General features: G+C 50.5%; 72 protein-coding genes and 1 tRNA gene (1 of these 73 only partly in view). 57 read left to right on the forward strand and 16 right to left on the reverse strand.

All coding sequences use genetic code 11. The features are described from left to right. Positions 1-514 precede the first annotated feature (514 nt). The 7 genes from AC07OI_RS09495 (at position 515) to AC07OI_RS09525 (ending at position 6359) form a co-directional block, all read left to right on the forward strand. A complete protein-coding gene (locus AC07OI_RS09495) occupies positions 515-1717 on the forward strand; it encodes a class I SAM-dependent methyltransferase (protein ID WP_495257029.1) in 1203 nt (400 codons plus the stop codon). Positions 1718-2098: 381 nt separating this feature from the next. After that, complete coding sequence (locus AC07OI_RS09500) at positions 2099-2401, forward strand: hypothetical protein (protein ID WP_495257030.1); 303 nt, start codon at positions 2099-2101, stop codon at positions 2399-2401. Positions 2402-2839: 438 nt separating this feature from the next. Then, positions 2840-3463, forward strand: coding sequence for a phage virion morphogenesis protein (locus tag AC07OI_RS09505; RefSeq protein WP_495257031.1), 624 nt, complete (start codon positions 2840-2842; stop codon positions 3461-3463). 94 nt (positions 3464-3557) lie between these two features. Beyond that, positions 3558-4508, forward strand: a complete 951-nt coding sequence (locus AC07OI_RS09510; protein ID WP_495257032.1) for a phage antirepressor N-terminal domain-containing protein — start codon at positions 3558-3560, stop codon at positions 4506-4508. 13 nt (positions 4509-4521) lie between these two features. Continuing rightward, positions 4522-4704: a hypothetical protein gene (locus tag AC07OI_RS09515; RefSeq protein WP_495257033.1), complete on the forward strand. Its 183-nt coding sequence runs from the start codon at positions 4522-4524 to the stop codon at positions 4702-4704. A 102-nt stretch (positions 4705-4806) separates the two neighbouring features. After that, entirely contained in the window at positions 4807-5331 is a 525-nt protein-coding gene (locus AC07OI_RS09520) for a hypothetical protein (protein ID WP_495257034.1), read from the forward strand. Between the two features lie 599 nt (positions 5332-5930). Beyond that, complete coding sequence (locus tag AC07OI_RS09525; RefSeq protein WP_495257035.1) at positions 5931-6359, forward strand: hypothetical protein; 429 nt, start codon at positions 5931-5933, stop codon at positions 6357-6359. A gap of 197 nt (positions 6360-6556) precedes the next feature. On the opposite strand, the gene AC07OI_RS09530 is transcribed toward AC07OI_RS09525, so the two are convergent. Continuing rightward, entirely contained in the window at positions 6557-6682 is a 126-nt protein-coding gene (locus tag AC07OI_RS09530) for a hypothetical protein (RefSeq protein WP_495257036.1), read from the reverse strand. Positions 6683-6696: 14 nt separating this feature from the next. Here AC07OI_RS09530 and AC07OI_RS09535 point away from each other — a divergent pair, with 14 nt between their 5' ends. Next, positions 6697-6960: a phage baseplate assembly protein V gene (locus AC07OI_RS09535; RefSeq protein ID WP_495257037.1), complete on the forward strand. Its 264-nt coding sequence runs from the start codon at positions 6697-6699 to the stop codon at positions 6958-6960. Between the two features lie 418 nt (positions 6961-7378). On the opposite strand, the gene AC07OI_RS09540 is transcribed toward AC07OI_RS09535, so the two are convergent. Then, positions 7379-8014, reverse strand: a complete 636-nt coding sequence (locus AC07OI_RS09540) for a hypothetical protein (RefSeq protein WP_495257038.1) — start codon at positions 8012-8014, stop codon at positions 7379-7381. Positions 8015-8878: 864 nt separating this feature from the next. Between AC07OI_RS09540 and AC07OI_RS09545 the strand changes: the two genes are divergently transcribed. Next, a complete protein-coding gene (locus tag AC07OI_RS09545; protein ID WP_495257039.1) occupies positions 8879-9529 on the forward strand; it encodes a hypothetical protein in 651 nt (216 codons plus the stop codon). Positions 9530-9531: 2 nt separating this feature from the next. Further along, positions 9532-10038 carry a hypothetical protein gene (locus AC07OI_RS09550; RefSeq protein WP_495257040.1) on the forward strand — a complete coding sequence of 169 codons (507 nt, stop codon included), beginning with the start codon at positions 9532-9534 and terminating at the stop codon, positions 10036-10038. Positions 10039-10270: 232 nt separating this feature from the next. Here AC07OI_RS09550 and AC07OI_RS09555 read toward each other — a convergent pair whose 3' ends face one another. Next, a complete protein-coding gene (locus AC07OI_RS09555; RefSeq protein WP_495257041.1) occupies positions 10271-11329 on the reverse strand; it encodes a phage portal protein in 1059 nt (352 codons plus the stop codon). Beyond that, positions 11326-13164, reverse strand: coding sequence for a terminase ATPase subunit family protein (locus AC07OI_RS09560; RefSeq protein ID WP_495257042.1), 1839 nt, complete (start codon positions 13162-13164; stop codon positions 11326-11328). The genes AC07OI_RS09555 and AC07OI_RS09560 overlap by 4 nt, the downstream gene beginning before the upstream one ends. A 140-nt stretch (positions 13165-13304) precedes the next feature. Here AC07OI_RS09560 and AC07OI_RS09565 point away from each other — a divergent pair, with 140 nt between their 5' ends. The 10 genes from AC07OI_RS09565 to AC07OI_RS09610 all read left to right on the forward strand — a co-directional run bounded on the left by AC07OI_RS09565 (position 13305) and on the right by AC07OI_RS09610 (position 18939). Continuing rightward, positions 13305-14138: a GPO family capsid scaffolding protein gene (locus tag AC07OI_RS09565; protein ID WP_495257043.1), complete on the forward strand. Its 834-nt coding sequence runs from the start codon at positions 13305-13307 to the stop codon at positions 14136-14138. Between the two features lie 45 nt (positions 14139-14183). Next, positions 14184-15185 (forward strand): phage major capsid protein, P2 family, encoded by a 1002-nt coding sequence (locus tag AC07OI_RS09570; protein ID WP_495257044.1) that lies wholly within the window; start codon positions 14184-14186, stop codon positions 15183-15185. A gap of 14 nt (positions 15186-15199) precedes the next feature. Beyond that, positions 15200-15946, forward strand: a complete 747-nt coding sequence (gpM, locus tag AC07OI_RS09575) for a phage terminase small subunit (RefSeq protein WP_495257045.1) — start codon at positions 15200-15202, stop codon at positions 15944-15946. Between the two features lie 110 nt (positions 15947-16056). Continuing rightward, on the forward strand, positions 16057-16545 hold the full coding sequence (locus AC07OI_RS09580; protein ID WP_495257046.1) for a head completion/stabilization protein: 489 nt from the start codon (positions 16057-16059) through the stop codon (positions 16543-16545). A 2-nt stretch (positions 16546-16547) separates the two neighbouring features. Continuing rightward, a complete protein-coding gene (locus AC07OI_RS09585; protein WP_495257047.1) occupies positions 16548-16751 on the forward strand; it encodes a tail protein X in 204 nt (67 codons plus the stop codon). Positions 16752-16753: 2 nt separating this feature from the next. Continuing rightward, positions 16754-16975: a phage holin family protein gene (locus tag AC07OI_RS09590; protein ID WP_495257048.1), complete on the forward strand. Its 222-nt coding sequence runs from the start codon at positions 16754-16756 to the stop codon at positions 16973-16975. After that, positions 16972-17469: a lysozyme gene (locus AC07OI_RS09595; protein ID WP_495257049.1), complete on the forward strand. Its 498-nt coding sequence runs from the start codon at positions 16972-16974 to the stop codon at positions 17467-17469. Before AC07OI_RS09590 ends, AC07OI_RS09595 begins: the two co-directional genes overlap by 4 nt. Positions 17470-17477: 8 nt before the next feature. After that, positions 17478-17978, forward strand: coding sequence for a lysis system i-spanin subunit Rz (locus AC07OI_RS09600; protein WP_495257050.1), 501 nt, complete (start codon positions 17478-17480; stop codon positions 17976-17978). Position 17979: 1 nt separating this feature from the next. Further along, positions 17980-18465: a phage tail protein gene (locus tag AC07OI_RS09605; protein ID WP_495257051.1), complete on the forward strand. Its 486-nt coding sequence runs from the start codon at positions 17980-17982 to the stop codon at positions 18463-18465. A gap of 9 nt (positions 18466-18474) precedes the next feature. Then, the gene (locus AC07OI_RS09610; RefSeq protein ID WP_495257052.1) at positions 18475-18939 is read left to right on the forward strand and encodes a phage virion morphogenesis protein; all 465 of its coding nucleotides are present in this window, start codon (positions 18475-18477) and stop codon (positions 18937-18939) included. Here AC07OI_RS09610 and AC07OI_RS09615 read toward each other — a convergent pair. The 3 genes from AC07OI_RS09615 to AC07OI_RS09625 all read right to left on the reverse strand — a co-directional run bounded on the left by AC07OI_RS09615 (position 18929) and on the right by AC07OI_RS09625 (position 21453). Continuing rightward, positions 18929-20263, reverse strand: coding sequence for a hypothetical protein (locus tag AC07OI_RS09615; RefSeq protein ID WP_495257053.1), 1335 nt, complete (start codon positions 20261-20263; stop codon positions 18929-18931). The two genes, AC07OI_RS09610 and AC07OI_RS09615, sit on opposite strands and share 11 nt — an antisense overlap. A gap of 167 nt (positions 20264-20430) precedes the next feature. Beyond that, entirely contained in the window at positions 20431-21036 is a 606-nt protein-coding gene (locus tag AC07OI_RS09620; RefSeq protein ID WP_495257054.1) for a hypothetical protein, read from the reverse strand. A gap of 63 nt (positions 21037-21099) precedes the next feature. After that, positions 21100-21453: a hypothetical protein gene (locus tag AC07OI_RS09625; protein WP_495257055.1), complete on the reverse strand. Its 354-nt coding sequence runs from the start codon at positions 21451-21453 to the stop codon at positions 21100-21102. Between the two features lie 435 nt (positions 21454-21888). Between AC07OI_RS09625 and AC07OI_RS09630 the strand changes: the two genes are divergently transcribed. The 22 genes from AC07OI_RS09630 to AC07OI_RS09735 all read left to right on the forward strand — a co-directional run bounded on the left by AC07OI_RS09630 (position 21889) and on the right by AC07OI_RS09735 (position 40518). Next, complete coding sequence (locus tag AC07OI_RS09630; RefSeq protein ID WP_422639135.1) at positions 21889-22251, forward strand: DUF1484 family protein; 363 nt, start codon at positions 21889-21891, stop codon at positions 22249-22251. Between the two features lie 40 nt (positions 22252-22291). Further along, positions 22292-23128, forward strand: coding sequence for a phage antirepressor N-terminal domain-containing protein (locus AC07OI_RS09635; RefSeq protein WP_495257056.1), 837 nt, complete (start codon positions 22292-22294; stop codon positions 23126-23128). A 100-nt stretch (positions 23129-23228) separates the two neighbouring features. After that, positions 23229-23972 (forward strand): hypothetical protein, encoded by a 744-nt coding sequence (locus AC07OI_RS09640; RefSeq protein WP_495257057.1) that lies wholly within the window; start codon positions 23229-23231, stop codon positions 23970-23972. 94 nt (positions 23973-24066) lie between these two features. Next, positions 24067-24552, forward strand: a complete 486-nt coding sequence (locus tag AC07OI_RS09645) for a tetratricopeptide repeat protein (RefSeq protein ID WP_495257058.1) — start codon at positions 24067-24069, stop codon at positions 24550-24552. Between the two features lie 146 nt (positions 24553-24698). Then, on the forward strand, positions 24699-25169 hold the full coding sequence (locus AC07OI_RS09650; protein WP_495257059.1) for a phage baseplate assembly protein V: 471 nt from the start codon (positions 24699-24701) through the stop codon (positions 25167-25169). Further along, positions 25166-25435, forward strand: coding sequence for a PAAR domain-containing protein (locus AC07OI_RS09655; RefSeq protein WP_495257060.1), 270 nt, complete (start codon positions 25166-25168; stop codon positions 25433-25435). The genes AC07OI_RS09650 and AC07OI_RS09655 overlap by 4 nt, the downstream gene beginning before the upstream one ends. A gap of 27 nt (positions 25436-25462) precedes the next feature. Beyond that, complete coding sequence (locus AC07OI_RS09660; RefSeq protein WP_422951405.1) at positions 25463-25801, forward strand: GPW/gp25 family protein; 339 nt, start codon at positions 25463-25465, stop codon at positions 25799-25801. Continuing rightward, on the forward strand, positions 25798-26655 hold the full coding sequence (locus AC07OI_RS09665; RefSeq protein WP_495257061.1) for a baseplate assembly protein: 858 nt from the start codon (positions 25798-25800) through the stop codon (positions 26653-26655). Before AC07OI_RS09660 ends, AC07OI_RS09665 begins: the two co-directional genes overlap by 4 nt. Further along, positions 26652-27584 (forward strand): phage tail protein, encoded by a 933-nt coding sequence (locus AC07OI_RS09670; RefSeq protein ID WP_495257062.1) that lies wholly within the window; start codon positions 26652-26654, stop codon positions 27582-27584. The genes AC07OI_RS09665 and AC07OI_RS09670 overlap by 4 nt, the downstream gene beginning before the upstream one ends. Before the next feature lie 12 nt (positions 27585-27596). Continuing rightward, entirely contained in the window at positions 27597-28094 is a 498-nt protein-coding gene (locus AC07OI_RS09675; protein WP_495257063.1) for a BW3TFN family phage tail fiber component, read from the forward strand. 11 nt (positions 28095-28105) lie between these two features. Next, positions 28106-31297, forward strand: a complete 3192-nt coding sequence (locus tag AC07OI_RS09680) for a DUF4815 domain-containing protein (protein ID WP_495257064.1) — start codon at positions 28106-28108, stop codon at positions 31295-31297. An 8-nt stretch (positions 31298-31305) separates the two neighbouring features. Beyond that, a complete protein-coding gene (locus AC07OI_RS09685) occupies positions 31306-31530 on the forward strand; it encodes a hypothetical protein (protein WP_495257065.1) in 225 nt (74 codons plus the stop codon). Further along, entirely contained in the window at positions 31527-32657 is a 1131-nt protein-coding gene (locus tag AC07OI_RS09690; RefSeq protein ID WP_495257066.1) for a hypothetical protein, read from the forward strand. The genes AC07OI_RS09685 and AC07OI_RS09690 overlap by 4 nt, the downstream gene beginning before the upstream one ends. Before the next feature lie 22 nt (positions 32658-32679). Then, positions 32680-33345 (forward strand): hypothetical protein, encoded by a 666-nt coding sequence (locus AC07OI_RS09695; protein WP_495257067.1) that lies wholly within the window; start codon positions 32680-32682, stop codon positions 33343-33345. 33 nt (positions 33346-33378) lie between these two features. After that, the gene (locus AC07OI_RS09700) at positions 33379-34554 is read left to right on the forward strand and encodes a phage tail sheath protein (protein ID WP_495257068.1); all 1176 of its coding nucleotides are present in this window, start codon (positions 33379-33381) and stop codon (positions 34552-34554) included. Positions 34555-34581: 27 nt separating this feature from the next. Continuing rightward, positions 34582-35091, forward strand: coding sequence for a phage major tail tube protein (locus AC07OI_RS09705; protein ID WP_493219860.1), 510 nt, complete (start codon positions 34582-34584; stop codon positions 35089-35091). A 46-nt stretch (positions 35092-35137) separates the two neighbouring features. Beyond that, the gene (locus tag AC07OI_RS09710) at positions 35138-35434 is read left to right on the forward strand and encodes a phage tail assembly protein (RefSeq protein WP_493217834.1); all 297 of its coding nucleotides are present in this window, start codon (positions 35138-35140) and stop codon (positions 35432-35434) included. An 8-nt stretch (positions 35435-35442) separates the two neighbouring features. Next, complete coding sequence (locus AC07OI_RS09715; protein WP_493217833.1) at positions 35443-35556, forward strand: GpE family phage tail protein; 114 nt, start codon at positions 35443-35445, stop codon at positions 35554-35556. A gap of 2 nt (positions 35557-35558) precedes the next feature. Further along, entirely contained in the window at positions 35559-38405 is a 2847-nt protein-coding gene (locus AC07OI_RS09720; protein WP_495257069.1) for a hypothetical protein, read from the forward strand. 15 nt (positions 38406-38420) lie between these two features. Beyond that, the gene (locus tag AC07OI_RS09725) at positions 38421-38876 is read left to right on the forward strand and encodes a phage tail protein (RefSeq protein ID WP_495257070.1); all 456 of its coding nucleotides are present in this window, start codon (positions 38421-38423) and stop codon (positions 38874-38876) included. After that, a complete protein-coding gene (locus AC07OI_RS09730) occupies positions 38873-39901 on the forward strand; it encodes a contractile injection system protein, VgrG/Pvc8 family (RefSeq protein WP_495257071.1) in 1029 nt (342 codons plus the stop codon). Before AC07OI_RS09725 ends, AC07OI_RS09730 begins: the two co-directional genes overlap by 4 nt. A gap of 35 nt (positions 39902-39936) precedes the next feature. Beyond that, positions 39937-40518 (forward strand): hypothetical protein, encoded by a 582-nt coding sequence (locus AC07OI_RS09735; RefSeq protein ID WP_495257072.1) that lies wholly within the window; start codon positions 39937-39939, stop codon positions 40516-40518. A gap of 164 nt (positions 40519-40682) precedes the next feature. Here the strand turns inward: AC07OI_RS09735 and AC07OI_RS09740 are convergent, their stop codons facing one another. Then, complete coding sequence (locus AC07OI_RS09740; protein WP_495257073.1) at positions 40683-41120, reverse strand: hypothetical protein; 438 nt, start codon at positions 41118-41120, stop codon at positions 40683-40685. 122 nt (positions 41121-41242) lie between these two features. Further along, the gene (locus AC07OI_RS09745) at positions 41243-41665 is read right to left on the reverse strand and encodes a hypothetical protein (protein ID WP_495257074.1); all 423 of its coding nucleotides are present in this window, start codon (positions 41663-41665) and stop codon (positions 41243-41245) included. A gap of 381 nt (positions 41666-42046) precedes the next feature. Between AC07OI_RS09745 and AC07OI_RS09750 the strand changes: the two genes are divergently transcribed. Continuing rightward, on the forward strand, positions 42047-42835 hold the full coding sequence (locus AC07OI_RS09750; RefSeq protein ID WP_495257075.1) for a hypothetical protein: 789 nt from the start codon (positions 42047-42049) through the stop codon (positions 42833-42835). Positions 42836-43048: 213 nt separating this feature from the next. On the opposite strand, the gene AC07OI_RS09755 is transcribed toward AC07OI_RS09750, so the two are convergent. The 5 genes from AC07OI_RS09755 to AC07OI_RS09775 all read right to left on the reverse strand — a co-directional run bounded on the left by AC07OI_RS09755 (position 43049) and on the right by AC07OI_RS09775 (position 47730). After that, positions 43049-44443, reverse strand: coding sequence for a hypothetical protein (locus tag AC07OI_RS09755; RefSeq protein WP_495257076.1), 1395 nt, complete (start codon positions 44441-44443; stop codon positions 43049-43051). Between the two features lie 101 nt (positions 44444-44544). Further along, positions 44545-45552 carry a DUF4062 domain-containing protein gene (locus AC07OI_RS09760; protein ID WP_495257077.1) on the reverse strand — a complete coding sequence of 336 codons (1008 nt, stop codon included), beginning with the start codon at positions 45550-45552 and terminating at the stop codon, positions 44545-44547. A gap of 106 nt (positions 45553-45658) precedes the next feature. Next, positions 45659-46591: an HNH endonuclease gene (locus AC07OI_RS09765; protein WP_495257078.1), complete on the reverse strand. Its 933-nt coding sequence runs from the start codon at positions 46589-46591 to the stop codon at positions 45659-45661. Between the two features lie 180 nt (positions 46592-46771). Continuing rightward, positions 46772-47197: a hypothetical protein gene (locus AC07OI_RS09770; RefSeq protein ID WP_495257079.1), complete on the reverse strand. Its 426-nt coding sequence runs from the start codon at positions 47195-47197 to the stop codon at positions 46772-46774. Between the two features lie 92 nt (positions 47198-47289). Continuing rightward, positions 47290-47730: a helix-turn-helix domain-containing protein gene (locus tag AC07OI_RS09775; protein WP_495257080.1), complete on the reverse strand. Its 441-nt coding sequence runs from the start codon at positions 47728-47730 to the stop codon at positions 47290-47292. 56 nt (positions 47731-47786) lie between these two features. On the opposite strand from AC07OI_RS09775, the gene AC07OI_RS09780 reads away from it, so the two are divergent. From AC07OI_RS09780 to AC07OI_RS09845, 14 genes are all read left to right on the forward strand, one after another. Continuing rightward, a complete protein-coding gene (locus AC07OI_RS09780) occupies positions 47787-47984 on the forward strand; it encodes a hypothetical protein (RefSeq protein ID WP_495257081.1) in 198 nt (65 codons plus the stop codon). 11 nt (positions 47985-47995) lie between these two features. Then, the gene (locus AC07OI_RS09785) at positions 47996-48187 is read left to right on the forward strand and encodes a hypothetical protein (protein WP_422638511.1); all 192 of its coding nucleotides are present in this window, start codon (positions 47996-47998) and stop codon (positions 48185-48187) included. Positions 48188-48237: 50 nt separating this feature from the next. Next, a complete protein-coding gene (locus AC07OI_RS09790) occupies positions 48238-48441 on the forward strand; it encodes a hypothetical protein (protein WP_493217822.1) in 204 nt (67 codons plus the stop codon). Then, positions 48438-48698 carry an Ogr/Delta-like zinc finger protein gene (locus tag AC07OI_RS09795; RefSeq protein ID WP_493217821.1) on the forward strand — a complete coding sequence of 87 codons (261 nt, stop codon included), beginning with the start codon at positions 48438-48440 and terminating at the stop codon, positions 48696-48698. Before AC07OI_RS09790 ends, AC07OI_RS09795 begins: the two co-directional genes overlap by 4 nt. A 100-nt stretch (positions 48699-48798) precedes the next feature. Then, on the forward strand, positions 48799-48954 hold the full coding sequence (locus tag AC07OI_RS09800; RefSeq protein WP_495257082.1) for a hypothetical protein: 156 nt from the start codon (positions 48799-48801) through the stop codon (positions 48952-48954). Between the two features lie 2 nt (positions 48955-48956). Continuing rightward, complete coding sequence (locus tag AC07OI_RS09805; protein ID WP_495257083.1) at positions 48957-49127, forward strand: hypothetical protein; 171 nt, start codon at positions 48957-48959, stop codon at positions 49125-49127. After that, a complete protein-coding gene (locus tag AC07OI_RS09810; RefSeq protein WP_495257084.1) occupies positions 49114-49305 on the forward strand; it encodes a hypothetical protein in 192 nt (63 codons plus the stop codon). Before AC07OI_RS09805 ends, AC07OI_RS09810 begins: the two co-directional genes overlap by 14 nt. Positions 49306-49319: 14 nt before the next feature. Next, positions 49320-49559: a hypothetical protein gene (locus AC07OI_RS09815; RefSeq protein ID WP_495257085.1), complete on the forward strand. Its 240-nt coding sequence runs from the start codon at positions 49320-49322 to the stop codon at positions 49557-49559. Positions 49560-49564: 5 nt separating this feature from the next. Beyond that, entirely contained in the window at positions 49565-52243 is a 2679-nt protein-coding gene (locus tag AC07OI_RS09820) for a toprim domain-containing protein (protein ID WP_495257086.1), read from the forward strand. Positions 52244-52262: 19 nt separating this feature from the next. After that, positions 52263-52409, forward strand: a complete 147-nt coding sequence (locus AC07OI_RS09825) for a hypothetical protein (protein ID WP_495257087.1) — start codon at positions 52263-52265, stop codon at positions 52407-52409. Continuing rightward, positions 52406-52561 (forward strand): hypothetical protein, encoded by a 156-nt coding sequence (locus AC07OI_RS09830; RefSeq protein WP_495257088.1) that lies wholly within the window; start codon positions 52406-52408, stop codon positions 52559-52561. The genes AC07OI_RS09825 and AC07OI_RS09830 overlap by 4 nt, the downstream gene beginning before the upstream one ends. Position 52562: 1 nt before the next feature. Beyond that, entirely contained in the window at positions 52563-52751 is a 189-nt protein-coding gene (locus AC07OI_RS09835; protein WP_495257089.1) for a DUF7706 family protein, read from the forward strand. A gap of 9 nt (positions 52752-52760) precedes the next feature. Further along, positions 52761-53012, forward strand: coding sequence for a DUF4224 domain-containing protein (locus tag AC07OI_RS09840; RefSeq protein ID WP_495257090.1), 252 nt, complete (start codon positions 52761-52763; stop codon positions 53010-53012). A gap of 44 nt (positions 53013-53056) precedes the next feature. After that, the gene (locus tag AC07OI_RS09845) at positions 53057-54076 is read left to right on the forward strand and encodes a phage integrase (protein WP_495257091.1); all 1020 of its coding nucleotides are present in this window, start codon (positions 53057-53059) and stop codon (positions 54074-54076) included. 129 nt (positions 54077-54205) lie between these two features. Here AC07OI_RS09845 and AC07OI_RS09850 read toward each other — a convergent pair. Together AC07OI_RS09850 and AC07OI_RS09855 are read right to left on the reverse strand one after the other, a co-directional pair. Beyond that, positions 54206-54295: transfer RNA gene (locus AC07OI_RS09850), tRNA-Ser, on the reverse strand. Positions 54296-54336: 41 nt separating this feature from the next. Then, positions 54337-55081 carry the final stretch of a putative bifunctional diguanylate cyclase/phosphodiesterase gene (locus AC07OI_RS09855; RefSeq protein ID WP_495257092.1) on the reverse strand. The gene runs 1274 nt beyond the window's last position, so only the last 745 of its 2019 coding nucleotides appear in the window; its start codon lies beyond the right edge, outside the window; it ends in the stop codon at positions 54337-54339.

Here is a 55081-nt window from a genome sequence, read left to right on the forward strand (position 1 = left end):
GATTTCGCAGTGCCAATTTTCTTCAGAAAATATCAATATTTTGCAAGCAAGGGCCTCAATCTGAAGAAGAATGATGCAATCGATTAAACGGCGTTTTGTTTGAAGCGATCAAACACAGCGAGCCCGGCCATGGCGCGACAAGCCATATCAAAAAAACGCTGACAAGAAATCTTCGTTTAACAGACGTCATCATTACTAGTGGCGATGGCGCTTTTGCAGATATTAATTTTGCGGAGTTTTGATGCAGATGAAAAAATTAAAAAAAAGATAAACTTCTTTTTAAAGGCGACACGCAAGTCTTTGTTATTGTATGAATTCGTCAAACCAATGAATATTTCAAGGAAATATTTCACAAGAAAAAATAATTTCCTCATCGCGACGGGTAGCTCGTTTAGCTTAAGAAATGGCTTGCTGTTACTCGGCAGTAGAAGATTCGTTATGTAAGACAGGTACTTATTCAGGCTTTATTGCGGAGCCCGGGAGAAATTAAATTTCAGATTGTTGAGAGGTAATTATGTTTTGGCAAAAAAAATTTGAAAGCTGGGCCGACATGGTGCGCAGCCGTTCAGATATACCGCTGCGTGTTGAACTGTGGAACGGTCAGCAATTAAACTTCTCAACAGAATTCCCTCAGGTCATAGTTCGAATTCCCCATGTGTCTGGCTTACGCTATCTGCTCACACCTTCACTATTCAATCTTGGTACAGCTTATATTGACGGGAAGATTGATGTCTATGGTGAACCAGGTGCAATTATCTCCATCGGCAATTTATTGGCAGAGAACACGCTTAAACTGGAAGGAAAGTTTTCACGCATATCCCGGAAATTACGTCGCAGCAAAGATAAGGACAAGCAAGCCATCCAATTTCACTATGATATTTCAAATGATTTCTACCGCTTGTGGCTTGATGAAAATATGGTGTATTCCTGTGCCTATTTCGAAAATGGTGACGAGGATCTGGACACTGCCCAAATAAAGAAAATTGATCATATATTGAAAAAAATTCGACTCTCCCAAGGCGACCGCTTGCTTGATATCGGGTGTGGATGGGGAGCCCTGGTCATACGCGCAGCAAAAATTTATGGCGCAAGGTGTGTAGGTATTACCTTGTCCGAAAACCAGGCTGAACTTGCTCTTCAAAGAGTCAAGCAAGAAGGTTTGAGTGACCTGATTGAAATTCGACTTCAGGATTACCGGGATGTCGAAGGCGTATTCAACCGCATCACAAGTGTGGGCATGTTTGAACACGTTGGCCTCAGCCATTTAACGGAATATTTTTCGAAGATCAACTCCTTGCTTGATGAAAACGGGCTGGTCATGAATCATGGCATCACCTCTACCGATGCAGAAAGTGGCGAGACCCCTTATGGAAACGGTGAATTTATAGAGCAATATGTCTTCCCTCACGGCGAACTCCCCCACATTAGCCTGGCATTAAAATCCATGCAAGAAGGAGGACTGGAAGTCTATGATGTAGAAAATTTACGAAGACACTACGCCAGGACCTGCAACTTATGGAAGGAAAGGTTTGAGCGCAATGACGATGAGATCAGGAATCTGGTAGGCGAGAGAAAATATCGTATCTGGAGGGTCTACCTGGCGGGTTGTGAATACGCATTTAATAAAGACTGGATTTCACTTTTCCAAATTGTCTGCGGCAAAGCAGGAAAAACACCAGACAAACTTTCATGGTCAAGGCGCAATCTCTATCAATAGCAAAGTTACTTACCCAGCCCCTACTCATCAAGACAAATAGGATTGTATGTCAACATGGATCACAACCGATGCAAATTATCCCGGAAAGTAGACCATCAAATTTCAGTGCAAATCAACACCGTGACTCGCATTTGAGTCAAAAGAAACCCATGCTGAGATGGGCTTTTCTGGCTGCGCCTGAGTGAAGCCTAGCATATACCCAGGGAAGATGAATTCACATATGTTTGATTAAACTCAATAAACAGGATTAGCAATATAAGTCGCACCTTGGTACCTGTAGAATAGGAATATGCAATCCCGTATTAAAGCGCGCGCATCCCATATAATGATTTCTTGTCGATTGCATCTGCGCTTCAACCGAACAAAGACGGAGCATAGCCTATGAAGTCTTATTACGAACACTTTGGTGTACCACCCGAAAATCTGCGGGCAGCAAAAAGATGGGCATCTGGCGATATAGATAAATCCCTCGACATTCGCGTCCCGACACGCAAAGAAGTTGCCAAACTCAAGCCCAAAAAGATAACGGCAATATTGATTAACTGGATGTGCAAAAGCCCCACAGAAATCATACCAAGCCGAACTCAAATTCAAGAAGTAAGAGACATACTCATCACCAGGGAAGACGCCGCAGAACTCAGCGGCTTGATAACCATGTGCAACTACTACATCACTAACGACTAAACACACACTTCCTCAAAAAAAAGCAGCCTGCACACCACTCACGCTCGTTTGAATACGCCTACACCTTAAACATCATCTATAAAGTAAGTTGCAGCATAACCCAAGCGGCAACGGGCTGGAAGTGGGTTTTTATGGCCACGTAGCCCGTTTTACGCGAAATAACAGATTTGATAAAGGTATCATCACGGTTTCCACAAAAAACGGAACGCCTGCTTTTGCGTTATCGGTTACTTGAACATTTCTAAAATTTAAATACCTTATACGACATGATCGAAATCATCCCAATTCGCACTGTTGACGAAGCTCTCGCTCTCGTCGCAGCCTTCGAAGGTTCTCCCAAAGATTTTATGCTAGCCGTTCACCAATCGCTACTTGATCCCGTCGGCATAAACATGGCATTGATCACCGATAGGATCCTCGCAAGAGGCTGGTTGCCAGATGGATTTGAACAGCGCGCTGATCACAGGTTATATCGCTACAGGGAATTTGCATAGAGAGCTACTCCAACCACCCGCTGTACAGCTGGTCACTCTCGCCCAAGACCTGCGCGGCAAACAAGGCCGCCTCAAAAAGCAAAAAGCCAGCATGTTCAACAAGCTGCGCACAAACACCCACCTCAAGGCAAAGGCAGACGGCAACGGGCTGGGAATGGGTTTCTATGGCCGCGTAGCCCGTATTGCGCGGGTGCATCAATACGGGCTACGGGATAGGGTTATGGCGGGTGGGGGTGAGGTGGTGTATCAAAAACGAACTTTGATTACCTTTTCTAAACTGCAAGACCTGCGCGCCAGCTTTGAACGCCTGCGCGGCCTGCAAATCGACGCCCTCAAAGCCATGAGTGCGGATTCGAGCAGTTGCAGGAGCATGGTGAGGGCGCTGTCGGTGACGCCCATGTCGGCGTTGATGCGGTCTAGCTCGGTTAGGGCGTCGCAGATGCTGGCGAGGTCGTCGAGCAGGGTGTCGCAGGCGAACAACCCCTCGCCCCCAAGGCCTCCACGCCCTCCTCTCCCCGTACAACAACGCCTCCTCACCACCTGGAACCACCTGTCTGACTTGATCTGATCTGCCGCAAACTTCAGCCACTCGTAATATTTTGCAAACTAATTTACTATTTTCTATGTGCGCACAAAGAATCCAATTAATTAGAGGAAAGAACATGCAAACTCAGATTATTTCTGTTGATTTTCATAAAGATAAGCTGCTGCTGATTGATAAAGACAACGAGCCTATGGTGCCGATGAAGCCTATCGTCGAAAACATGGGTTTAAACTGGCCAACACAGCGCAGAAAACTTGCTGCAGACAAAAAAAGATGGGGTATGTTCATAATGACCATACCTTCGCAAGGCGGGGATCAAGAGACAGTTTGCCTGCCTATCCGAAAAATTGCGTCCTGGCTAATGACCATCAGCCCCAACAAAGTCGCCCCAGAACTCCGCGACAAAATCATCCGCTATCAAAACGAATGTGACAACGTGCTGTGGAAATATTGGACTAATGAGGCCAAAAAGGATGGCGTTGTTCAAATCCAGATGCTTGCCCCGCGTGAACCCGTGCCGCAACTTACTGGTAACACATCCATACGGCTCAAAATGCGTGACGTACTGACCATGCAGCAGCAATGCCGCGACCGCATGCGTGAAATCGAAAAAACCGAGAGCCCTGCCATACGCGCTGGTCTCTTTGAGCAATTACGCTTCGTTGCAGACCAAATCGGTCACGACGTGCCAGACCTCGATCATTTCGCCTTCCCCAAGCCCGCACCTCTGCCCCTGCCTGTTGAACCTGTAAAGCAGAAGCCTGCACTCAAACCCCGGCAACCTGTCAGCGTCAACCAGTTTTGGGACATCGTCAGACAGCTGGAAGAATCCGGCATCGCCCTCAACCACAGCCGCCTCGCCCACCGCATCGCCATCAACCTGCCCGAAGTCGCAGAACTGGCCGAGCAGCACAAGTTCCGCATGCCCGATATGGCCGTTCTGCGCAAATCCATCAAAGAAAGCAAAGACCCCGTTTTCATCGAAGCGACAGAAGTTAGCAGCATCTTGCGCAAAAAACCCGTCAAGTGCCATGTATTCGACGCGCAAGGCTATTCATTGAAAAATTAAACAGGACGCCACCATGCCAACCACCACCAAACCCCTGACCACCAAAGAACGCCAGCTCGTAGAAGCCGCCTACCAGGCCGCCCTGGCCAAGCTAAAAACCACCACCCACCCCGTCAAACGGCAGTGTCTGCTTGAAGAACTAACAGACTGGTGCACCCTGATGGGCTATCCAGCGCCAACGCAACTAAGGCACTGATGCAATACGCCAGCCAAACACAGACAAAATCCTGTGTTTGGTGTTGGTATTGCTACAATGTGGCATTGAGCCAAGAAAATTGGCAGCCACACCAGGATAAACATGACCTCAACCGTCGTTTTCGACATCACACAAGCCGGATATAAATCCTATACGTTTCCAGCATTCGGGCTAATCTTTGTTGCCATTGGTGCAGTGATACTGTTTTTTCACTTCATCAACAAACGCAAAACCCCACCCGGATCAAAAACCAAACTTTCTGGGAAAAGACCTTGGTTTTTTTATTTCTATTTTGGGTTTTCCTGTATTTGGACTATTACCGCGTTCCACAGCACTTACTCAGATTACAAGGACTTGCGCACTGCCTACGAACATGGTCAATGCAAACTCGCAGAAGGCCGGGTCGAAAATTTCAAGATAGCGCCTAAAGAAAAAAGGAAATCGGACGAATCGTTTGATGTCGGAGACGCGCATTTCTATTACGCAAATCACTATGTCTCCGCAGGCTTTAACACATCTTCTGTTGTCGGCGGCCCCATGAAAGAAGGCCTATATGTGAGGATACATCACTGCGGCAACGATATCGCAAGGCTTGAAATTGTCGATAACGTGAAGCCAAAGAATTAGCCCGCGTAGCTGCGAATAGCCCCACGTATACAGGTGCTTAAATGCCACTAGATATAAAATTCTTTTTTACGATAGCCACTACCGTAGTTACAGTGCTAATTTACTTTTCAAGTTCTGGAAAAGGTAGCGCCGGTTCGGACCGGGTGTGGAAGTTCGGAAAAAATGATCCAGTTCGTAATTTACTTTTTCGACCTGATGGCTCAGCAAGACAGCATATGAAGATATGTGTTTTGATCTTATTTGCTTTGGTGTTGCTAGTTCTTTGGTTTTTTGTTCCGACAATTAATGTCGTGCAAAATCGGAGTTAACCCGCGTGCATGCGAATATAGATATTTTCAGCCCGCGTAGGTACGAATAACCCTGCGTATTCGTACCTACGCGGGCTAATCGCACTTTGCTGGCTAAATAAAAAGGGATTAAGTTTGGAGTTCGAATTGCACAGCGAGACAATTTCATTGCGTAGCAGGAGAATACCTCGTAAAGAAGCATGGGCATGTATTGTCATGTCGGTTTTCGGGTTGAGCTGTTTATATATCGATGACAACCGACTAGGGTTTGAAAGGATTGGCGTAGTTGCTTCCACAATAATGGGAGCGTTTATGGATCAATCGAAAGTGCTGTATTTCCAAAAGACTTACGGCAAGATGAGAGATGATGAATTAGCGTATCTTATCGCGACGGGAAGTGATGGATTAGTCGAGGAAGCGCGAATGGCGTTGACGACAGTTCTTCAGACCCGAGATTCAAAGAGCATTGAAACTGAGGTGGCAGCGACAATTAATGACCTAAACAGTCAAGCGGCATTCCAAACTCAGCAAATACTGAAGCATAACCAATTGCAAGCCTCTCTTCGAAAAGCATTTCAATTGTTCTGTGCGTTTTTTTTAATCTCGGGTATCGCACTATTAATTTTCGGCGAATATGAACTCGGATCAATATGCGCCGCCGGTGGCCTTATTTGCTCGGGGCTGTTCGAACTTCGACGGCTCGCTGTCAGATTCATTGTTGCTATCTTCAAGATGAATTAGCCCGCGTAGGTACGAATAGCCACGCGTATTCGTACGCATGTTACCTCAAAATATCTCACACCCCTCGCGCACGCGTAAACGCCGCTGAGTTACTAAGCCCCATAGCAACCCTTCCCCGCGTGACTGGCTAGCTCGGTCACATCACCATAGACGGCATGGAATTCACCCTTGCCGACCTCTCCCGCCGCCTGCAAAATCTAGTCCGCTTTGGCACCATTACCGAAGTCAAGCTCGGCCGCGTACCGCAAGTGCGCCTGCAAATTGGCGACATCAAAACCGGCTTCTTGCCCATGACAAGGTACGCGCTGGCAAAACAAAGACATGGAACGTACCCACAGTGGGCGAGCAATGCGTTTTGCTTTCACCCTCCGGTGAATTCGCGGGCGGCATGGTTTTGCCAGGCATTGCCAGCAACCACAACCCGGCACCAGACACCAACCCGGACAACACCCGCACGGAGTACCCAGACGGCGCGACGGCTAATTACAACCACGCAGAGCATCACTATGTCATCACCTGGCCAGCAGAGGGCAAGTTTAGTTTTGTCGCCGGTAATACCACACTCGAACTGCGAAACGACTGCGGCGGCAGATGTAGATGAAAATAGCCCGGTATACCCACACGCTAAAATAGAAAATGCAAATTTGCGTGCAAACTTGTGCAAAGTTTTGTGCCGCTTTTCAAGTTGCAGACGGCAGTCTCCGTAACCATGCCCGCTTTTTGCTATTTTCATTGATTTCTTATAATGAAATTAATAAAAATGCACAAAAAAAACCCTTGATTATTCATCAAGGGCTTTTTCGTATTCGTTGGCGGAAGCTGTGAGATTCGAACTCACGAAGGCTATAACACCTCGCCAGTTTTCAAGTTCTCCCCATTACTCCATTAAATCAAGCATGTATCCAAAAATCGTTTCCGTTTGCCCCCTCTTCCACAAAATTTCTTTTCCCTATGAATCAGTGGTCCAGAATTACTCCATTGCGGAAATGATTTTTGCAATTATTTTCGAGAAAATCCTATTAACTAGGCTGACCTAATTTGCTTCTCGCTCCCCATATATAGAAAGATGGGATACGTTTTTTTAGCCCAGCTCGATGCAAACCAATTCCCTTTGTAATTGGTTTTTCAGGCAGATAAGGGGCTTGTATTTGCCAGGCACGATAAATGAGCTCTTCCTCTGTAAAAGCCTGGCCGTCAAGTGCCCGCAAAAAGATTGCTGGCTTTTCTCTTCCAGTTGCACTAAATGGAATCAAGTACATTTCAGGGATCCTCATAGTGTTCAAGGTGATTGCATCAGAATTTTTTCGAGAGCTGGCAATCAAGGCACCAACCTGTACCGCGTTGTCGGGAATCGCTTCGTGCCATTCAAGTGCTTGGTACTGAGCAAATGAAAATGGGAGTTCTGGCCGATGCGTATCTCGCTCAAATTGCGTGTATTCCTCAGCGCGTAGGTAAATATGATTTGAGACGAAAATCTCAGCCGTCGTCCGATAGTAGGAAACACTGGCATTTAAGTTTCCAAGGGCCCAGCGCCCTTTATCAGCACGCCAATAGTCGTATATGACAACTTCTTCGTCGTACGCTATAACTCTGACAGGATCTTCGGACCAAGGGCTTTTATACACGCCACCAAGAATGAGTTGCAGTCTAGCCATAAGAAATACTGGATGTATAACAGCATCAGTTTAACAATCGGCAATTATAGATTAATAGATCATTTGCAACATATGCTGGCTCGCATTTTGACTGAGTCTAAAATAAAGTACCCCTCGGGAAAAAGGTAACTAAGGTAATCTTTTTTTGCAAAACCGTGGAAACCCTTGATATATAAGGCTTTCAAGCGAATTGCAAAAGGTAATAATTAGGTAATCTAAAGGTATTCTAGTTACCTATATAAATGGTATTTTCTTCATTAACAAATATCCTTATAAATCAATGACTTAAAAATTAATTACCTTTTACATTACCTAAAGTTACCAAATAAAGTAACCAGATATCCCTATATAAATCAAAGACTTAGATAACAATAATTGATGCAGTTACCTTAGTTACCCTTTTCCCGAGGCCTCCCCAAATCTCAGGAAAATCTGTGTTTCACTCTGTATGGCCGCATAAAGGTATGTTCATTATGGATACACCTGCGACTTTGCATGAAATCTGCGTCAAACTGCGTCATCATTTGAGGCTATCCGGGAGACCGCAAACGTAAGCCGGGCTTGGTCCTAACTGGTGACGCATATTTGAGTCAAAAGCGACCTATTTAGCGGGCAGGCGTGGTGGGGGGATGTCTGCGCGCCAAGGGATGAATTGAGTTTTGATGACTGAAAATTGCTTAAATGCAATTTCAAGATTATATAAACAAACCCTTTGTTGCTTTTTTAGCAGTTCACACAAATTCACTCTTCAAACTTGCAATAAATATAAAATTTTCTATAAACTTAGAATTAGATGCAGCAATCGAATTGGTGAAATTACAATGACTACAGAGAATTGGGAGTACCTAAGAAAGGATCTAATTAATGATTATTCGGGCGTTTTTCGGTAGACAAAGATCCGTTGGCCGACAAGATTTGGATGCGGCAATAGCAAATTGCTTAACTCAACTTTCTCAAAAGTTGCAAGTCATCTATGATCAATTCGCATTATCGGGTGTGACTTTGGATCAGAATCAAGAAAAGCAAATAATTTCTGCAGCAAAAGATGCACTCGTCTGGGTAGCATTATCCCCGCGTGCAAAAACCAGCAGACGAGCAAACACCTTAAAGTTAAGGAGCAAAGCAAGATTCAAAGTTCGAATTTCCAAAGCTCTAGAGCCCACTTTAACAACTACCGAAGGTAATAATTTACTAAACAGGATATTGAGTGAAGTTAGAGTCACCATTGTTAAGGCAGAGAAAATTACGATGACCTTAAGCAGAAGTACTATACTGGATACAACTACAGTATCAAAATCCGGTATTACTTCAACCAGAGATTTAATCGATATTGATGAAGGACATTCTAAGCCTGGATTAATAAGCGGTACGCATGGACCTTTTGATAATCCTCAATTCAAATTCAAACTTTCAAGACCGTCGCACTCAGGAATCATGTGCCATGTCGTACGCCCTGCGAAGCATAAAGTACCTCCAGTGCGACCAGTCGAGACCACGAAAAAAGGGAAAGGCTAACAATGACTGACTTTGAATATCTATCAGACCGTCGCAGCCAATTACGGCTTAGAGCATTGACAAACCGCATGTATTATCAAGAACGTCAAAAAATTTTTGATTGGCGGGAAGGAATAGTAAAAGCTATAGCAATTCTGGCGAGTTCCGTAGCATTTGCAAATGTCGCGGATCAAGTGATAATAAAATATTGTGTTGCAGTCATAACGTTTAGCAGCGCAGCATCGCTTGTTTTTGGCTTCGGTAACAAATCACGTGACAGTGCTAAACGTAGCACTGAATGGGCTTTATTGGATCGAGATATTGAAACTATCGGTGAACGCGATTTCACAGAGGATCAATTGAACAAATGGTCGGCACGTGCAAGTGAAATAGAAGCGGGTGAGCCTGCGCCGCACCCTGGAATTTTAGAGCGTTGCTACCTTCGCGCTTGCGAAGCAATCGGAAGTGAGCCAACAATCACGAAAGGTTCCTTATTCCGTAAGTTGAGGCCTGCGTTGATTATTCACTAAACGCAAGCCTGTAACATGCTTTAGGGCCTACTTCCTGCCCTAACCCGCGCCGCTCTCTCCCTCTCAAAATCATCCCGACAATCCCGATCACAAAACAGCGTATCGGGTGCCACCGGCTCATCACAAAATCGGCAATGCCCGGTCGCTTTCATCCCCTGCTTACCCCGCGCATGCGCAATCGCCGAAGCAATAAACGTCTCGACATTTTTATCTGACATATCCGCAACATCACTCATTTCGTTTTACCTCCCTCATCACCCAATGAATACGGCGTGAAGCGGATCACCTCCTCGCCCAGCCACTCGTTACACTCCCTAAATCGCGCCTGCAGCGGTTCCAGCTCATTCATGGCAAACACCTTCGCCGCTGGCTCCACAGCCCCGAAACCGCCCGTATTGTTCGGCACCAGGCCCAGCAGTTGAGGTGGCACCCGGTGGGCGGCCAGCATGTCGTCGCGCGTCACGTTCTTGATGCTGAAAAATTCATCCTTGGCCGCTACCTCAGACACCGGCAATATTTGGATGCCGTCCTTCTTGCCGTTGGGCGCATACATGAATACATTTCGGAAATTCCCCGGCCCCTTGCTATCGCGCAGCGCCTGGCGCATGTTGTCAACATCACTTTGATTCTGGGCCGGGTCTGTCATATACAAGATGAAGCCAGCGTGTGAGCCATTCTTGTAATACTTGCGTCTGAAAAGGGTAGCCGCCTCGTTTAACCAGGCAGAATGCAACGCACTCAGATACTCAGGCAGGCCGTACACCTCCTGATTAATATCTGGCTCCATCAAATGAAAAATCGCCCCAGACTCAAACACATGATCTTCCTGCCAGCCACGCACAAAGGCGTATTGATTCAAGTCATCGCTACACCGGCGCATGTACTTGGCAAGCGCCGGCTCAAGCTGCAAAGGCTTGCCGGTGCGGCTTTTACGGTTTTCCAGATAAGCATTGCCAAAGACAAGGAAATCCAGCGCAAACCGGCTAAATGCCTCGCGTGACAGCAAGGCATGCGGCACAAAGGTGGCCGCCAGCAGATTGCGCTTGACATAGATCGCCGTCGAATGGTGCACACTGGCCCTGAAAGACTTAGCCAGGCCGTCCCAACTGATAGGCGGCTCGTAATACCGCCCATTCGTCCAGCACTCGATATAGTCCAGAATTTCAGCCCGGTCTAATACCGGCGTCGGGTCGCCAAAGCTGAACACCTCTGCACCTGGCAAAGCCGGTACCGCCTCCGCCTGGCCTTCTGACGCTGCCTTGAATGGCCCGCGCCGCTTTCTCTTGCTCATGAATACACCTCCATAAATGATTGATTGCTACCTATGCCGCCATCTAATGGCTCATGGTCCAGCGCATGCATACACGCCCAGGCAAGGTCTGCATGCCCGGTTTCCTCGCTACGGTCTGCCACATAGGTCACATGCTGGCCGCTGGCCGTCAGTGTCTTTTTGATGGTCATGAATGCCTGCGCCAGATCCGTGGCCCCGGCGTCAAATTCCAGACGGCCCTTGCTGATCACGTCGCGGGCCTTGATGACCATGCGGCTCTTCACAGCCGGGTCGTAGTTGATTTTGGTCACATTGGGGTAGAAGTTCTTCACCAGCTGGTGCACACCCTCACCCATGCCCGTAGCGTCAATACCAATAAAGGCAACGTGATAGCGAATCGTGGATTGCCGTATCTGTTCAGCCTGGGCCGCAAAGTCCATGCCCCTGAACTGCATACGCTCTAACACCCTGAACTTGCCGCCAGGCGTGCGCGGTGGCGCAAGGATCACCAGCCCGGCACTATCGCCAGTAAAGGCAGGGTCATAGCCAATCCAGACCGGGTTATCCCCATAAGGCCGCGTGGTAAAAGGCTTAAAGTCTGTCCAGTCCACCCAGGCATCCACCATGCACTTTTGCAGCTCCTGCAAAGGGAACACCGACGCAGTGTCATCAATAAACTGACACATCAGCAGATTTTCAAACTGGTCCGGGCTGTACTCATAAGTGCGCAGCTCGTCGATATCAAACAAATCACAGCCGCCCGCCTGGGCGTCCATGATGGTGACGATTTGCCGCCACATCTTGTCTTCGCCCGTAAAGCCAGAGGCAAGCCGCTTGTGGCTGACATCGATATTGACCTGGTCTTTTTTAGGCCGCCGCTTATTGAACAGCTCTCCCGTCCAGAATGGGTATGCCTCATGCGTGATGCTCGAAGGCGTAGAAAAATAAGTCTTACGCCACTGCTTATGCAGCGCCATGCCTGACGCTACCTTGTTCAATTCCTGAAACTTATGCGTCCAGAAAAACTCATCAAAATAGAAATTGCCGTGATAGCCCTGGGCAGTACGCGCATTCGTACCCAAGAAGTAAAGATGCGCCCCATTCGGCAACACAATAGGATCACCGGCCAGCTCAATGCCTGCCGCCTCTTTGGCAAACTGGATAATGTATTGCTTGAAAACGTGCGCCTGGGCTTTGGATGCCGATAGAAAAATCTGATTGCGCCCCGTCTCCATAGCATCAGCCAAAGCCTCCCGCGCAAAGTACCAGGTAGCCCCAATCTGGCGCGATTTGAGAATTACCCGCGTACGCTCGCCCCCATTGCGCAGCCATACCTTTTGATAATCAAACAGCGAATCGCGGAAGGCCTCCAACAACTGGTCGCGCTGGTCATCGCTGTAGTCATTGCGTGCTGGTTTCTTCTTAGGCCCGGCATTGCGATTCGCCAGCTTAGGATTCAAATCCACTTCATTGCCGCCCGGTGCCTCATACCGCCGCACCCGCGCCGTCTGCACCGCCTGGCGCATCAGCAAATCAATTTCCTTGAAATCGCCGCCGGTCTTCACCTCCTTGGCAATCAACTGCACCAGGCGCGTTTCAAGGCTGGCTTCGATTTTTTCTATGAATGGCGTGTCGTCCCACTTCTCACGGTCGCACCAGCTCTGCACCGTCGTACGGGCAATCTCCAGATGCCGCGCAATCGAAGACACCCGCCAGCCCTGCCAGTACAAGGCCTGCGCGTGTTTCTTCAGGTCGTAGGTGGGCGCAACCGTTGCGCCAAGGGTGGAATCTTCGGGCGCATCCAGTTCGTTATCGGGGGAAATTTCAGACGGGCATTCGTCGGCATTCGCAATCATGCCGCCAGATTACGGGCATCGCGGGCGCGACGGCAGCGCCGTCAAGTTGCTATAAAACTTAACAACTCCCTGACCGTTGAACACAGTCAGCGCAAGTAAGACCATGGGCACTCATCAACTGCCCAGCCCCTTATTTCATCATGTCCACCAAAAAATTCAAGTCAAAATTCTTCCGCGTGGCGCTCGAAGGCGCAACAACTGACGGCCGCAAGATAGAACGCAGCTGGATACAGCAAATGGCCAAAAACTTCGACCCGCAAAAATACGGTGCCCGTATCTGGATGGAACACATACGCGGCACGCTGGCCGATAGTCCATTCCGCGCCTATGGCGATGTAACAGCAGTCAAGGCCGAAGAAGTCACCATCGACGGCGACAAGAAACTAGCCCTGTTCGCCCAGATAGAACCGACAGACGACTTGATCGCCATGACCAAGGCCAAGCAAAAAATCTATACCAGCATAGAAATCAATGACAAGTTTGCCGACACAGGCGAAGCCTACCTTGTCGGCCTGGGCGTCACAGATAGCCCCGCCAGCCTGGGTACTGAAGTTCTCAGCTTCGCCGCCAACAACCCCAACGCCAACCCCTTTGCAGGTCGCAAAACCAACCCTGCACACCTGTTCTCTGCGGCTGTCGAAGCCAATCTTGAATTTGAAGAAATCGATACAGAAACCACAGGCCTGGCCGCCAAGGTCAAAGACCTGCTCAAAGTCTTCAACAGCAAAAAAGGCGGTGACAACGCCCGCTTTGACGATCTCGGCCAGGCAATTGAAACCGTAGTCGAACACACAGCAGACCAGGAACAGCGTTTTAGTGAATCAAGCAAACGCATCACCGAGCTGGAAAAGAACCTCAAAACCGTCACAGACAACTTCAACAGCCTGAAAGACCAGCTCGACAAACAACCCGGCAACCACACCGCCCGCCCAACAGCCACAGGCGGCAACGGTACAGAACAGACCGACTGCTAAGCCAAACAACGAACCAAACAACACAACAAACACCAGGACACCCACATGCAAAACACCACCCGCAAAGCCTACAACGCCCTCGTCACCCGCCTCGGCGACATCAACGGCGTAGACGACGCCACCAAAACCTTCGCCATCGCCCCCAGCGTCCAGCAACGCCTTGAAACCAAAATTCAAGAATCCAGCCAGTTCCTCAGCCGCATCAACATCATCGGCGTGCAAGAAATGGAAGGTGAAAAGCTCCACTTAGGCATCAGCAGCCCCGTCGCCAGCCGCACCGACACCACCCAGCAAGACCGCCAAACCCGTGACTTAACAGGTCTGGAAAACGGCCGCTACAAATGCAGCAAAACCAACTACGACACCCACGTCCCCTACGCCAAGCTCGATGTCTGGGCCAAATTCCCAGATTTCCAAACCCGCATTCGCGACGTCATCGTCAAACGCCAGGCGCTAGACCGCATGGTCATGGGCTTCCACGGCACCAGCATCGCCCCCAACACTGACATCGTCGCCCACCCCCTGCTGCAAGACGTCAACATCGGCTGGCTGCAACACATGCGCGAAGACGCTCCACAGCGCGTTATGGCCCACGGCAACACCCCAGGCAAAGTCAAAATCGGCCAAAACGGTGACTACGCCAACCTCGACGCCGCCGTCTTCGATGCCATCACCCTGCTCGACCCATGGTTCCGTGAAGACGCAGGCCTCGTCTGCATCGTCGGCCGCGAACTCATGCACGACAAATACTTCCCCCTGGTCAATACCAACCACGCCCCCACCGAGACCCTGGCCGCCGACATCATCATCAGCCAAAAGCGTCTTGGCGGCCTGCAAGCCGTCAGCGTCCCCTACTTCCCGCCCAACAGCTTCCTTATCACCCGCTACGACAACCTGTCCATCTACTACCAAGAAAGCGCCCGCCGTCGCCAGATCGTCGACAACGCCAAGCGCGACCGCATCGAAAACTACGAATCCTCCAACGACGCCTACGTCGTCGAAGACTACGGCATCGCCGCCCTCGTTGAAAACATCGAACTCGCCTAAGTCACACGCCCACCATGACCACAGCCACCTATAACAGCCCCGCCCAGCGCCACGCCGCCCGCATCCTCGCGGCCAAGGCAGCGGCAGCATCCAGACACGGCCAGCCCATCCAGGGCAGCGCCTACGACTTGATGCTCGCCAAACTCATCAACGACAAACAAAGGCTCAAAGCCATCAAATCCATCCAGCGCAAAATCGAACTCAAGCGCGAAATCCTGCCCGACTACGACGACTGGATCAACGCCGCCCTACAGCACGGCAACGGCGCACAAGACCTCGTCCTCACCACCGCCCTCGTCTGGCACATAGACGCAGGCAACTACGCCCGCGCCCTCGACATCGCCCAATACTGCCTCGTCCACAACCTCAACCTGCCAGACCAGTACGCCCGCGATGTCCCCACCATGCTGTTGGATGAAATCCCCGGTGCCTACCTCGAAGGCCGCTTTGAAAGTGCAAGCGCAGCCGTAGAAACCCTACGCGCAGTCCAACTGCTGACCGTCAATGCAGACGTACCAGACCAGGCCAGCGCCAAGCTCTACAAGGCGCTGGGCTATGCCCAGATAGGCAAGATGGGCAACGGCGACATTGACTTTGACCTGTTGACAGAAGAACAGGCCAGCAAAGCCCTGGACAACCTGCGCCGCGCCCTGGACCTCTTCCAAAACATAGGCGTCAAAAAAGACATAGAACGGCTAGAACGCCGTTTAAAGAACATCGTAGGCGATGAAGGTGGAGAGAAAACCACCCCGCCCACGTAACTAGGCACCCTCCGGCGCCGGGCGGCGTGGGCCGATCAGGGATTTCTAGCCATTTCCCCTGTGACAGCCCACCCACCGCCCCCTTGATTGACCCATCACCCACCAGACCCATGCCATTTATTGCCAACGCACCAGGCGGCCAGCCAGGCACCACCCAGCCAGACAACATCATCACCAATGATGGCTTCTTCCCTGACATAGACATCGCCAACATGCGCGACGCCATCAGGCTGGACGGCACCGTCACAGACGCCCGCCTCATCGCCGCCACCGTAGACGCCATCATCTTTGTCAATGACCAGGTCAAAGAGCTAAAAGCAGCAGCACAAGCCGCAGGCCACAGCAGCATGGCCGCCATACCAGCCGCCCAGGTCAACCGGCAAAGCGTCCTGATAGCCCACTACCTGCGCGCCGTCTATTGCACCGCAAAGGCAGACCTCATCGAACGCTACAAAGACTACGACACCACTGCCACCACGCTCGATGACAAAAAACTCGTCAGCTTTCTGGCAAACGGCCCGGATGAAGAACGCAGGAATGCGCAGTGGGCAATGTCCAACTTGCTGGGCCGCCACCACGTCACCGTTGAGCTAATTTAGCCATGATCGTCCGCGCCCAACAAAACGACACCCTAGACCTGCTGGTCTGGCGTCACCTGGGCAGCACCGCAGGCATAGCCGCAGTGCTCGCCCTAAACCCCGGCATCACCAGCCTGGGCGCATTCCTGCCCATGGGCAAAGCCATCACCCTGCCAGACCGCACACCTGCAGCGCCAGTGCTGCAAATGATCAACCTGTGGGACTAACCATGAACGACAACCACATGGAAACAGTAAAGGCAATACCACCCGTCGCCATCAGCGCCATCACGTTTTTAGGCGTGCCCCTCAATGAATGGGTATTCATCCTCACCATTATTTACACCGTGCTGCAAATCACCTTCTTTGTGCGCGACAGGATGCTAAAGCCCTGGCTGCACAGACGTGCAAATCAAAGCGCAAATGCACAGAAAGGCAAAAGCCAATCATGAGCACCGACATCAAACAAAAACTCGCCGCCGCTGGCATCGCCGCCGCCTTGCCCATCATCGTCCTGTTTGAAGGCACCCGCCAAACCGCCTACCTTGACCCCGTCAGCATCCCCACCATCTGCCGGGGCCACACAGGCGGCGTCAAACTGGGCCAGACCGCCACCATAGCGCAATGCGACGACATGACAGTACAAGACCTGCTCAAAGCCAAAACAGCGATGGAAAGCTGCCTCAAAGTCCCCCTCAACGACAACCAGCGCGCCGCCTTCACGTCATTTGTATTTAATGTAGGTCCAGGCCGCAAAGGCGTCAAAGACGGCTTCTGCGTGCTCGAAAACGGCAAGCCCTCCACCATGATTACCTTGCTCAACAAAGGCGACTACACCGGCGCATGCAATCAAATGCAGTTTTGGAACAAAGCCGGTGGTGTCGTGTACCCAGGCCTCACCAAACGCCGCGCCGCCGAGCGCCAACTCTGCCTCACACCCGCATAGGCCAACCCATGCTCAACATCATCAAAGCACTAGACCCGCGCCCCTGGCTCGCCCTCGCCATCGCCGCCGCAGCCCTGTTCTGCGTCGTCAAATACAAAGACGCCATCCACCAGGTAGACAAACTCACCGCCCAAATTGCAAAGGACCAAGCCCAGGCCAGCGAAGCAGCCAGAGAAAACGAAAGGCTCATGTCCCGCAGCCTCGCCACCATCGCCACCACCCACCAAAAAGAGCTACAACATGAAAAATCCAAACGCGACCAGTTTATTAATAACGTGCGCACTGGCATTGTGCGCCTGTCAATCCCCGTCCAGGCTTGCAGCACCAGTGCCAGCCCAAATACCCCCACTAGCCCCAGCAATAGCCCAGAAACGCGAGCCCAACTTACGCCAGAGGCTGGAGCAACTCTTGCAGCCATCGCCGCAGACGGCGACGACGCCATCCGCCAACTAAACGCCTGCATAGACAGCTACCACGCCATCAGCACCATCATCAACAAACCGCAATAGCATGTACAAACCCAACAGCCTGCGCGCTCATTTAACCGCCGCTTTAGCCGATCTACAGCGCAACCCAGACAAGTTGCTCGTCTTCGCCGACAAAGGCAGCCTGCACACCACCCGCACCGCCTCACGCTCGTTTGAATACGCCTACGTCCTCAATATCATCGTCACCGACTACAGCGGTGAAGAAGACGCCCTCATCGTCCCCCTGTTAGATTGGCTGGCAACCCACCAGGCAGACCTGCTGGGCAACGACGACAAAGCCAAAGGCATACGCTTCATGGTTGACTTCAACAACCACGACAGCGTCGACATCAGCCTGGAGATTGATTTAACTGAGCGCGTCATCGTCAAACAAACCGGCACCCGGCTGGACATCACCCACGCAGGCGAAGTCACAGCAACACCAGACTACGCCGCCCCCTGGTGGCAACTCTACAACGGCACCACCCTGCTGGCAGAGTGGCAGGTACAACCCATCCCACCCCTATAGCGCCACACCATGCAAGACGACCTCACCGCGCTGGAGACATGGGCCAGCACCCTCCTGGCCAGGCTAGACCCCGCCGCCCGCCGCAAACTCACACTGCAAATTGCCCAAGACCTGCGCCGCCAGCAACAAACCCGCATCCAGGCACAACAAAACCCCGACGGCTCCCCCTACGCACCACGCAAGCAACGCAAAAACATCAGGGGCAAACAAGGCCGCATCAAAAAGCAAAAAGCCAGCATGTTCAACAAGTTAAGGACAAACACCCACCTCAAAGCAAAGGCAGACGGCAACGGGCTGGAAGTGGGTTTCTATGGCCGCGTAGCCCGTATTGCGCGGGTGCATCAATATGGGCTGCGGGATAGGGTTGTGGCGGGTGGGCGTGATGTTCAGTATGAGGAAAGGCGGGTTTTGGCGTTACTTCAAAAACAGTGTGCGGATGTAGAAAATCATATAATTAAGTTCCTTAACCTTTAGACGAGTCCGAATCTAAATCTTCTGCGTCAACTATTTCATACTCCGATTCAATTTCATCCAACTCACTTCCACTATAAGAGGGAAGCGGTATCCCGTCCGCTCGAATCAATTCCTCTGTGACTGCCTTCACCAAAAGTGTAAATAAATGGATATTATCAATAGCACGAATCAAACTCGCTGTTGGGACAATTTCGTCTGGCCGATGCACCATATAATTTCGCAATTTGTGTAACTCTAATATTTCGTTTTTCTGCCAACTAGTAAATGTAAATTTCTTTGTGATCAATTTTAGCAAGCGTCGAACATTGTTTCTAGATTGAGCCAAATCAATTTTTTCAAAATCATCCCGAGGAAGCATCGTCACCAAAACATATAATTGATGATGAAATTCGTTCCAAGCAGCGAAAAAATCGCTATATTCGACAGTCTTGGTTGTGGCTGCATTTTCTGAAACAAACTCCCTGTCATTGTCGGAAATCGCAAGCTGATCTATACCTTCAATTGCTTGCTTAAGCTTTGGCAATACTTCATCACTCAGCTTGCATACAACATCGAAATCAGCCTTTGAAACTGGCCGATTATGGGCAACTAAATTTCTCTTTTCATATAAGTTTTCCCATCTACCCCTTAAATATTCACTTTGGCACTGAACGATAGACGAAAAAAACCGATCCCAATTGGATCGCGGCAATGCGTCCTTCAATTCGCTAATTTTTAGATCACTAACGTCTTTTGCATTTCTAATTGCATCAATAAGAATTGAGGGGTTGGCTGTCGAATATTCTTTAAACAGGAAATTCGATAATTGGATGAAATCGACTTCATTTAAGTAGTTATGATCAGGTTTTGCATCTTTCTTCAACCGAATAGAATCTGACACTTCCTTCGGTATTGCCACTTTAGTCCATACAAGCCCAATTTTTATAAGCATGAATTTAGTAATTAGCTTACGCATTGTATTCTCAATCTCATGTACGATTGGATACATCTGCAACGCATAATTTGAACTCACTCCGTCCCAAAGAGTCTGCGCAGGCTTGCCACTTGCCTTGTGCAGAACGCCTCTAAAGTTTCTTAAAAAATCCTCAAAATCTGGCAACTTAGTGACATCGTCGACGGAAAGTTTTATATGGAAAAATCTCTGTTTATCGCCATCAGTTTCTCCTGTTTGAACTTCGTAAAGTAGGCTGAGCTCACCCACTTTCAGATGACTTTTTGAGACCGACACTCCATCAATGGACTGCACTAGATTGTTAAATGCAGTAATCGATTTACAAAATTGCTCCTTTTGGTCGACCGTTATCAGGTACTCAACTTTATACATCCCATCCACCCTTACTCTTAAAATAATAGCCTGTGTTTCTACGAATAGCTCTGCATAATTGCACACATGATTTTACGGTGGATATTGATTTTTCGGTCTCGACATGCGTGCGATTAGGTTACATTAATCGCACGTATTTTGAGCTTCTGCAAGAACAATAAGAGAAATCAAGTTGAAGGCCAATTCTGCACGAGATCACCGATCTTAATCGCGATATCCGTCACCTTTTCGATCTTCGGCAAGGAATCTAATAAGGTGGTTACAATGTGCTTTTTTGGCTTACCGCTTTTTAATTGTTCATCCACAGTATCGATAACTTCGAATGCAGCATCTTTTTGATCACTTGGGCAGTTAAGTTGCTTTATTTCATTCCTGAGCGCTTCAATATATTCTTCAAATCCTGCATTCATCTGAACGTTATTAACTGAGTTATCAATGGAGCTTTGATTAAGTCGAGCGTTAGCGCCATTGATATAGTAATTTATGCTTTGCACTGCTTGCTTCGCCTCAGGCAAGCCTAACTTTTGCACTTGCATTTGATAGGCAGCAGGGATGCCGTGAAATTTTTCATGGAATCCTGGATCGATAACCCTAAAGGTTTCTTTTGCACCATTTGACATATTTCGCTCGATAAGATCCCCTGATTCAACTAGTACATTATTTGCTTCCATGAATATTTTATTGGTTTGAACACTTGCGTGTAGCCCCTCTATTTTTGTACCGTCAGTTTTTAGAAGGATGACTAAGTCTTTCATTAAAGATTTGAATGGCATTTTTTTACTCCCAATTAATATTTGATCCATTGCATTCGGAAGCAACTTCTATAATTGATATCATTAATTCTTCCCGTACGGCAAAGTGATGGGTACAGAAAATCGAATTCTGCTGTTTTCAGAACTACGTGGAATTTCGACGTCAGACGAGGATAAGGAAAGTCCACCTACCACTACGTCAATTGCTGCCTCTTGTGCTCCATCTGCGCGCGTTGCACTAACCAAAACATCAAAGTCAACATTTTGAACAGCCTGCCCGTTAACCGAAATCGAATCTCCTTGACCTTTAGCATTAACTTTATGACTTGATATTTCAGGATTGACATGTCTCCCGTGATCACCTAACGCTTGCTGCGCGTTAACAACACCTTTCACAATATTCACTAAGGCATTTTCAATGAATTCTTGTAAGTTCATATTCGCTCCATGGGGTTGAATGGTAAGAAGAAATAGTTACGTTGCTTCGCTTGCATTTACTGCCGTCGCTTTTCATGCGACGGAATATTCACATTAACGAATTTATATTTAAATTAAGCAAATGAATTCTGTGTACTAATGGTTAATTGTTGTTAATTAAACACCTTAGCAATCTATAGCCATACACATTGCCAAACCACCCAAATCTAAGCTATCCTTGACAACGGTGCTGAACACACCGACAACTAGCGGCAGATGACCCGCGCCCGAAAGTCGTGGTTTTTTTACGTCCATAGGTTTACCTATGGCCGGGTAGTGCGTAACGATACAAGACCCGCAAGGGGAAAGTTACGGGCCGACTAGTTGCGGTGTTCAAGTACCTGGCCACCCTCTGAACAGGGGTGAAACTGAACGAAAAACAACTAGGAGGCCATCATGGCTGCTCATACCCCTATTGCGTCTGCAATAGCTGCATCATCACATCCCTCTTTTGCCTTTTCCAAACTGCAAGACCTGCGCGCCAGCTTTGAACGCCTGCGCGGCCTGCAAATCGACGCCCTCAAAGCCATGGGCTTTGACACCCTGCTCGACGACCTCGCCAGCATCTGCGACGCCCTAACCGAGCTAGACCGCATCAACGCCGACATGGGCGTCACCGACAGCGCCCTCACCATGCTGCTGCAACTGCTCGAATCCGCAGGCGAACAACCCCTCGCCCCCCAAGGCCTCCACGCCCTCCTCTCCCCCGTACAACAACGCCTTCTTACCACCTGGAACCACTTGTCTGACTTGATATAATATCTAGCTAATTACACAATTAATTGAAGGAAACATCATCATGCAAACACAAATCATCCCCGTACCGTTCTATGAAGACACGCTGGTTATGATCGGCAAAGACAATGAACCCATGGTGGCAATGAAGCCCATCGTTGAGAGCATGGGACTGGACTGGAAAGGGCAACAAGTTAAGTTGATAGAAAAATTCAGTTCAGTTAGGGAGATAATCTCCTCAACTGGGGGAGATGGCAAAACTTACGACATGATCTGCCTGCCATTGCGCAAGCTCCCCGCCTGGCTGTATTCCATCAACCCCAACAAGGTGTTGCCAGAACTGCGCGACAAGATCACCCGCTACCAGGATGAATGCGACGACGCCCTCTGGAACTACTGGACCCAAGGCACAGCCACCCGCCCCGGCACCATGACCGTGGCAGACCGCCTGCGCGTACACCGCGCCCGCCATGACGTACTCAACAAACTAGAATCCACCACCCACGCCATCAAGCGCCAGGCGCTCTATGAAGAACTGACAGAACTCTCCACCCTGCTAGGCTACCCCGCCCCCGCCTTAACCGCCGTCGGCAGCACAGAACCAGAAGAACCCACCGTCATCACTGAATTCTGGGACGCCATCGAAGAACTGGGCAACCTCGGCATAAAAACCAACCACGCCCGCGACACCACCATCATCGCCATCAACATCAACGAAGTGGCACGCCTCGCCCAAGAAAACAAAATCCCCCTCCCCAACCGCCAGGAGATCCGCCGCAATATCCCCTTAAGCAAATACAACCCCTACGTCAAAAACACCGTCGTCCACAGCGTCATCACTGGCAAGTCAATAAAGTGCTATATCTTCAAAGCGCGGGGCAATGGAATGATTGAGGCGTGACACCTTGATTGACATGGGTGCGATTAGGCTGATCTAATCGCACCTTTGCGAGTTATTTTCCCGATTAAGTCAAACACAAATTTCGAAAAAAAGACAACCGATGCTAACTAAAGAAGACCTTGCTGCAAATTTCTCGGGATTAAGTGATTTAGGCCAAGGGACATTCAAATGTCTGGATGAACTGCCTCAAAAAACCTACTTTAACTATATAAAATTTGGTGCAACTAGTAACAGTGGGCCGGATTTATTGCTTGTATCGGAAAACATTGAAGACGACGCCTTTGCTTTGACAGTGTTTTTTAGTGTGCGCGACATCAGTTATGAAGACACGCTTCAACTCGCGAAATTGCCTGAAAACAGCTATGGATTTACAAATGTAGTTTTGGCAGGGCCAAGTTATCATCGCCATTTAAAAGGTAGGCTGGATGACAAACGAGATAATTTGCTATTGTGTATTCCGTCGTATCCATGTGAATTCACAGCTACAGAAAGCATAGACGATTTTTTTCTATTGCGCCGCCACATTACTCCGTCAGACGATTGGCGCAGGTCACAATCGCCAATCATACGTCTTCGCTTCGATAATCCTAAAACACAATCTGGAACAGGCGAAGAGACGGTTCTTGTCAAATTCTCCGCTCTTGCGATTGAAATTGATAAGCTCAATGGAGTCAGTAACGGCTACATTGAAATTAGCAATTACGAACATAAAGTTATTGAGATACTGTCACCGTCAAGCAACGAATTTATCCTAATCCGTGATCGTGACGATCAGACGCGTGAAACAATCTCGCACCAAGCACTACTCAGTTCGGTTTGGACGTTTTTGGCAAAGCAAGTGTAGGTACGAATAGCTCCGCGTATTCGTATACATGATTTTATGATGACTATTGATATTTTTATGTCCCGATGGGTAATCTAATTTGAAAGCAAATGCGATGATTAAAACGCATGAGAATTTATCACAAAGCTTATTTGACCAGGCTAACGAAGCATGGGATGGCGGGGAAAACGAAAAAGCTTTTGAATTACTAAATTTAGCGGCGAATCAGGGTGAAATTTATGCCTATAACACTATTGGCTATTTCTTGGACGAAGGTATCGGGACACCCCAAAATAAAGATATGGCATTGCTCTGGTATAAAAAAGCTGCGAAAAATAAGGACATTTGCGCTTTTATGAATATCGGTGTTTGGTATCGTAATCTAGGCAATCTAAAGCGTGCTTCTTATTGGTTTTTAAAAGCGTTAAATAGCGGCGACGGGGACGCTGCAATTGAGTTGGCAAAACTTTGCATCCTTAAAGGAACAAAAAAAAGTAAAACCCAAGCAGTTAAATATTTGAATATATCGCTTGAATCAGACAATGTCATGTCGGGTACGCATGATGAGGCACGCAAAATTTTGAAGCAAATCAATTCGTAGATACGAATAGCCCCGCGTATTCGTACGCATGTTACCGCAAAATATCTCACACCCCTCGCGCACGCGTAAACGTGCATAAGTTGTTAAGTCCCTTAGCAACCCCTCCCCGCGTGACTGCCTAGCCCGGTCACGTCACCATAGACGGCATGGAATTCACCCTTGCCGACCTCTCCCGCCGCTTAGAAAACTTAGTCCGCTTTGGCACCATTGCCGAAGTAAAGCACGGCCGCGTACCGCAAGTGCGCCTGCAAATTGGCGACATTAAAACCGGCTTCTTGCCCATGGCCACGGCACGCGCTGGCAAAACAAAGACATGGAACCCGCCCACTGTTGGCGAACAATGCGTGTTGCTTTCACCCTCTGGTGAATTTGCGGGCGGTGTGGTCTTGCCAGGCATTGCCAGCAATCACAACCCGGCACCAGACACCAATCCAGACAACACCCGCACAGAGTACCCAGACGGCGCGACGGCTGATTACAACCATGCCGAGCATCACTACATCATCACGCTGCCAACAGAAGGCAAGTTTAGTTTTGTCGTTGGCGCTACCACGCTGGAACTGCGTAACGATGGCGTGACACTGCGCACGCCTAAATTTGAGGGCGTCAAATCATGAGCCACGGTATCGCTGTTAAAACTCTTGACCGTGCAGGCGGCCCGCACCGCGCTGGCGGGCAAGACTTCTTTGCTGTCGACGGCGCACTGGTCGTGGTGCTGGGTGACAGCATTATCCCGCATGGTCCGGTACCGCATGCCACGCCGGTGATGGCGCAGGGTTCTGCCTGGATGACTTTAAACGGCATTCCTGCATGCCGTGCCGGACACCTGGCGTCATGCGGCCACGCAAGTACCGGCCGTAGCTGGTTTGTCATTCCAGAATGAGGCAAGGGAAATAAAACCATGGCAGGCATGAATCTCTCAACAGGTGAACGCATCGCAGGGCTGGCGCATTTACGCCAGAGCATTGCCGATATTTTGACCACACCCATAGGCACCCGCGTAATGCGCCGTGACTATGGCAGCTTGTTGTTTGAATTGATAGACCAGCCAGACAACGGCACCACACAAGTGCGCCTATATGCCGCCACCGCTGAAGCCTTATTGAAATGGGAACCACGCATCAAGCTGACACAAGTCAAGCTGTACCGCACAGATACACCCGGCAAGGTCATCATTGATCTAAAAGGCCAACTGGTGCGCGCCTCTAAAGCGTTTAGCCTGTCTTTGCCCGTCACGGTGAAAGCATGAGCATGATTGATCTTAAATCGCTGCCACCGCCTGCAGTCATCGAAGAACTGGACTTTGAAGCCCTGGTCACCGCGCACAAGCAAGACTTGCTGCAACGCCAGCCAAGCGCGGCCAATGTGCTGGCCTTGCCATCTGAGCCACTGGTCAAACAGATAGAAGCCTTTGCTTACCGTGAAATGCTCCTGCGCGGACGCGTCAACGATGCAGCCCGCGCCAATCTGCTGGCTTTCGCCACCGGCACGGATCTGGACCACAAAGGCGCTTTCTATAACCTGGCACGCCTGACGGGCGAAGCAGACGACCGTTACCGCTTGCGTATCCAGTTGCGCATTGCTGCCCTGGCTGGCAATGGCACAGCAGAGCAATACCGCCTGCTTGCCATGTCTGCCAGCCAGAACGTGCGCGACGCCAATGTCACCAGTGGGTTGAACAACGGCGCACCCGGCAGCATTGCCGTGGTGCTGTGGCTGATCGATGCCAGCCAGGCGCAAGCCACCAGCGCCGCCGTGCTGGCCGCGATGAACGCACCCAACGCCCGCCCGCTGGGTGTGCCTGTCACGGTGGCCGTGGCGCGGCCTGTGGCCTTGAACGTGACGGCAACCCTATGGCGCGAAGCCAGCGCCCCCGCTGATATCGTCACAAAAATTACCTCTTCCTTTACCGCTGCGCTTGCCGCCTATGCCAGCCTCGGCCGCAGTGTCCCCCTATCCTGGGTAACCGCTCAACTGCAACAGCCCGGCATTGCCCGCGTTGAATTCCCCATCGCAGGCCAGCCCGCCAGCAATACCGTACTGGCCGCTGATGAATACGCCATCGCTGGCGCCATCGCCCTGACAGATGGCGGTGTAGCGTGACTGATCTTGCATTGCTGCTGCCACCCAACGCCAGCGAGCTGGAGCGCAGTCTTGTACGCATTGCGCCGCGTGCGGTTCTGGACACGGCTGCAGACGCACCGGCCAACATTGCCAGCATCATGCCCACCACCTTCCAGCCCTGGCTTGCCGCTGAATGGAATTTGGCGCAATTCTCGCTGCACTTTGCCAGCAATGCCGAGCTGATCGCCGCTGGCTTGCCCTGGCTGATGGAACGCGGCAGCTCCGCCAGTGTCGTGCGCGCCTTGTCCTGGCTGGGCTATGACCAGGTTGCAATAGAAGAAGATGAATTTCTGGTACACATCGACCCAGGCACCACGGCGGCCGCGCTGGATCTGGCACGTATACGCCAGGTGGTGAATGCATCAATACCCGCACACAGCCGTTTTTATCGCCTCTACCATGGCCTTGATTTACGCGCTGGCCGCTTTGACGCTACCAGCTTTGATCAATGCTTGTTTGATGATGATTCTGGTATCTGGTCTGGTGACCCTGCAACTGATGGCGTCAAGCTGTCTTTCGGTGAAATGCACACCGCCGCAGTGAACGCACCGCCAGCACTGGCGCCAATTGCAGCCCATCGCCCGTGCCAGTTAAACACCATCGTTGACGATGCCTTGATGCAGTTGGATAGCTGGGTACTCGATAGCGAGATCCGCTTAAACAGCGTGGTCAGCATCAGCGATTTATCCAGCGGCGTAGTCGATCAGCCAGCCTTGCAGCCATTGAGAAACGCGCACCACGTAACCTATTGCGCCGTGCTGATGGCGCGCGCCATGCCTGCACCTATCACCGCCATTGCACCAGGAACAGCCACCAGCGTCACCAGCTCGGCCCTGCCTGTTTATGGCTGGGCTGACCAGTGGGCCAGCGGCTGGGCCGTCTGCTACCCCTTAATTTCAAATCCATAGAAAGGCACTGACATGGCAGTCCTGCAAGACCAAGGCCGCATTGAGCTGGCCGAACAATTTAAAAACCGCCCGCTGCACCTGGCATGGGGCCACGGCCTAGCTGCATGGGATGCCGCGCCCGTATCCGAGCCAATCACGGCCATTGGCTTGATGGATGAGATAGGCCGCCGTGTCGCTTCACAAAAGCAATTCGTTGTGCCTGAGTTAGACCCTAACGCACCCAACACCATCAAAGTGCCAGGCGGTGACCTGTATCGCATCGTCAATACGCCATCACGCTGGGTATTAGTTGAATTTGTTTTTGATTATGGCGACGGCGCGGGGCAAGACATACGCGAGCTGGGCTTGTTCGTCGGCACCGAAGTGGCCGCAGGCCTGCCAGCCGGGCAACGTTATTTCACGCCCGCCCAGGTTGTGACGCCTGGCCGCCTTTACATGCTGGACCACATCCCGCGCCTGATACGTTCCGGCGCGACTGAGCAAGTCTATCGCTACGTTTTGCCATTCTGAACAGGACACCCATGGAACAAAACATCAACTTACCCGGCTATTTGAACCGGCACGACGCAGCCAAGCAGTTTGATACTGTGCTGTACCGCGCTGACCATGTCATCCAGTCTGACGAACTGAACGAAACACAAAGCCTGCTACAAGCCCGCGTTAAAGGCGTGGCTGATGTATTGCTGGCAGACGGCGCGGTCATCCGTGACGCCCGCATCGTCGTCAATGCCACCACCGGCGCGACCACTTGCGAATCCGGCGCGCTGTATGTCGATGGCGCAGTACGCGGCATAGCGCCTGCAATGCTTGCCATTGCCGTGGTCGGTATCGTCATCGTGGGCGTTTACCTGCAACCGCACATCATCACTGAGCTGGAAGACTCAACGCTACGCAACCGCGCACAAAATACCCGTGGCTTTGACAAAGCCGGTGCTGGCCGCCTGCAAAAGCTGCTTGCCTGGGGCTTTGCCGGTGACGGCCAGCCTGGTGATTTTTATCCTGTCTATACCGTTGAAGACGGCACCGTACGCAGCAAAGAACCACCGCCCCAGCTCGATGGCGTGACCCAGGCACTGGCCCGCTATGACCGTGATTCATCCGGCGGTTCGTATGTCGTCAATGGTTTGAACGTCACCGCTGCAGACGATCTGCCCAGCGGTGAACAGGTCTATACAGTCAGTGAAGGCCGCGCCCGCGTGTCTGGCTTTGCCGTGGAACTGCCCACCAGCCGCCGTCTGGTGCGCGCCGTTGTTCCTGACTTGCGCTACATCGAGAACGAGCCGCACCAATCCACAGGCACAGCCGCCCAGCGCGTGAACTTTGACCGCGCACCGGCTGCAAACGTCACGCATGTGACCATCACAGCGCAAAAGACCATAGACGTGGCACACGGCGGTTTTACTGGCGCGCTCGACCCGCTGGAAGATGGTTCTGTTTTGGTCGTGCTGTCAGTGAAACAAGGCGCAACCACCTACACCAAGGACGTGGACTGGAAATTCACCGCCCAGCAGATAGACTGGTCTTTACCAGGTGCAGAGCCAGCACCAGGCAGCACGTACAAAGTGACGTATCAATATTTGGCAACTGTGCCAGCCAGCGCCATCGATGCTGACGGCTGCACGGTCACCGGCGCGGTCGCCGGCACGGCTATCCTGATCAGCTATAACCGCATGCTGCCCCGTATAGACCGCTTGTGCATGGACAGCGCCGGTGCGCTGGTCTGGCTGTCTGGCGTGGCGGCAGACCGTAATCCAAGGCCGCCCAGCGTACCTGCCAACCTCTTACCGCTGGCCTCTGTCTTACAAAACTGGCGCGCCGGTGCGCGTACTGTGATGATAGACAGCGTACGCGTGGTTCCTATGGACACACTGGCCGCCTATAGCAAACGCCTTGATACGTTGACCGAGCTGGTGGCACAGCAGCGCCTTGAATCCAGCACCCAGCTACGCGATGCCACGGCAAAGCGTGGCTTGCTGGTAGATCCGTTTATCTCCGACAGTGTGCGCGACCAAGGCTTGCCACAAACCGCCGCCATCTTTGGCGGTGAGCTGACCTTGCCGGTATCTGTGCAGCCTAACTTGCTCTCTATCAGCCTGGCCGCGCCGCAGACCCTGCCATTCAATCCGGTCACACTGCTGGAACAGCCATGGCGCACCGGCAGCATGAAAATCAACCCTTACGACGCCTTCGACCCGTTGCCCTCAGATGTGGTTTTAAGCCCGGCTATCGACCGCTGGACAGACGTTGACACCCAATGGAACAGCCCCACCACCGAAACCATCACAGAAAACATCACCCGCCGCGTGGGCCTGTGGATCGTTGAAAACGGCGAAGCCTACGACACCACCAACGAGATTACACGCGATATCAGCCACACCAGCAAAGCGGCTGAATATATACGCCAGATAACCGTCAGCTTTACTGTGAAGGGTTTTGAAGCGGGCGAAACCATTCAAAGCCTGCGCTTTGACGGCATTGCCGTGGTAGCCGCCAATCTGGCAACACCAGCACCCGGCACCATCACCGGCACGTTTCAAATACCGGCAAAGGTGCCAGCAGGCAGCAAGCGCGTTGAATTCGTCGGCAGCCATGGCAGTTTCGGCGTGGCTATCTATAGCGGCACCGGCGTGGAAATTCAGGATGTCAAACAGCTTGTCACTGTGCACGCTTCCGGCTGGGTGACCTTCCTTAAGGCTGACCCGCTGGCGCAAACTTTTACACTGGCCGCTGATCGTCAGATAGCCGGGCTGGACTTGTGGTTCACGGCCAAGGGTAATTCATTGCTGGCCGTGCAGATACGCGAAACCAGCACCGGCATCCCTAACCAGAAAGTCATTGCCCAGGCGCGCATCTCAGCCGCAGCCATCAATGTGGACGGCCAGGCTACCCGTATCAGCTTTGATTATCCTGTCTCACTGACTGGCGGCGTGGACTATGCGCTGGTGATTTTATGTGACGATGCCACCACGGCTGCCAGCATTGCCGAGCTGGGCAAGTATGACGACCACAAGGGGCAATGGGTAGCAAGCCAGCCTTATACCGTGGGCGTGCTACTGTCATCGAGTAACGCCACTACCTGGACACCACACCAGGACCGTGACCTGGCTTTCCGCTTGCTTGCCGCTGAATTTACGGCCACCACGCGCACCATCGCCCTGGGCAATGCCAATCTTGCCAACGTCACCGACTTGATGCTGTTAAGCCTGGTAGAAACACCCAGCGCACAGACACGCGTTGAATATCAAATCACTTTGCCAGGTGGCAGCGTCATGAACGTGGATGACGGCCAGCCGGTGCGCCTGGCCGCCCCCATGACCGGGCAATTCAGCGTCACGGCCAAACTGACAGGCACGGCTAACCTGTCGCCAGTGCTGCACCCTGGCGTCACGCTGCTGGCTGGCACGGTCGCCAACCAGGGCAATTACATCAGCCCGTTAGTCCCTGCAGGGCAGAACGTGCGCGCCCGCATCGTGGTGGATTGTTATTTACCTGCAGGCGCAACCCTGGCCGTGAGTGTTGCCCCAGAAGCTGCAGGCGCGCCGGTCTATACAGCCGCACCTTTTGTATCCAGCCGTGATATCGCCGCTGACTGGCACGAACTCACGTATGAATTAAACGGCATCACCGCTGACCGCTTGCGGGCAAAGCTGGAATTGGCAGGGAACACAGCAGCCCGGCCGCGTCACCGTAACTTGCGCGTCATTGTCATCTGAGGGTAGCCATGATCGATCAAAAAACCCCAAACCAGCAATACAAGCTGCCACACATCCAGAACACTGGCGCGGAAGAAGTGGCGCGCCTGCGTGACAGCTTTACGGCCATTGATAACGATGTTGCCGCCCTGAATGTAGGACTGGCTAACAAGGCAAATAAAACCACTACCGACAATCTGCAAGCCCAGATTGACGACCTTACCACTCTTGTTTTTGCAGGATTAATGTTATGAGTTCAACTAATTTAGCCGACTTCCGCGACCAGTACATCGCCCGCGCAAGTTCCGTGCTTAAAAGCACGGATCTGGCACAAGCCAACATCAACACCCTTGTGATTAATGGCGCGCTGTTTGGTGCGCTGGATAAGGTCATCAATGCCCCATTGATAGGTCGCGACACCCTGGCCCTGTTTGATGCCATGACCAGCGCTGATATCGATGTCTGGCTGGCAGATGCAAGCCACCGCAGTGTATGGCAGCGCCTGTGCAGTGATGAAGCCAAAACCATACAAGTGGCACTGCAAGACGATGTACTGCGCCCCAAACTGCTTGGCAGCACGCTGGCATGGACAGACATCATTGCATCATCTGTCACGCAAACATGGATACAGACTAAAGCTGTCTATCTGGTGCCTTACATTGCCGCGATACCTGGTTGTCTGACGCTGACCGCATCCAGCCGCACCAGCATGGACAAGTTTGCCAGCGTGCAGGCGGCCATGAGCTTGATTTATGCAAGCACCAACTGGTTAAACGCAATTGCTGCCAATACACCAGCACAAGATGCTATAGGGGCCAGCCTGCTTGCTTTGCGCGAATTAGCTAAATCAAGTGCTGCCATGAATGCGCTGTACACCAAGCTGACCAGCATCATGGTTTACCTGTTCGCGGATATCACCGCCGCTATAGATGCCTGGAATTTTGTATCGAGCGAAATCACCGCAGGCCGCACGACGCTGGCAAGCACTTTCTTTGGTGATGCCGGTGTTCGCAATGCCTTGCACGGCAATACTGGCATCACCACAGCACTGACCACCACAGCAACGGCGCTGTATCAATGGCTGTTCACCAACAAAATGACCGTCTTCCAGCGCACCTATGCTGCCAGCACGGCACAAAGCGGCGCGGCCATCGGCGGCAAGATATTGATGCTGGCGATGTCAGGCGCGTATAGCGGCGCTGGCCCGTCTTATTTCTATCTGACTGGCTCAAGTAGCCAGGCACTGGCAGCGGCCACCGGGGCCAGCTACATCACCCTGACAACCGCACACAAAGCCGTAGGCAGCCAGAACGGCCCGCTCTATTTCACAGACGCCAGCACCGGCAGCTATTACATGACGCTGGGCTATCTGGTTATTTAAGGACTAAGGAGGATTAAATAAGATGACACTACTTATCATTGACAACGCCAATCAAATCACCGGCTACAGCCAGGACGACAACCTGCAGGCGTGGGACGGCGTGCGCCTGGTACCTGCTCCGGACGGCTTTAACCCAGCCTTGCTGGCGCATTGCATCGTTAAAGTCTCTAAGGGTAAAACCACCGTTACCCTGAACTTGGAAGCAGCATTGACGGCCGCCAAAGCTGCCCGCTGCAGCCAAATCAAAGATGAAGCGGCCAGGCTGATTACCGCCACAGATTGGAAGAAGCAACGCGCAGAGGAACGCGATGCTGCAGGCTGGGGCAATCTGGGGGATATCGATATCGTGCTGGCCGAGCGTGAAGCGATACGCCTATCCAGCAACGCCGCCGAGCTGGCCGTTAATGCGCTGACCGACGTCACGGCCGTGCAGACCTTTACCTGGTCGGTGGATGTAACGATACCCGCACCCAACCGCCTGACACGCGGCCAATTCCTTGACCGCTTCACCAAGGACGAAACCGCAGCCATTCTTGCCGCTGCAGATGCCAACGCCAGTTTAAAGGCCTGGGTGATGCGCCTTGAAAACTCAGACTGGATCAAACCAGCCGAAGCCACACCCGGTCTGCAGGCGCTGGAAATTGCCGGGCTGATCCAGCCTGGCCGCGCTGCAGCCATCCTTGCTTAATTATTTGTTTCACCAACCACAGGAGCAAACACAATGCCCGCAACAACTTATCACCATGGCGTGCGCGTCATCGAAATTAACGAAGGCACGCGCCCAATCCGCACCGTTTCCACCGCAGTCATCGGCCTGGTGGCCACGGCGGACGATGCAGACGCTATCACCTTTCCCCTGAATGTCCCGGTGTTAATCACCAATGTACAGGCCGCCATTGCCAAAGCGGGCCACACCGGCACGCTGGCAAAAGCCTTGAATGCCATCAGCCTGCAAACCAACCCTGTGACCATCGTGGTACGCGTAGATGCTGACGAAGACGAAGCAATCCAGACCGCCAATGTAGTCGGCACTGTTACAGCTAGCGGCCAATATACGGGCATTAAAGCCTTGCTGGCCGCCCAGACTAAGCTTGGCGTTAAGCCGCGCATCCTGGGCGCGCCTGGCCTCGATACCCAGGCAGTGACCACCGAGCTAGCCGCCGTTGCCCAAAAGCTGCGCGCCTTTGTGTATGCCAGCGCCTGGGGCGCACAGACCAAGGAAGCGGCCATCGCCTACCGCCAGCACTTCGGCCAGCGTGAAGTCATGATTATTTGGCCTGACTTTGTCCACTTCGACACCGCCAGCAATGCCAGCGCATCCATACCGGCCGTAGCCTATGCCCTGGGCTTGCGCGCCAAGATTGACAATGACACAGGCTGGCATAAATCCCTGTCCAATGTCGTGGTGAATGGCCCGACCGGCATAGCGCGGGACGTGTTCTGGGATCTGCAAAGCAGCGCCACAGATGCCGGTGTGTTGAACGCTGCAGGCGTCACCACCTTGATTAATAAAACCGGGTACCGTTTCTGGGGTTCACGTACTGCAGAGGAAGCGGAATTCTTTTTCTTTGAGAACTACACCCGCACCGCGCAAGTGCTGGCTGACACCATTGCAGAGGTGCATTTCTCTTACGTGGACAAGCCCATGCACCCGTCCCTGGTGCGTGACCTGATTGAATCCATTAACGCCAAATTCCGTGCACTCAAAACGGCAGGGCTGATTATTGACGGTAAAGCCTGGTTCGATTCAGCCGCCAACAGCAAAGATTCATTGAAGATTGGTTCACTGACGATTGACTACGATTACACGCCAGTACCACCAGTTGAAGACCTGGTACTGCAGCAGCGCATCACAGACCGTTACCTGGCTGACTTTGCCAAGCAAATCACCACCTAAACCCTGACCAAATAAAAGGAATACACCATGGGATTACCTAGCAAATTAAAGGACTTCAATCTGTTCAATGACGGCGCTAATTATCTGGGCCTGGTGCCTGAGCTGACCTTGCCCAAACTCAGCCGCAAGATGGAGGAATACATCGCGGGCGGTATGTCCGGCCCTATCGAGGTGGACTACCACACAGAAAAAATTGAACTCGACTGGACTGCAGGCGGCCTGCTGGTCGATGCGCTCTTGCAATATGGTGCCGTCACTCACAACGCCGTGCAATTGCGCTTTGCCGGTGCTTATCAGAATGATGACACTGCAGAAGTCACCGCCGTGGAAATCGTCGTTCGCGGCCGCCATAAAGAAATCGAAATGGGCAGCGCCAAGATGGCCGACAAGAGCGACCAGAAATACAAAACCACCTGCAGCTATTACAAGCTGATTATCAACGGCCAGGACATTATCGAAATCGACTTTATCAACGGCGTTGAAATCGTCGGTGGCATTGACCGCCGTGCCGAGCTGCGCGCCGCTATCGGCATGTAAGCGCACCTAAGCCCCCTACCCCACCCTTTAATTTAGAAAGTACACCATGAGCAATACAGAAAAAACCATCATCCTGGACGAACCTATCAAACGCGGCGATACAGAAATCACCACCATTACCCTGCGTAAGCCAAGGGCGGGCGAACTGCGCGGCGTCTCGCTGGTCGAGCTGGGACAAATGAACGTCGTCGCCCTGCAGCAAGTTTTACCGCGTATCACCACGCCTATCCTGACTGCGCAAGATGTCGCTAATCTGGACGTGGCCGACCTGGTAGAAATTGGCTCGGAGGTATCGCTTTTTTTAGTCAAGAAAGCGGACCGCATGGCATTCCAGAAAGAGTAGAAGACGCTATGGCAGACCTGGCTATCGTGTTTCATTGGCCGCCGTCTGCCATGGATGATGTAAGCCTTTTGGAACTTATGGACTGGCGTGAACGCGCCAGAGTCCGCAACAGTACGGAGTAACAATGTCAGAACGTGACCTGAAGCTGCAAGTGGTGTTTAACATGATAGAGCGCGTCACCGCGCCTCTAAAAAAAATCATGGGACAGTCCAGCGCCAGCGGCAAGGCCTTGAAAGCCTTACGCGACAAACTCAAAGACCTGGACACCCAACAAAAGACCATCTCCGGCTTCAGGCAACTGCATACCGGCTTGCGTGAGACTGGCGGGCGGCTCGATGCTGCCCGCCATAAAGTCAAAGAGCTGGCCGAACAGATGGCCGCCACCCAAAACCCTACCCGCACCATGACGCGGGAATTTAATCGCGCAACAACCGCCGCCCGCCAGATCAAAGAACAACACCAGCGCGAAAGCCAGCAATTGCAGGTATTGCGCGACAAGCTGCACGCGGCAGGCATCAGCACCAGCAATTTAAGCAGCCATGAACGCAGCCTGCGCAATAGCATGGCCGCCACCAATGCACAGATAGCAGAACAACAGCGCCGATTGACAGAGCTTGCACGACGGCATGAACAAGTATCAGCCGCCAAGCAACGCATGGAAAAATCCCGCATGGCCGCCTCAAACGCCAAGTCAACAGGCTTTGATATGGTGATGACAGGCACGGCTATGAGCATGCCGGTCATCAAATCCCTGGGCGAATCCAAGCACTTTGAAACCGAGATACAACGCATCCACGCCCTGGGCCTGGGTGCAAAAACCGCTGCTGATGCCATCCAGTACAGCCAGGCCATGAAGACTTACGGCACCAGCAGCCTTGAAAACTTGGAACTGATGCGCGATTCATTGACGGTATTTGCCGACCTGCACCACGCACAAATGGTCTTGCCCACGCTGGCAAAGATGAAATTTGCCAATGCCGCCATGTATGGCGAAGAAGAAGGCGCAGAGAAAGGCCAGACCTTCATGAACATGCTGAAGGTCATCGAGCTGCGCGGCGGCCTTGCCAGTAAAGAAAAATTCGAGCATGAAGCCAACCTGGTGCAAAAGGTACTTACCGCCACTGGCGGCCGCGTTGGCCCCAATGAATGGCTGAACTTTATCAAGACAGGCGGCGTGGCGGCCAAGTCCCTGCAGGACGAAGCTTTCTTTTACAAGATGGAGCCGCTTATACAAGAAATGGGCGGCCACCGCGTTGGTACCGGGCTGATGTCTGCCTATTCCAATCTGTACCAGGGCAAGACCACGGTACGCGCCGCGCAAGAAATGGGCAGGCTGGATTTGCTTGATACTAGCAAGGTGGAATACAACAAAATAGGCATGATCAAGCAAATCAAGCCAGGCGCGCTTGCTCGTGGTGATTTGCTCAAATCTGACCCTATGGCCTGGCTGGAAACCGTCTTGCTGCCCAAGCTGGCCGCCAAGGGCATCACCGACCAGGAACGCATCAAAGACACCATTGCCACCATCATGACCAACCGCACGGCGTCTAACCTGTTCACGCAGATGTATTTGCAGCGCGAGCAGATACACAAAAACGCCAGGTTAAACGCTGGTGCGGCAGACATAGACACCCTGGACAAAGGCGCAAAGACCACCGCCAAGGGGCAAGAGCTGGAAGCCCTGGCAAAAATGCGCAGTGCACAGAAAGAGATAGGCGAACAGGTATTGCCCATCTATAGCGCCGCCCTGCAAAAACTGGCGAGCGGTTTAAAAGCAGTTACCGCCTTCATGAAAGAACACACCACCATCAACAAGGTGCTGGCAGTTGGCTTTGCTGGCCTGGCTGCTGTCCTGGTCGTGATGGGTGGCGCAACGATTGTGCTTGCCACCCTGCTGGGGCCACTGGCTTTGGTGCGCTTTGGCATGGTCATGCTGGGACTGCGTGGCGGTCTTCTGGCTGGCACCTTTGCCCGGCTGGGTGCGGCCTTTGCGCGTATTGGCCCCTTCCTTGCCCGTGTCGGTGGCTGGTTGCGCGGCCTGCTGCCAGCTTTGCGCCTGGCTGGTAATGCCGTGATGTGGCTGGGCCGTGCCTTCCTGGTGGCGGGCCGCTTCTTGCTCATGAACCCCATAGGCCTGGCAATCACGGCCATTGCTGTGGCGGCTTACCTGATCTATCGCAACTGGTCCAGGGTAAGCGCGTTCTTCATAGGGCTATGGGGCGAGGTCAAACAGGCCTTTAACGGCGGTATTACTGGCGTAGGTGCACTGCTGCTGAACTGGAGCCCTTTAGGATTGTTTCACCGCGCTATGGCGGGCGTGCTGGGTTATTTTAGGATAGACATCCCGGCCAAGTTCACCGAGTTTGGCAGCTTCATGATGCAAGGCCTGGTGAACGGCATCACCAGCGCGGCCACAACGGTGCGCGACACCATCAGCAGCATGGCGGATAACGTTGTGTCCTGGTTCAAAGAGAAATTAGGCATACACAGCCCCAGCGTGGTGTTTACCGAGCTGGGCGTATTCAGCATGCAAGGGCTGGCAAACGGCATTGCAGATGGTTCCACCATGCCGCTGGGCAAGCTGCAAGGCGTCACGGCACAGATGAAAACAATAGGCGCAGGCATCACCCTGGCCGCTGCCATGTCGCCCGCTATGGCCTTACAGCAGCCTGCCTATACCATGCCTGGAGCGCCGCTGCTGCCACTGCAAGCGCCCATGCTGGCGCTGGAACAGCCGCGCCAAGCAGCGCCCCTGCAGTTTGACCGCCGCCCACCTGTGCAGCAACAAGGCAGCACGGCCAGAGCAGACAGCAGTCCAAGGCCAACAAGCAATATCCATATTGAGATTCACCCGGCTGCTGGCATGGATCCGCAAGCCATTGCCAAAGCCGTAGCCGCCGAGCTGGACAGGCGCGAGCGCCAGCAGGCACAGCAGCGCCGGTCTGCCATGCATGACTATGACGAATCGTAAGGAGGACAACCCAAGATGATGATGAGTTTAGGCCAGTTTGTATTCAGCCTGTCCACGGCCGCGTATCAGGAATTCCAGCAACAAATCGAATGGAAGCACCCTAACACCAGCCGCGTGGGCGAGCGCGACGCGCACCAGTTTTTAGGCCCAGGTGACAACACCATCACCCTGTCTGGCTGGATGGCCCCGGCCTTTGCCGGTGACCCGGCGTCTTTGGATGACCTGGAAGAAATGGGCGATGCTGGTGACGCTTATGTGCTGGTGGAAGGCACCGGGCGGATATACGGGCAGTTTCTGATCACCAACTTAACCAAGGGCAAAAACACCTTTTTGGATGACGGCATGCCCCAGAGGATAGATTTTTCTATCAACTTGAAACGCGTAGATTTAGGCGACCAAGTGGACCCGCACACCGGCGGCCCGGATCTGGGCGATGATGTGATTGAATGGGAAGAGGTAGATTTAGAATGAGCCACAACAAACCAGCCTTTGCCATCACCCTGGACGGCCAAGACATTACCAGCAAAATCTACCCGCGCCTGGTCAGCCTGACACTGACCGAGGCCAGAGAAAATGCCGTGGACGAGCTGAACATCACCATTGATGATAGTGATGGCCGCGTGGCAATCCCGCGTAAAGGCGTCAAGATCACCTTGCAGCTAGGCTGGGAACATAGCGGCATGGTGGATAAAGGCAGCTTTGTGGTGGATGAGGTGGAACACGAAGGCGCGCCAGATATGCTGGTCCTACGCGCCCGCAGTGCAGAGATGGCAAAGCCAGTACGCACCCGCAAAGACCGCAGCTTTGATCAAAAAACCGTTGCCGACATCGTGGGCCAGATTGCCAAAGACAATGGTTTAACGCCCAAGGTTAGCCAAAGCCTGCAGGGTAAAGTCATCGACCACATAGACCAGACCAATGAATCAGATATTAATTTCTTGAACCGGCTGGGCAAACGCTTTGATGCGGTGGCCACCGTCAAAAAAGACGCCCTGCTATTCTTGCCTATCGATGAGGGCAGCAACAGCAAAGGCGAAAGCCTACCCACCATCACCCTGGAACGCCGCGACGGCGACAAACACCGCTATCACACCGCCAGCCGCGACGCTTACAGCGGCGTGCGCGCGCAATGGCATGACCCCAACGACGCCAAGGAAAAAAGCGAACTGATAGGCGAAGACGACAACCCAAAACGCCTGCGGCACACCTACCCCAATCAAGAGGCGGCAGAGCAAGCAGCAAAAGCAGAAATGAACCGGGTGAAGCGTGGCAAGGCCACTCTGCAATTTACCCTAGCCTTGGGCAGACCAGACATTACGCCAATGATAGGGGTGCGCATCCCCAGCTTAAAAGCACCTATTGGGGAAACAGACTGGATCATCGTCAAAACCACGCACATCGTGACGGCGCAGGGGTTTACTACGCAATTGGAGATGGAGACGAGGAAGGGGCTGGAGGAAAAGGACGCGAGGCCAGTAGAAGAGTTAGAGCAATAATGATAAGCTAACTAAATTGCAAGGCTTGGAAATGTATGAATGTCGGACCTGACCCAGCGCCCACTAACTCCAATCAAATCTACCGAGTAATGAAAATGAAGATAATTGCTTTTTTGGGTGGATCATCGCTATGTGAGCTTGGTCCCGCTGCCGATGTCCGGCTTTTTTTCGATTGCGTAAAGGAATATGTTGTTCATAAGATCCCTGAGCAGGATTGGTCTATTTTGACGGACAGGCTATATCGTAAGTATTTATGTATTGACGAATTGGCCAGTGCAGAAATCTTGATGGACCAGGTCAAACACGTATTTGCAAATGTGCCTATCTCCGAAATTGATTTGAGTAGAATAACTGAACCGTCATCAAAAACATGGTTAGACCCAAAACAAGCAACGCTTGCAGGGCTATTTTCAAAATATTTTGAAAATTTTACGCACTGCAAAGATTCGACAAAAATGAATTACGAAACATTTAAATCATATCCGGGATATCAATACGAACCGATCAGAATTGTCATCTCGAACATGCCCGGGTTCATGACGGATAAGAAGCGCTCTTTGGAGGAATATGAAGCCGTAGACGGAGAGCCGTTTTGGACTAGGAAAAATAATATTTAATTTCCCGCTAAACCTGTCCGCGCTGGTGGAATAAGCCCGTGTAACTAAGTTTAGCTGCGCATATGGCGAAGTGACCAGCCCGCGTAAGGGCGATTAGCGGCGCATAATCGCCCGCCGGGTTGAAAATGTATTAATGTCAGACCTGACCCCTCGCCCACACAGGCTCAATCAACGTTCAAACCATTTGCCGCAAGTGCATCAGATACATCCTCTAAAAAAGCAGGATTTTCAACTATAAAATTGCGGCAACATTCGACAAAAACTCTTTTAAACTCAGATTCTTCATATACACGCCAGTTAGGTTTAAAGTAAGAGGATTCGTCCACCCAAACTATGAAGTCGTTTTCATTAAAATCGCCTGAAACATTGTCTATCTCGACGAGGTTGCGATGCTTCCATCGTGAAACCTCCCATGCATCCACAGATTCCCCACCTTGCCCTAATCCATTAAATAGTCGATCGAATATACTGAGTGCAGTAAAGGCGTCATTTGGTCTAGAACCACGTGCCTTGATGAGGTACAGGACTCCAGAGATACATTCCCCCAACGCACCATGCTCATCTTCGATGTATTTAGGTGGTAAAAAATAGAACTGACTCATAAGTTATAGTTTGCCTGGATGTGAGCCCACGTAGGGGCGATTAGATCGCGTAATCGCCCGCCGGGTTGGAAATGTATGAATGTCAGACCTGACCCCGCGCCGCTGCGGTTTCTTTCACGGCTTTATTTCATGCCTGAATAAGGATCACTAACGTTATCCCCAAATTCAACTATGGCTGAAGCAATTTCTGTTCTTATCTCACTATTTAAATCTTTGGGATCTGTCAAAATTAAAACCGAAAAAGCTTTCGGCAATCCCAAATGAGCTATGGTACCAACTAACTTTTCAGTAGAATCCAAATCATTCTGATCCCAGATTTTTAGTATCAACTCTTCGATTTGTTCCTTAATTTCACTAGCTAACAATTCATAAGTCGCCCATTGACGCTCTGCTAACTCAAATAAAGCAGACATGATAGTTAAATTCTGATCTCTCTTTGGCTCTTGCTGCATTGCATTTACCAGTAACTTAAATTCTTCCTCAAGTTGTTTTTTACCTAATACATCTGGTAGAGAGGAAATTCTATTTAGTTCATCTATTGTCATCTCATACTCACCGGTATGTGTGTGATATTGTCAGCCATTGAATAAAGTTATTCAATGGCACCTAACCCGTGTAGCTGCGATTAGCGGCGCGCAATCGCCCGCCGGGTTAAATGTTTGAATGTCAGACCTGACCCCTTGCCTATGCTAATCGAGTCTGTCAGTGAAAACTGCAGATGCAACGCGTTGTCCCTCCACCCCAACGCTTTCTAGTTTCCCAGAAATCGTCACTTATAACCATACAAGCAATACGTAATCGCCCGCAAGACTTGAAATGTAGCAATGTTAGACCTGACTCCTTGCCTCTGATGATATGCTAAGGAAAAGCTCATAACACTTGCGATTAGTGACCACCTGGTAATATTTTTTTGATTGGCGACCGACATGCATAAAGACATTCCAGGTTTTTGGGAAAATGGCCCCCACGATCCTATACCTGTAGAGGAAACATGGAGAGATTTTGTTCGTTCAGTTGACGGGCGAGTTGTAGAGGACTTGGTTCCAGAACCCAGAAATTTTCAAAACGCAGATTTTCTATTCCCTAACGAATCCATAGTTCTGGAACTAAAGGAGATTGTGACGGAGTTTTCGTCGTCTGATGCCTTCAAACGCGAGTTTGATGCGCTTATGCAACGATTAATGGTAGAGGACCCCGACTGGCGACCCGCTATGCTTGGTGGGGATGGAACACATCCGAACTGGTTTAAATTGGAGTTTGTCAGAATTTTTCGCCCGTCGCTTACTCGAATAATGAAGAAAGCTAACAGACAGATTAAAGAAACTAAAGAAAAATTCAACATTACAACTTCTACAGGAATAGTAATTTTGGTTAATGACGGATTTACGTCGATCAGTCCACATTTAATTCGCTCATTAGTTAGTGATATTTTACAAAACAGTTACTCTTCAATTGATGCATTCCTCTATATAACTGTCAATCGTTATGTTGAACTATCGGGCATAGACGAACCAAAGCTTCTATGGGTGCCTGCATATAGTTCTAGAGCTAACAACGATTTGGTAAATTTTATCGATGCTCTCGGCAGAAAGTGGTTTGATTTTCTTGAAACGAAAATAGGACCTTTTACCTCACGAACTGAAACCGAAGATCCGCAAGTTCTGAAAAATTCTCAAGCAATCGTTCATAATGATTTACCGAAATTGAAGAGGTAAACCATTACACACTGCTTTGTAGCGAATAGTGGGTATGGGCGATTAATAACGGAGTTATCACCCTCCGGGTAGGAAATGTACGAATGTCAGACTTGCCCCCATCCCACGGTCAAAAAAGACAGTCTGCTATTTTTGCTTATTGGAGGAGGGGAACAAAGACGAGAGGCCGCCCCCCCACGGCTCCAGTCACCGCACGCCGTTGTAAGCTAAAAGTTAAACGCATTTCCAATCTGGCTTCCATATACCTGCTTCACGCAAAGTGGCAACTTCCATTTCTTTTTCTTCTTCAGTGATTGGGCCCTCAGACTGGAAAAACACAAAGTCCTGCGTCACCATTGAAGAGCTAGATTGTTCAGACGCGATGCCGACTACCTCATTGATTCCTTCTAACCTTAATCTAATGGCTCGACAAAAGCCAGCCAGTGACAGTCTGCGCGCCTCTCGATATTCTTCATAATTTTGCCAAGTTGACTGTTTCAAAACCAGTAACACATAAGCTCGATTGGTTCGATTGGGAATAACAATCGATTTAACTAGTCTGTTTTCCGAACATTTTCTTGTTAGTAATTCTCTATGAGCTTCGGCGAGAGTTCGTCTAGCAACACGCCCCTCTTCTGCCATTGCCCTTAGTATGCGTTCGTGCACACAGATATCCAGCAATTCGATTCCTCTTTTTTCTAGAACCGCAGCCGTCCCTTTTTGGATGTGTGAGGTCTGATGCTCAATGAGGCGATCCCAATCATAACTAATCTCAAACGATTTTTTCCATGCAAAATATCCATCGCTCTGAACAATACGTTTCCACACTCCTTCATCAAATCGAACCATTTCGTGGCCTGACGGAATCGGCGGAAACGAATATCCTATGTATTCCTCATTAGGGCGCAAAATGTAGGAGGCGAGTAATTCTTCCTCGCCACAAATGATAAAGTCGACCCCCTCAGTTGATATATATTCTTCTTTTTTTGTTAGGTAACTGACAAAATCAGATACGGTATCTAATTCACCAAGGAGAATATCAAGTGTTAATTCGTCAAGCACATGAACAAAACGTCGATTTTTTATTGGCCATCCCACCATAAATGGGTGTGCTTCATGCTCACTTCCTTCAATTGTAGTATTAATCAGCAAACTACTTGAGCTACCATTTCCCCAATATTTTGCTGACGCATCAGCAGATCCTCGAGTGACTGCGATTAAATGTATTTTCTGTTTTCCAGAAGAAGGGAGTGGTATCTCCAAGGGATATTTGCAACCAGGGTCCAAATAAATTCGATTGGGGTACCGTTCAATAAATGTGGAGGCGCCAAGTAATTGTCTTGACGACTTTTCAATGGCACTCCGATACCATCTAAACCAGGCAGTTTTAATATTTTCGATGTCAGGAAATTCACAGTGTTTATCAGAAAAAATGACAATATCATCTCCGAATACAATCATGAAGTCACATAATTCTCTTCCGCCATTTTTGTCAGTATAAGGATTCGAATAACTCCAAAAATTGAGAAACGTTTTCCGGGCTAATTTTGCAAGATAGCGTTCAGAATCTGTTGTCCCGTCCTCTGACGAACCTTTTTGCCAAATAGGGCTTGAAATATTATTCCGCATCGCAGAACACCAATCTAGTAATTTGAGTTTTAGTAAAAATATTCATTGCGCGATGTTTGAATGTTAAAACTACCCCATTTTCAACTATCATTTTTCCTATCCTAAGTCGATGTATCTTCACCCTTCTTAATCATGCGACTTTCAATCATTGCTTGTTCGCCTTTCGGAGTTAATACCCAATAAAGCGCTATATGACCATCTGTTGCTTGAAGTCTCTTAAAAGTAATGAGCCCGTATGCCACGAACTGTATCCCTATTGTTTTAAATTCTTGATCGTCAATAGATTGACTGAAGCCTACGCTGCTAATTTTCTCTTTTTGGGAAAGTAGATCTGTGAGTCGTTTTTTTACATATGCATCATTTGGACTTTCAAATAATTCCGGTGCCAACAAACCAAATAATTCTCTCCAAGATAATGTCGATGTGAATTTTAAAACCTTAGCATTGGTGCTAAAATAAGTGCCGTGCACTGTGAATTGGGAGTCAAAATCTGCGATATCTGCAAATACCACGCCTTGCCTTGAATGAAAATCTTTGAGTGACTTTTTAAGCTCAGCATTTTCTTTCCTAAGATCATTTATTTCTGCAAGTATTTTTTCGCTAGCCGCGTAATTGGCGCGTATCCACCCCACAGCAGGGTATCGTTTAATTGTCTGAGTCATACTTAAAGCAACTTGGCCAGCAAGTACCTCCGGAGTCTCCCAAAATTTCACCAATCTACCAGTCTTCGCCTTTTCTCTAAATGCTACAAGCTTAGTTCGCAAATCAGGATCTTGTTCCGAATTTCTGAGCGGGATATCGTCTGGCTTTCCATGAATAAGAGCAACAACTTTCAGCCCACATTCGACAGCATAGTTAAATTCTTTTTCTGTATAGCTAATGCCGTCATCAGTAGTTGACCCGTAACGGCCTCCAATGATCAATAGATAGTAATCACAATCACTAATAACCTTTTTTATAAACTCCCATTGGTCTTCATCTGCTGCTGGAAATAATTCCATGCCCGCGGGTATGCAATCTAATTCCATCAATGCTTGCATCACGGATTGCCGCTCTTCTTTTAGATCAGCAAAGGTCGAGCTTACAAATACTTGATATCTTTTTTCCATATTCCAGTCCTAAAAACTGAGTGCACCCATTCTCGCTTCACGCATATCACTGCTACGCTTATATAATAAGTCTTGCATTAGAAAATCCTTCAACGGTTCACGCTTCTTACATTTTTTTAAGCACGGTCTCTCTGTGATATTTCAAGAATACGACTTGCTCTGTATTGAAAGGGCCTACATTCACCTTTGAAGCGAGCCCCCAGGCAGAAAGTACAGCAGCATCAAGCGCCGGCGAAGCAAGTAAACGGCCGTCATCTTCAAACGAAATCAGCCCGCGATCAAACAAGTGATCAACATGCGGCGCCAATAGCAATCCATTGCAGCCGTTCAGTTTTTCTTCATCCGTGCTGTCTTTCCATGGCTTGATGTGGCTCGCCCGCAAATGAATGAGATCCGTCACCCCAGTAACACGGCAGCCTTTTTCATTTAAGCGCACATTCGCTTTGAATATCCCCTGCCCCCGCCTGGATTTGATCAGTTGTTCTTTCGTAGTGACATCGATGGTTGTGCGGCCCTTTATCGCGTAAACAGAGGATTCAATTTCTGCTTCTTCATAGTCTGCATTGTCAGTCAAATTTTTAACGATCTGGCCGTATTCACGTCCAATCAACTGAGATATAGACAATGCCAATTCATCCGGCAAAAGCGTCAAATAGAATTCCTTTCCATCGCCATTTTCACGAAGCGGCGCATACTTCTCAGGCATCTTTGCACGCAGTTTTGCTATGTGGCTTTTAGGGGCTAGTGGCAGTTTGAGTATTGAGAAATCAACTTTGACATACCAACCTTCATCAGACCATGTCTCGCTGCCGTTTTTAAACAATGGTTTTGGAGCAGATATGGCTTTTGCGGTAGCAATCCCTATAGCGCGAATCTGCTGTTTGTAATAAGAGAAAACGACATCGCCTGGCTCGACCTCTTTCATAAAGTCATAATAAGGATTCCTGCCGCCTCTTAATTTGACCTTTGGCGACCACATAAATCCGCCTGCAACCTCTTCTTTATGCGTTTGATTTTGATTAACCCACCAGTAGCGCATATTTTCCTTTCTTTTCTCTCAATTTAACCAAGTAACAAGGATGTCTCTGACTTCATTTCACAAGGAAAATTGAAGTTACATCTAGTTACATAGATTCATAGTACATGATAATAAGACATTTCATTTCTTTAATTGACTGGCGTTGTTTTTTATTAAACAAATGTTATTTTTTGCAAATTTTTACTTGATTTTGGTTCTACTCAAACTTCCCCATTGAGGAATTTGTTTGCTTATTTGCCGGCACTCTTTATATTCACCATTTTGCATTCTCACTACTGTGCCAATTGAGTGATGGGCGCCATTGATGTAGCAGTGGTCGGATGAAATAGGATCAACCCCTGTCTGACTTCTGGCAGGAATGATTACTGTCATTAAAACGGCGCAGGTCATAACGGCCCAGGCAGCAAGAGCATAGGTAGCTGTGCGTTTGAGTTTATTTTGACTCAGCGCCCCAGATCGGCAACTGTCGCAGTCGTCATCAGATTTTTTATTGCAGATCGTGTTGTGTATCGCCAGCGGCGGCATGACGGTGACGTCAGCTCTTTTATCTGCGGTTTGGATTTGTAGTTTTGTTGGCTCAGTTTCTGAGCCAACGTTGATATGCATGTACGTAGTTAGTCTTGGTGCTTCATTAAAATGGCCCAAGTATGCTTGGCCGACACTCGCTTCTATGTCAATCGTTTGGCTGTTGTCGGCTTCTACTTCTTTGTTTTTTTCCCGATCAGATTTACTGTCTTTGATCCCGTAATATTTCCGTTGAATTGCTGGCCTACTTTGCCGAGATTGGTTGCTCCACTGATTGCTTGAGGCGCGGCCATGCCGCTGATCATGCCCAGGACGCCTGCTTTTCCACGGATATCAAGACCACGATAACCATCAAGTAATTCAGTTTCATCCTTGCTTAATGCGTTGGTAGACCTCACTCCCGCGATGATGTATTGAATGTCGATTTCTGCAGCAAACAGCGCGCCGAAATAAGCCGCATCCGGCGTTCTTTTATCTGTCTCATATTTGAGCTGGGCATCTCTTTGGACGCCACCGAGTATTGCAAAATCCGTTTGATTTAACCCAATGCGGAGGCGTTCTTCCTTCAGCCTTCCGCCCAATGTAGTCATTTGACTTAAAATATTGTTTGACATGAATTCAATTGACTTATATATTAGCTACACCCTGTAACTACTCTTAATAATACATTATGAGCCTGCCCTCTATTGCTAGTCGTGCGCCAAAAATTCCTTTGGCTCTCCCTCTCGCTTTGCGGCTGTCTGCTGAAGAAATGGCAAAGACAGACAAATACGCCGCCCAGGAAGTGCGTTCCCGTTCTGCTTTTGCGCGCATGGTCTATTTGCGCGGCCTGGCGGACTACGAACGTGAACTTACTGACTCCAAATAAGCGAGGCCGCCATGTACGCAGATAAAAGACGCATCAAGACCAATAAAATGATGATCCGCTTTGATGACTATGAATTTGAGTTAATCAAAGCCATGGCCGCTTATCAGGGCGATCAACCTGCAGCATTTATGCGTGATCTGGTCTTGCGCGAAGCCATCGCTTTGCTGGGCGAGCAAGTCCCAGAAATCTTATCTGCAAAGTAATTACTTTGACAGACACCATCAGGCCATTTTGAAGTAGACGAAACAAGAAGATGCCTTCACTCGATACCGATTTCACGGACGCTGAATTAGAAATACTTGAAAAAGTGCGTGTTCAATGGGGGCTGCGTGACCTTGATGAAACGGCTGAATTTTTAGCCAAGCGTTTTTTGCGCCTGGGTATGCAAAGAATGACGGGCAGCGGGCGCGCAATGAATTTGGTTTCACTTGAAGATTTTGAAAGGACAACGGAATGAGAGTAATCGGTTTGCCATGCCCTCATTGCACGCAAGGTGTGCGCGCCATTAAAAGCCGCACGATGTCACCCATGTTTAAAGAAATCACGTACCGCTGCAATAACGTCGATTGCGGCCATGTGTTTGTGGCTGGCCTTGAGGTATTGCGCACCTTGTCTTTGTCTGCCACACCAGACTATAAGGTCAGGATACCTATATCAAGGCATGCCAGGCAGGCTGCCTTGAACCAGTTGTCGCTGAACTTGGCTGTCGGATGACGCTGATCTAGCCGCCCTACCCTAACCCGTTTTTGATGAGTGAACATGCCTGTTTTCAGGCGTGAGGGACTTTTTTTGCCTAAATTTTTTGGAGGCCACCATGCGTTTGACATTTGCAACCCGTTTTGTATTAGCGCGAGAGATACACAAGCTGCTGGCGTCATCCCGTCGCGGCCCAATGATGAGCCGTTTGTATAACCGCAGCCTGATAGGGGAAGTTATCCACGATCTTGGCGGCCTTGCCGGGGAGTGGTGAGCATGAAACAGCCTGGTGATGATTTTACCCGCGACATTTTTAACAAGCCCGGCCGGGGCCGCCCACGCAAGCCAAATGCCAAGAGTGCAGCCCAGCGCGCCAAGGAATACCGCGACCGTCAGCGGGAACAGAAATTCAACTTTTTAAGGGGGCAGCGCAATGAGATTGCCTAATCAAGTGTACGTCGCCCTGATGGGCGCTATCAGCCTGGGCGTCACGGAAAACGAACGTCTGCAGGGCATTGCAGAGCGTTTGGGGGACGTGGAAGCCGAGCAGGAATATTGCCGCAATGTGCGGCTGCTGCAGGAAGGCCGCCAGTTGTTGATTGAAGAACAGCACAAATTACCGTGACGTCACAAAAAATCATGTCTATCCCAAAACCCACAGATGACGAACTTCGCCAGGTGCACACCGCTTTGCATGTTTCGGTGCCATTTGAGCAGATGTCGCCGTTTATTCGTCACTACTTAGAAATGGTTGCGCACTGCTGGTGCGGGCAGATTCCGGCACATTTGTTCGGCAAGCCTGTCGTTGCACCTTCCTCTAAACCACTCAGGGCCAAAGTGCCCGACTTTAAACGCCGCGCTGCTGGCGACTTTGAATAGATCGTATGGATTCATCACTTCATCATGAAATTACGTTGCGTCTGGCTGAATTTAAATTCAAGCCAGGTTCAAGCGGCATGCTACGCGGCGGCGAATGCCCGGCATGCAAGAAAAAAGAGCTGTACACGAATGCAGAACACCCTTGGGTATTGCGTTGCGGCCGCCTGAACAATTGCGGCGAAACCTTCCACGTCAAAGAGTTGTATGCGGATCTGTTTGATAACTGGTCTGACCGTTATAAGCCGACACCACAGAACCAAAACCCGAATATTGCAGCTGATGCTTATATGCAGCACGGCCGTGGCTTTGAGCTGGCTAAGGTTCAGGGGATGTATACGCAGGAATATTACTTTGACCAGGAATTGAAGATAGGTAGCGCGACGGTGCGTTTTCCGTTTGCGAATGGCTATTGGGAAAGGATCATTGATCAACCGCACCGCTTTGGCAAAAAAAAGGCGCATTTTAAGTTTGGGTCCAAGTATTACGGCTTGTGGTGGAAGCCTGACAATGTGGTGCTTGAGGGCAAAGATGAATTGTGGCTGGTAGAGGGTGTTTTTGATGCCCTGGCGCTGATGCATCACGGCATTGCTGCCGTGGCCTTGGGTAGTTGCAATAACTACCCAGACGAGGCTTTACGCAATTTGGCTATATCTTGCGGCAACCAGGATTGCACGCTGGTGTGGGCTTTGGATGGTGACAACGCTGGCCGCAGTTTTAGCAAGAAGCACGTTGAAAAGGCACAGGCGTCCGGCTGGACGTGCCAGGCCGCCCAGATCCCGCAAAAGGGTAAAGGAAAGCTGGACTGGAATGACGCGCACCAGCGCGGCTTGCTGACTGATGATGATATCGAGGAATACCGCTATCACGGTGACTTGCTGCTGGCCAGGACGCCGACAGAAAAGGCCTTGCTCATCTATAAGCATGATGGCGACCAGACAGAATTCTATTTTGATTTTGGCAATCGCCTGTTTTGGTTCCGCCTCGATCTGGAACGGTATAACAAGGCCAGGGAGCAACAAGACAACAGCGAGGAGGCTAAAAGCCTGTCTGAGTACGCATTACGCGACCAGGCGCTGGTGACATCGAGCATGGTGCGGCAAATAGCCAATTGCTTGCCCAGGGCGCTGTATTTTCAAGAAAACCTGATCACGAATGAGAGCTGGTACTACTTCCGGGTGTCTTTCCCGCATGACGGTAAGCCGGTTAAGAACACGTTCACAGCTGCCCAGATAGCGAGTTCAGCAGAGTTTAAAAAGCGTCTGCTGGGTATGGCTGCAGGCGCGATGTTTAGCGGCAGCAGCCAGCAGCTTGACCGCATCCTGGCGGACCAGCTTTACAACATCAAGCGCGTGGATACTATCGACTATATCGGGTACAGCCTTGAGCATGGTTGCTATGTGTTGGGTGACGTGGCAATAAAAGACGGCGTATTGAATGAGGTAAACGGCGAGGACTTTTTTGATATCGGCAAGCTGTCGATCAAGTCTTTGAATAAGTCGGTGCACCTGACAATCAACCGCGACCGCAACGACTACCGCACGGACTGGCTGGAATTGATTTGGACGGCTTTTGGAGCCAAGGGGCTGGTCGCCCTTACCTTTTGGTTTGGTTCGTTGTTTGCGGAGCAGATCAGGTCTAAGCAATCGTCCTACCCATTCCTGGAGGTGGTAGGCGAAGCCGGAGCCGGTAAATCGACACTGATTGAATTCCTTTGGAAACTGTTTGGCCGTAACGGCTATGAGGGCTTTGACCCCAGCAAATCGAGCCTGGCCGCCCGTGCACGGAATTTTAGCCAGGTATCTGGTTTGCCGGTGGTGCTGATTGAATCAGACCGGGAGCGCATGGGCGATGAAAAAAGCCATGTGAAGTCATTTGATTGGGACGAGCTGAAAACCGCCTATAACGGCCGCAGTACACGCGCCAGGGGCATGGCGACGGGTGGGAATGAGACTTACGAGCCGCCTTTTCGGGGTTCTATCGTGATATCTCAAAACAACCCGGTGTATGCATCTGAAGCGATTTTGTCGCGGATCGTACATTTGTATTTTGACCGCTCCACGCAGACGGCGGCGTCCGGTGAGGCAGCAGACAAGCTGAAGTATATGTCTGTGGAACAGGTTTCAGGCTTCATTCTGGCGGCCACCAAGCGCGAGAAAGCCATCATGGAGCTAGTGGGTACGAACACGCCCGCCTACCTAAAAGAGCTGCGCCAAAACAAGAATATCAAGATGCCCCGCCTGGTGGAAACACACGCCCAGATGCTGGCGCTGGCCGATGCCTTGGCACTGGTGGTGAAACTGTCTGAATCACAGCAGGCCGCGTTAAAAGCCCAAATCGTGACGATGGCTGAGGAACGTCAGCAGGTTATCAATAACGACCATGTGCTGGTGCAGGAATTCTGGGAGGCTTTTGACTACCTGGACGCCGGTGATATGTCGATCCTGAACCATTCACGCGACTCAAGCCAGATCGCTGTCAATTTAAATCATTTCCTGCAGGTGGCCACAGAGCGCCGCCAGCAGGTGCCGCCCTTGCGCGACCTTAAAAAAGTGCTGAGTACCAGCAGCCGCCGCAAATTTATCGAGGCTAACAAGGTGGTTAACAGCGTCCTGCGCTGCACGCAATCCCCCGTAGCCACGCCCTCTTCTTCTGTTAAGTGCTGGATTTTCCAGCGTGAAAAATAACCATGAAAGGACTGAATTAATGAGCTTTCAAGTCAAAGTAAAAACTGACCTGGGCGAGTTTCAATACTTCGCCATCGCCCAGGAGGCCGGTGCCGTGTTCGATGCTGCCTATGATTTTTTCGGTGCGTGTGGCGTCACTGTGAACCCTGTGAGAGGTGGGAAATGATCGTTGCTAAACACCGTATTTTGCAGGCATACGCCATCACGTACGCGCCCGGTAAGGCAAACGCTGCCCGGCTTGATGAAGTGGCCAGGCTGTTGGGTATCGATGCCGAAACAGTGGCGGCAATCGTGAATGAAAACGTGGGGGTGCAGTGAAATGAGAACAGTAAAAATTACTTCATACATGAATGCTGATCAGGCCCAGGCTTTAGCCCAATTTTTTAAACGTGTCGGATTTTCAGAATTTAAACAGCTTGCGGGCAGTATGGATGAAGCCTATTTGATGCAGGAAGGTGCATTAAAGGTTGCAGATGCGCTTGCTGACAATGGCTTTGTACCACGCTGATTGATTTATATGAGTTCAATTTTTGAAACAAAAGTGGAGTCGGAAACCTTGACCAGCGATGAACTGGCAAGTATCACCGGCTGCCCGCGCCGGCAGGACCAGGTAGCCTGGCTTAAAAGCAATAGCTGGGTTTATCACTTGAAACGTAACGGGGAGCCAGTCGTTGGCCGCTTGTACGCACGTTTAAGGCTTGCGGGCGTAAATCCTGCCAGCTTTGCGCCTTCAGCACCCTGGGTGCCTGATTTTTCTAAATTATCTTAATTTTTATGAGACCAAAAAAGAATGCAAGAGATCTCCCGCCGCGCATGTTAATGCGTGTTCGCCCCACCAAGGGAGGCAAAGATTGGGTGGGCTATTACTACAATGCACGCACTGAGGACGGAAAACGCAAAGAAATTCCGCTTGGCAAGGACTTGAACGAAGCAAAGCGTAAATGGGCCGAGCTGGAGTGTGTTGCGGCACCAACGGATACGAGCTTAATGAGCCACGTGTTTGATCGATATATCCGGCACATTTTGCCAGGCAAGGCGCGTAGTACGCAAAAAGATAATATGGACTCGATCAAGCAGCTGCGGTCCGTGTTTGATACGGCACCAATTGATGCGATTACGCCGCAGATGATTGCGATGTATCGGGATACGCGGTCAGCCAAGATCAGGGCAAACCGTGAGCTGGCGTTGTTGTCGCATATTTTTAACACTGCGCGGGAATGGGGTTATACGTCGCGCGAGAATCCTTGCCGGGGTGTACGCAAGAATAAGGAAGAGCCACGGGATTTTTATGCATCTAAGAAAATTTGGGACGCGGTGTATTCGCTTGCATGCGACGAGTTGAAAGACGCAATGGACCTGGCTTATCTGACCGGTCAACGGCCAGGTGATGTGTTGAAAATGAAGGTGGCAGATATACAGGATGGTGCCTTGCTGGTTAAACAAGGCAAGACGAAGAAGTTTTTGCGCATTGTGCTGGAGCAGGACGGTATACGCTCTGAGCTAGGTAAAGTTTTGGACAGGATCTTGAGCCGCCCTCACCGCATCAATAAATCGAACATTATCACAACTATGCAGGATCAGCCGTTAAACAAATGGACCTTGCGCCTGCGCTTTGAGCGCGCCCGGTCTGCTGCGGCGGAAAACGCAAGGTTTGCGGTTGACGAGGATATGGCCAGCACGATTATGCAATTTCAGTTTAGGGACATTCGCCCCAAAGCGGCCAGCGAGATATTAGATTTGCAAGATGCCAGCAAATTATTGGGGCATAGTGACAAACAGATAACTGAAACTGTGTATCGACGTATTGGCGAGTCGGTAAAACCGACTAGATAAGTGGGTAGTTGCGGAAAGGCTTTCCGCATTTTGTTAAATGAGCCTACGAAATCTTGCATTCAAAGCGCTCTCTTACAAGGCGCTGAAAATAAAAAAGCCCTTGATTATCAAGGGCTTTTTCGTATTCGTTGGCGGAAGCTGTGAGATTCGAACTCACGAAGGCTATAACACCTCGCCAGTTTTCAAGACTGGTGCATTCAACCGCTCTGCCAAGCTTCCGAGCCGCATAGTATAACCTTTGTGCGATGCTTGGGCAAGGGTCAAATCTCGAAATGGAAATTTTTATCCAGCAAAGTGAGCAATTGCTGGGGGCTGACGGGTCTGGAGTAGAGGTAGCCCTGCACTTCGTCGCAACCAGCGTTGATGAGGAAGGCCAGTTGTTCGCGGGTTTCTACGCCTTCTGCGATGACTTTGTGCTTGAGTTGCTTGGCCATCATGATAATGGCGCTGGCAATGGCACAGTCGTTCTGGTCTGTGGGGATGTTGAGGATGAATGAGCGGTCTATCTTTAGCGTGTCTATCGGGAAACGTTTGAGGTATGAGAGGCTGGAGTAGCCGGTACCAAAATCATCAAGAGCCAGCACGACGTCCTGGGCGGTGATTTGCTCCATGATGGCGATCACGCTTTCTGTGCTGTGCATGAGCATGCTTTCGGTGATTTCCAGTTCCAGCCATTGCGGGGAAATCTGATAGCGATGCAGGGCCTCTTTAACGCGCAGTGGCAGGCTGTTGGTGAATTCTCTCGCCGTGACATTGACTGCGATGCGAAACGGCGCTATGCCGCTGTCTTGCCACTCTCTGGCTTGGGCGCAGGCGGTTTCCAGTACCCAGGCGTCGATTTGCAGGATCAGGCCGGTTTCTTCGGCGATGGGGATGAATTCTGCCGGTGAGATCAAGCCTTTTACTGGATGCTGCCAACGCAGCAAGGCTTCTGCACCGATGATCTTGCCACTTTGTATATCGACCTTGGGTTGGTACTGTAAATAGAATTCCTGGTTTTCCAGG

The sequence above is a fragment of the Undibacterium sp. GW821-FHT07F11 genome (assembly GCF_059418665.1).

Coding starts and splice junctions, on each gene's coding strand:
- AC07OI_RS09830 (WP_495257088.1), top strand. CDS start 52,406: ATGATCGTTGCTAAACACCGTATTTTGCAGGCATACGCCATCACGTAC.
- AC07OI_RS09725 (WP_495257070.1), top strand. CDS start 38,421: ATGATGATGAGTTTAGGCCAGTTTGTATTCAGCCTGTCCACGGCCGCG.
- AC07OI_RS09685 (WP_495257065.1), top strand. CDS start 31,306: ATGATCGATCAAAAAACCCCAAACCAGCAATACAAGCTGCCACACATC.
- AC07OI_RS09795 (WP_493217821.1), top strand. CDS start 48,438: ATGAGAGTAATCGGTTTGCCATGCCCTCATTGCACGCAAGGTGTGCGC.
- AC07OI_RS09495 (WP_495257029.1), top strand. CDS start 515: ATGTTTTGGCAAAAAAAATTTGAAAGCTGGGCCGACATGGTGCGCAGC.
- AC07OI_RS09745 (WP_495257074.1), bottom strand. CDS start 41,665: ATGACAATAGATGAACTAAATAGAATTTCCTCTCTACCAGATGTATTA.
- AC07OI_RS09540 (WP_495257038.1), bottom strand. CDS start 8,014: ATGGCTAGACTGCAACTCATTCTTGGTGGCGTGTATAAAAGCCCTTGG.
- AC07OI_RS09820 (WP_495257086.1), top strand. CDS start 49,565: ATGGATTCATCACTTCATCATGAAATTACGTTGCGTCTGGCTGAATTT.
- AC07OI_RS09585 (WP_495257047.1), top strand. CDS start 16,548: ATGATCGTCCGCGCCCAACAAAACGACACCCTAGACCTGCTGGTCTGG.
- AC07OI_RS09550 (WP_495257040.1), top strand. CDS start 9,532: ATGACTGACTTTGAATATCTATCAGACCGTCGCAGCCAATTACGGCTT.
- AC07OI_RS09735 (WP_495257072.1), top strand. CDS start 39,937: ATGAATGTCGGACCTGACCCAGCGCCCACTAACTCCAATCAAATCTAC.
- AC07OI_RS09605 (WP_495257051.1), top strand. CDS start 17,980: ATGTACAAACCCAACAGCCTGCGCGCTCATTTAACCGCCGCTTTAGCC.
- AC07OI_RS09775 (WP_495257080.1), bottom strand. CDS start 47,730: ATGTCAAACAATATTTTAAGTCAAATGACTACATTGGGCGGAAGGCTG.
- AC07OI_RS09705 (WP_493219860.1), top strand. CDS start 34,582: ATGGGATTACCTAGCAAATTAAAGGACTTCAATCTGTTCAATGACGGC.
- AC07OI_RS09615 (WP_495257053.1), bottom strand. CDS start 20,263: ATGTATAAAGTTGAGTACCTGATAACGGTCGACCAAAAGGAGCAATTT.
- AC07OI_RS09700 (WP_495257068.1), top strand. CDS start 33,379: ATGCCCGCAACAACTTATCACCATGGCGTGCGCGTCATCGAAATTAAC.
- AC07OI_RS09595 (WP_495257049.1), top strand. CDS start 16,972: ATGAGCACCGACATCAAACAAAAACTCGCCGCCGCTGGCATCGCCGCC.
- AC07OI_RS09835 (WP_495257089.1), top strand. CDS start 52,563: ATGAGAACAGTAAAAATTACTTCATACATGAATGCTGATCAGGCCCAG.
- AC07OI_RS09560 (WP_495257042.1), bottom strand. CDS start 13,164: ATGATTGCGAATGCCGACGAATGCCCGTCTGAAATTTCCCCCGATAAC.
- AC07OI_RS09780 (WP_495257081.1), top strand. CDS start 47,787: ATGAGCCTGCCCTCTATTGCTAGTCGTGCGCCAAAAATTCCTTTGGCT.
- AC07OI_RS09500 (WP_495257030.1), top strand. CDS start 2,099: ATGAAGTCTTATTACGAACACTTTGGTGTACCACCCGAAAATCTGCGG.
- AC07OI_RS09515 (WP_495257033.1), top strand. CDS start 4,522: ATGCCAACCACCACCAAACCCCTGACCACCAAAGAACGCCAGCTCGTA.
- AC07OI_RS09800 (WP_495257082.1), top strand. CDS start 48,799: ATGCGTTTGACATTTGCAACCCGTTTTGTATTAGCGCGAGAGATACAC.
- AC07OI_RS09755 (WP_495257076.1), bottom strand. CDS start 44,443: ATGCGGAATAATATTTCAAGCCCTATTTGGCAAAAAGGTTCGTCAGAG.
- AC07OI_RS09650 (WP_495257059.1), top strand. CDS start 24,699: ATGGAATTCACCCTTGCCGACCTCTCCCGCCGCTTAGAAAACTTAGTC.
- AC07OI_RS09720 (WP_495257069.1), top strand. CDS start 35,559: ATGTCAGAACGTGACCTGAAGCTGCAAGTGGTGTTTAACATGATAGAG.
- AC07OI_RS09665 (WP_495257061.1), top strand. CDS start 25,798: ATGAGCATGATTGATCTTAAATCGCTGCCACCGCCTGCAGTCATCGAA.
- AC07OI_RS09750 (WP_495257075.1), top strand. CDS start 42,047: ATGCATAAAGACATTCCAGGTTTTTGGGAAAATGGCCCCCACGATCCT.
- AC07OI_RS09580 (WP_495257046.1), top strand. CDS start 16,057: ATGCCATTTATTGCCAACGCACCAGGCGGCCAGCCAGGCACCACCCAG.
- AC07OI_RS09785 (WP_422638511.1), top strand. CDS start 47,996: ATGTACGCAGATAAAAGACGCATCAAGACCAATAAAATGATGATCCGC.
- AC07OI_RS09770 (WP_495257079.1), bottom strand. CDS start 47,197: ATGCATATCAACGTTGGCTCAGAAACTGAGCCAACAAAACTACAAATC.
- AC07OI_RS09845 (WP_495257091.1), top strand. CDS start 53,057: ATGTTAATGCGTGTTCGCCCCACCAAGGGAGGCAAAGATTGGGTGGGC.
- AC07OI_RS09825 (WP_495257087.1), top strand. CDS start 52,263: ATGAGCTTTCAAGTCAAAGTAAAAACTGACCTGGGCGAGTTTCAATAC.
- AC07OI_RS09620 (WP_495257054.1), bottom strand. CDS start 21,036: ATGCCATTCAAATCTTTAATGAAAGACTTAGTCATCCTTCTAAAAACT.
- AC07OI_RS09815 (WP_495257085.1), top strand. CDS start 49,320: ATGTCTATCCCAAAACCCACAGATGACGAACTTCGCCAGGTGCACACC.
- AC07OI_RS09505 (WP_495257031.1), top strand. CDS start 2,840: ATGGATTTGAACAGCGCGCTGATCACAGGTTATATCGCTACAGGGAAT.
- AC07OI_RS09840 (WP_495257090.1), top strand. CDS start 52,761: ATGAGTTCAATTTTTGAAACAAAAGTGGAGTCGGAAACCTTGACCAGC.
- AC07OI_RS09625 (WP_495257055.1), bottom strand. CDS start 21,453: ATGAACTTACAAGAATTCATTGAAAATGCCTTAGTGAATATTGTGAAA.
- AC07OI_RS09810 (WP_495257084.1), top strand. CDS start 49,114: ATGAGATTGCCTAATCAAGTGTACGTCGCCCTGATGGGCGCTATCAGC.
- AC07OI_RS09520 (WP_495257034.1), top strand. CDS start 4,807: ATGACCTCAACCGTCGTTTTCGACATCACACAAGCCGGATATAAATCC.
- AC07OI_RS09710 (WP_493217834.1), top strand. CDS start 35,138: ATGAGCAATACAGAAAAAACCATCATCCTGGACGAACCTATCAAACGC.
- AC07OI_RS09555 (WP_495257041.1), bottom strand. CDS start 11,329: ATGAGCAAGAGAAAGCGGCGCGGGCCATTCAAGGCAGCGTCAGAAGGC.
- AC07OI_RS09545 (WP_495257039.1), top strand. CDS start 8,879: ATGATTATTCGGGCGTTTTTCGGTAGACAAAGATCCGTTGGCCGACAA.
- AC07OI_RS09530 (WP_495257036.1), bottom strand. CDS start 6,682: ATGTCTTTGTTTTGCCAGCGCGTACCTTGTCATGGGCAAGAAGCCGGT.
- AC07OI_RS09510 (WP_495257032.1), top strand. CDS start 3,558: ATGCAAACTCAGATTATTTCTGTTGATTTTCATAAAGATAAGCTGCTG.
- AC07OI_RS09525 (WP_495257035.1), top strand. CDS start 5,931: ATGGATCAATCGAAAGTGCTGTATTTCCAAAAGACTTACGGCAAGATG.
- AC07OI_RS09640 (WP_495257057.1), top strand. CDS start 23,229: ATGCTAACTAAAGAAGACCTTGCTGCAAATTTCTCGGGATTAAGTGAT.
- AC07OI_RS09565 (WP_495257043.1), top strand. CDS start 13,305: ATGTCCACCAAAAAATTCAAGTCAAAATTCTTCCGCGTGGCGCTCGAA.
- AC07OI_RS09690 (WP_495257066.1), top strand. CDS start 31,527: ATGAGTTCAACTAATTTAGCCGACTTCCGCGACCAGTACATCGCCCGC.
- AC07OI_RS09590 (WP_495257048.1), top strand. CDS start 16,754: ATGAACGACAACCACATGGAAACAGTAAAGGCAATACCACCCGTCGCC.
- AC07OI_RS09655 (WP_495257060.1), top strand. CDS start 25,166: ATGAGCCACGGTATCGCTGTTAAAACTCTTGACCGTGCAGGCGGCCCG.
- AC07OI_RS09715 (WP_493217833.1), top strand. CDS start 35,443: ATGGCAGACCTGGCTATCGTGTTTCATTGGCCGCCGTCTGCCATGGAT.
- AC07OI_RS09680 (WP_495257064.1), top strand. CDS start 28,106: ATGGAACAAAACATCAACTTACCCGGCTATTTGAACCGGCACGACGCA.
- AC07OI_RS09645 (WP_495257058.1), top strand. CDS start 24,067: ATGATTAAAACGCATGAGAATTTATCACAAAGCTTATTTGACCAGGCT.
- AC07OI_RS09765 (WP_495257078.1), bottom strand. CDS start 46,591: ATGCGCTACTGGTGGGTTAATCAAAATCAAACGCATAAAGAAGAGGTT.
- AC07OI_RS09760 (WP_495257077.1), bottom strand. CDS start 45,552: ATGGAAAAAAGATATCAAGTATTTGTAAGCTCGACCTTTGCTGATCTA.
- AC07OI_RS09570 (WP_495257044.1), top strand. CDS start 14,184: ATGCAAAACACCACCCGCAAAGCCTACAACGCCCTCGTCACCCGCCTC.
- AC07OI_RS09610 (WP_495257052.1), top strand. CDS start 18,475: ATGCAAGACGACCTCACCGCGCTGGAGACATGGGCCAGCACCCTCCTG.
- AC07OI_RS09695 (WP_495257067.1), top strand. CDS start 32,680: ATGACACTACTTATCATTGACAACGCCAATCAAATCACCGGCTACAGC.
- AC07OI_RS09805 (WP_495257083.1), top strand. CDS start 48,957: ATGAAACAGCCTGGTGATGATTTTACCCGCGACATTTTTAACAAGCCC.
- AC07OI_RS09635 (WP_495257056.1), top strand. CDS start 22,292: ATGCAAACACAAATCATCCCCGTACCGTTCTATGAAGACACGCTGGTT.
- AC07OI_RS09730 (WP_495257071.1), top strand. CDS start 38,873: ATGAGCCACAACAAACCAGCCTTTGCCATCACCCTGGACGGCCAAGAC.
- AC07OI_RS09740 (WP_495257073.1), bottom strand. CDS start 41,120: ATGAGTCAGTTCTATTTTTTACCACCTAAATACATCGAAGATGAGCAT.
- AC07OI_RS09675 (WP_495257063.1), top strand. CDS start 27,597: ATGGCAGTCCTGCAAGACCAAGGCCGCATTGAGCTGGCCGAACAATTT.
- AC07OI_RS09790 (WP_493217822.1), top strand. CDS start 48,238: ATGCCTTCACTCGATACCGATTTCACGGACGCTGAATTAGAAATACTT.
- AC07OI_RS09630 (WP_422639135.1), top strand. CDS start 21,889: ATGGCTGCTCATACCCCTATTGCGTCTGCAATAGCTGCATCATCACAT.
- gpM (WP_495257045.1), top strand. CDS start 15,200: ATGACCACAGCCACCTATAACAGCCCCGCCCAGCGCCACGCCGCCCGC.
- AC07OI_RS09600 (WP_495257050.1), top strand. CDS start 17,478: ATGCTCAACATCATCAAAGCACTAGACCCGCGCCCCTGGCTCGCCCTC.
- AC07OI_RS09660 (WP_422951405.1), top strand. CDS start 25,463: ATGAATCTCTCAACAGGTGAACGCATCGCAGGGCTGGCGCATTTACGC.